Raw genomic sequence first — 56,021 nt, 5'->3', positions numbered from 1 at the left:
CAAAGGTGGATTATTTTCTAAGACTGTAAATACAGTAAAGGCAGTAGATGGTCTTAATTTTGCAGTTAATAAGGGAGAGACACTAGGTTTAGTAGGAGAAAGTGGTTGTGGAAAATCAACGACAGGTAGATTATTATTAAGATTATTAGAACCAACGGCAGGAGAAGTTAAGTTCAATAATCAGAATATATATGATTTAAATAAGAAAGATATGCGAAGCTTAAGAAGAGAGATGCAGATGATCTTTCAGGACCCATATGCATCTTTAAATCCACGAATGACAGTAGGAGATATTATTGGTGAAGCCATGGAGATTCATGATATAGCCAAAGGTAAAGAAAAAGAAAAGCAAGTAAGAGAACTATTAGAAAAAGTAGGGCTACCTAAGCAGCATATGCGTAGATATCCTCATGAGTTTAGTGGAGGACAGCGTCAAAGAATCGGAATTGCAAGAGCATTGGCAGTAGACCCTAAGATTATTATCTGTGATGAACCGGTATCAGCATTAGATGTATCAATTCAGGCTCAGGTAATTAACTTAATGGAAGACTTACAAAAAGAGTTGGATTTAACGTATATATTCATTGCCCATGATTTAAGTGTAGTAAAGCATATTAGTGATCGGGTAGCGGTAATGTATTTAGGAAAGATGGTAGAATTAGCAGATAAAGATGAATTATATAATAACTCTCAACACCCTTATACTAAGGCATTATTATCAGCAATTCCATTGACTGACCCGACAATTAAAAGAGAAAAGATAATTCTAAAAGGAGATGTACCGAGTCCAATTAATCCGCCAAGCGGTTGTAGTTTCCATACTAGATGTCCATTTGCTAAGGATATCTGTAGTAAGGAAGAACCAGAGCTTGTAGATAGAGGAGCTGGACATTATGCAGCTTGTCATCTCTCAGTAGAAGGAATAGAATAGAAAGTGCGTTACAAAGATGACTATCTTAATTGATAGTTATCTTTTTGTATATTGCAATAGTATATTTTTACTCCCATTTGGATAATTTAAGATAAAAGAGGAATTAAATTAAAGTAAAGTATTCTTTTCATGTATAAAAGTAACTTCATTAAGAAATAATATGTATAGAAGTTAGTGGAAATAAAATACATAAAACAATTCCAACATGGGAGTGAGAAATATGAGTTTAGAAGAATTAACTAAAAAAGAACAAATTATTAATTTTGCACGTAATGATCCATTTTTAAAAATTAGTGATATTGCTGAACATGTTCAAACTACGCCAAGATATGTAAGGACTATACTGTCTGAAGCTAACATTTCATTGATGAAACTAAGAGAAAAGTATGCACGTAATATGGAAGAGCGGTTGCAGGTGAAGGAGAGTAATTCACAAAAAGCAGAAATCAGGCTAATCAATCAAAAAGGAGAAGTAACTACTAGTAATATTAAACTTGATAAAATATCGGATAAAGAGTTTAGAGAGTTACGTAAGACTAATCCAGAGCAGGAGTTATATAAGATATCTCAAAAGAGAATGATTGATAAGGATATTTTTGGAAGACAGGAGATTATTACATATTTAGATTCAGGAATAAATAAGGAAAGAATACAGAATTTAGATTCATTATATGAGTTATTTGGTAGTAAGAATATTAATAAATTAAATTTCAAGAACAATATTATGGAAGTAGAAATAGCTAATAAATTTTTAGCTAAATTATTGGGAATTAATAAAAGTAAACCTATTATTAAAAGTCAAAGACTCATTTTAGTTAGTAAGATGCCAATAGCTATTGAGAATTGTTTCTTTGATGCTGAACAAATACAGTTAATTGTTCCAGGTGAATTTGTAATTTAATAATTAAGATTATTAAGTAGTCTAGATCTATAAATTAAACATCTAGACTACTTTTAATATTTTAACATTGACTTTTCTTCAAAATATGGTATAATATATTGTGAAAAGAGAATATTAGCCGGGGTGGCGGAATTGGCAGACGCGTAGCGTTGAGGGCGCTATGGACATCTTTGTCTGTGTGGGTTCAAATCCCACTCCCGGCACCAATCATTTCTAGCCATTTGTAACTAGTCTTACAATGTGCTAGATGTTCTTATTTTATAAGGGGTTAGAATGTTAAGTTATATTGTATAGTAGTGGATAGTTACATGAAATCAATTTTAATGATATAATATTATTTAGGAGGCTAAGTGAAATGACAGATAAGAAAAAAGTTAGTACTGAAATTGAGTTGACTATAGATATAATTGGAGGTAAATGGAAATGTTCTATTATTTGGCTTTTAGGAACAGAAGGAGTCAAACGGTTTGGAGAAATAAAAAGATTTTTACCAGAAGTAACCCATAAAGTATTGACCAACCAACTACAAGAACTTGAAGAAAATAATATAATTAACAGAAAAGCCTATCCAGTAGTTCCACCTAAGGTTGAATATTCTATTACTGATAAAGGAGAGACTTTATTACCTATACTAGAACTAATGTGTATTTGGGGTAAAGATTATTCTGAAATTGATTATGAATTAATTACTCAATTATGCAAGAATGATAAAAAGAAAAATCAATTTAAAGATAAATTGCCAGAAGTTTATCTTTAAAAACCATGAACAAATAAAAGGTTAGCAGGACCAATTAATTGGCTCTGCTAACCTTTAGAGTATTAATTTAATCTGTTCAACTATTGTTGACTATAAAATGCTGCTTGATAAATTTCTTTCATATCATCAACAGTTGGTTCATTAGGATTGGTTAAAGTACATGGATCTTTTTTAGCATTAGCTGCCATTCTATCTAGTGCTTCTTCAAAGTCAGCTTCAGTAAATTCAATCCAATCAACTTTAGCAAAAGATCTAGGGATCTCCAGTTCTTTATTTAATTCTCGTACGGCATCAGCCAAATTATCTACATTTAAAGCAGTTTCTATTTCTTTAATTTTTCCTTTAGCTGACTCATAATTAAATTCAATTACATGTGGCATTAAGATAGCATTAGCTAATCCGTGAGTAATATCTAATTCACCGCCGATTTTGTGAGCTAAACTGTGTACAATTCCTAAAGATGCATTAGAGAAAGCCATACCTGCAATGGCAGATGCATTATGTAACTTTGCTCTAGCTGTCATATCATCACCATTTTGATAAGCCTGAGGTAGATATTCAAAAACTATTTTAATAGCTTCTAAAGCTAAAGCATCAGTATAATCACTAGCGTTAGTAGAAACAAATGCTTCAATTGCATGAACCAAAACATCCATTCCAGTATTAGCAGTAACGCGAGGTGGCATTGTTGCCGGTAAATCAGGATCAATAATGGCAACATCTGGGATAAGTTCTGTTGATACAATTGGATATTTAATTTTCTTTTCAGTATCTGTAATTACTGAAAAAGCAGTAATTTCCGAACCAGTCCCACTAGTAGATGGAATAGCAATAAAGTTGGCCTTATTTCTTAATTGAGGCATAGAACCTACTTCAATAATGTCTGTAAATTCTAAATTAGGATGTTCATAAAAAGCCCACATTACCTTAGCTGCATCCATCGTTGAACCGCCACCTAAAGCTATTACTAAGTCGGGTTCAAAATTCAACATTACTTCTTTACCCTTAAGTACTGTTTTGACTGATGGGTTAGGTTCAACTCCATCAATAACTCTGACTTTAGCACCTGCTGTCTCTAACTTATTAATAGCAGTAGCTAGGAAACCAAGCTCTTCCATAACTCCCTCGTCTGTAACTATTACCACTTTTTGCTGATCAATATCTGTTAAGTAATCTAAAGCTCCCTCTTCAAAATGAATTTCTGGTGGAATTAAAAATGAATTCATAATTAACACTCCTCTTCTTTTTCGACTTCTTTCGACGTTTAAAATTATATACCAATACTTTTATTCTGTAAAGTATGCACTTTTTTGTGAGTTAGTAACCTAGAGGTTACTAAGGAGGGATATACAATAGATAATGAATATTTAATGTGGCCAAAAGTCTCATATTCCACTCCTGGCCCCATAAACTTCTAGCTTGTTGTAACTGATGTTACAATATAAGCATATTCATAGTAACGAAGTACTATAAATTTAGTATTGGTTGCCATTACCGAGGATATGACAACTTATGTAAGGACGTGCTTATATGATAAAAGGATTAATTTCTTTTGCAAAAGTTACTAAATATATTTATAAAATAGTGAATACTTTTCCTCATGAGCAAAATGCTTTCACTCAAGGTTTAGTTTATAAAGATGGATATTTATATGAAGGAACTGGTCTCAAAGGTTACTCTAGTTTGCGGCAGACAGAGCTAGAAACAGGAGAGATAGTAAAACAAAATAGATTACCTAGAAAGTATTTTGGTGAAGGAATAACCATTTTTAAAGGAAAAATATTTCAATTAACTTGGAAATCTGGAATATGTTTTGTCTATAATAAGGACTTTAAATTAATTAAAAAATTTAAATATCCTTATCAGGGCTGGGGAATAACTCAGAATAACAACTCCTTAATTATGAGTGATGGCACAGATAATATTTATTTTCTAAATCCTGATAATTTTGAAAGATACAAAAAAATAAAAATAACACTCAATAATAAATCGATTACTAATATTAATGAATTAGAGTATATAAAAGGAGAGATATACGCTAATATTTGGCGCACAAATTATATTGTTAAAATAAACCCTGACACAGGGAATGTTACTGCTATTATTGATTTAAACGGGATAATAAATCCTAATGATTATGATTATAATTTAAATGTACTTAATGGTATTGCTTATGATGGTGTGAATAATAGGTTATTCATTACTGGAAAGTTATGGCCTTTAATATTTGAGATAGAGATAATTTCTCTTAATAAGTAAATCTTATATTGTATTAAATTTATTATAATCCTTTTTAATTACTATTATTAACTAGATAATGTATATTGTTTTTTCTTATTTTGACAGGAAATCAGAATCTTTTATAGTAGTACTGTATAATAGTATAAATAAAATTACTAGTTTACAGGAAAGGAGTAAATGCTAAATTGATTTTAAGAATAGACTTATAGTCACTTAAAATAAAAAGGAGTGGTCGAATGAGTTTTTTTGATGATCTATTAGTTTTATTTACTGATAAAGATGGAGAAGATGAAGAAAAAATTATTAATATCAATGATGATGGAGGATCAGATAATTCCAGTAATTCTGGTAAAAAATCTGAAATAAATTTATTTAAGGTTTTAGATAAGTTACCTGTTGGCATTATATTATTAGTGCTATTGCTTATATATTCATCTACTGGAATATATAAAGTAGGTCCTAAAGAAGTGGGGGTTGTAACAAGGTTTGGAAAATATATACGTCAGGCTGAATCTGGATTACATTACCATTTACCATATCCCATAGAAAAAGTATATACTCCACAGGTAACACGAGTAAAAAGAATTGAATTAGGCTTTAGAACAATTGATCCGGGACCTCCTGCCCGATATTCTAAAAAGAAAAAGGAAGCATTAATGTTAACTGGAGATTTAGCTATTGTTTCTGCTAATGCTGTAATTAAATATAAGATCAAAGATCCTATTCAATATTTGTTCTGGATTAAAAATCCAGATGACACAGTTAGAGATGCCTCTGAAGCTGCATTACGTCAGGTAGTGGGACAAAATAACATCCAGGCTGTCTTAACTGGAAAGAAGACGCAGATTCAATTGGAAGCTAAGGAATTAATTCAAAAAACATTAGATGATTATCATGCTGGGATTTATATAAATAACTTTCTTTTTCAGGACGTGTCAGTGCCTGAACCAGTTGAGGATGCTTATCGCGATGTAGCCAGTGCTAAAGAGGATAAACATACAAAGGTGAATCAGGCTCAGGCTCATAGAAGTCAGATTATTCCTACGGCCAAAGGAGAAGCCTCTAAAATTGTAAAGGAAGCTGAAGGATATAAAGCAAAACGTATTGCTGAAGCTGAAGGTAATGTTGCTCGTTTTAATAAATTATTAGAGAAGTATAAAGCTGGTAAAGATGTAACTAGAACTCGGCTTTATTTAGAAACTATGGAAGATATTCTACCTGAATTAAATAAGATCATTGTAGGTAACAATTCGCAGGGAGTTCTTAAGATGCTTAATTTAGATAAAGTGCAAGAGGAGGGGGTTAGATAGTGAAGAAATTAAGTATAGCCATTATCATATTAATTGTAATTGGAATTGTTGCCAATACTGCTCTTTTCATTGTTGATGAAACTGATCAGGTAGTAGTTCTTCAGTTTGGAGATCCGGTAAGATCGATTACTACCCCAGGACTTAAATTTAAGATTCCAATATTACAGAGGGTTAGATATTTTGAAGATCAAATTCTGGAATATGATTCTAATCCAAAGGTTCTCTATACCGCTGATGAAAAGAATCTAGAGGTTGATAATTATGCACAATGGAAAATTGAAGATCCACTTCTTTTTTATCAAAGTGTAGGAACTATGAAGGCTGCTCAATCTCAATTAGATGATATTGTTTATTCAGAATTAAGAGCTGAACTAGGTAAGTATACTCTAGATGAGATAATATCTCCTATTAGAAAGCAAATAATGGAAAAGGTTACTGAAAAGAGTGATCAAGATAGTAAGAGCTTAGGAATCAAGGTGATTGATGTTCGAATTAAAAGGGCTGATTTACCGAAGGCTAATGCTCAGTCTGTTTATTCGCGGATGAATGCTCAACGTAAAGAAGAAGCTAATAAATACCGAGCCGAAGGAGAGCAGGAAGCTAAACAAATTCGAGCGGAAGCTGAGAAGGATAAAACAATTATTCTAGCGGAGGCTAAAAAGAAAGCTCGCCAAATTCGTGGTCAAGGGGATGCCCAGGCATTACAGATTTATGCTGAAACTTATAATAAAGATCCAGAATTCTATCAATTTATAAAAACATTAGAAACTTATAAGAAGACTTTAAATAATAAAACTACTCTTGTGTTAGATCCGGGAAGTGATTTTTTAAAGTATTTTAATAATATTAATTTAGATGAAAAAAGTCTAGATTAAAGATAAAAGTTGATTTTAATTAATATGTTAGCGGTGCATGCTTCACTTCCGGCACCAATCATTTCTAGCTTATTGTAAGAATTCTTACAATAAGCTAGATTTTTTTTATTTTATATAGTAAAAATTCAACCTTGACATTGAGAATGATTTTTATTACAATTACATTGAATATAATGTTGAAAATGATTATCAATATCCCTTAAAGAAAACTACATAAAATGTAAAATTTATATTTAAATTGTTGCTAGTTAACAAGTAGGAGGAGATCGTAATTTATATTTTAGTTTTAATGATTATTGCAATTGGTATTAGATTATTTTTTATGAGTCCTTATCCTCATGGATGGGATGCTATAGATTTCATTTTAGGAATCAAGTATTATGATTTATCATTAATGCAACCACATTTTCCTGGTTATCCTATTTATATTTGGTTAGGTAAGTTTATTAATCACTGGGTAGGAAATGAAGAGTTGTCATTAGCCTTATTAAGTGCTATTTGTGGTGGCTTATCAATAATTCCCTTTTACTTATTGGTTAAGAGGATATTTAATAAAAGGGTTGCTTTATTGGCAGGGATTTATTTGACTTTTAGTTCTTTACACTTAATTTTAAGTGCTAAAATTATGTCGGATATGATGGGCACTTTATTTATTTTATTCTTTTTATATCTAACTTACTTAAGTTGGCAAGAAACTAAGTATAAAAAATGGTATTTGTTAAGTAGTGCAGCTGTTTTAGGATTTGGTTTAGGAGTCAGGATTTCCTATTTTCCTTATTTTATATTATTACTGATTAGTTTAATTTTGTGGTATAGGGAAAAGAAAAAGTTAAAAGTTATATTTTTAACTTTATTAAGTTTTATAAGCTCGATTTCTATTTGGTTAAGTTGGCAAGTTATTAGAGCTGGAGGATTATTGAATTTTCTTAAAATCGCAATAGATTTTACTTTAGGTCACTTCAATGATTGGGGAGGAACATTAGTTACTGATAATTCTTTAGGTTTAAGGTTAATAAAGCTAATCTATAATAATATTTTAGTAGCTGGATTAGGTTTTTATCAGGCTGGAGATTCAATATCTAGATTAATATTATCTGGATTTATTTTGGTAGGAATAATAAGCTTTATTTTCAAAGTTGAATTGACTAATAAAGAGAAATTATTTTTATTTAGTTGGTTTGGACCTTATTTTCTTTGGGTAGTTTTTGGACAAAATGTAGCTAAGCCTAGGCATATAATTACTCTAGTACCCTTATTTTTGATTTTAGTAATAGTAGGCTTAGATAAAATTTTAGCTTATTTCAAGAATAGGATCTCTTATTTAAGCTACGGAGTCTTAATTTTAGTATTAATTATAACTTCTGTATCACTAGTAGGAACTTATAATGATACTTATCCTCCAGTAGTAAAATTAAGTCATTATTTAGGTAATAATTTTAATTCTACTAAAACTGTAATCTATACTTTTGAAGAGGAACGAGTAATTGATTATTACTATCCAGAGTTAATAATTAAGCGAGTCAGGAAGGTGTCAGACTTTTATACTAGTGTGCTATCATTACCTAATAAGCCAGATAATATTTTAATGACTAACGCAGTATATAATAGCTTAATTAAGCAAGAAAATGATTTAAATAAATATTTAAAACCTATCAAACAATGGGAAGGGAAAATGTTGTTATATCCAGTATATAATCAAATTATTCTTTATAAAGGTAATGCGAAAATCTATAATTATATTCAAAATTATTAAATTTAAGGCATAACATTTATTCTCTAAAATTAATAATTTAAAATTTCCTTGACATTGATAATTGTTTTCATTATAATTAATTATAGCTTATGATAATGATTATCATTTTAAATTGGTTATAAGCACTACATAATTATAGTTTTATATGCTATTGATTTTAAAATCAAAATTGAAAGGAGATTATTATTGAAATGAAAAGATCATTATTTATATTATCTTTAGCTTTGATTTTAAGTATCGCAACTGTATCTACAGCATCTGCTGGTTTTCTTGATGCTTTCTTTGGACCAGATAAAGGTGTGGTTAATATTTATACTAGTAGACATTATGAAGCTGATGAGGATTTATATCAACAATTCGAAGAAGAAACAGGAATTAAGGTAAATGTGCTAAAAGGCCGTGCTGATACATTGATTGAAAGAATAGAGAGAGAGGGCCAAGCTACATCAGCTGATTTATTAATTACTTCTGATGCTGGTAGATTATATCGGGCTAAAACAAAAGAATTATTACAACCTGTTAAGAGTGATGTTTTATTTAATAATATACCAGCTAATTTAAGAGATAAAGGTAATCAGTGGTTTGGACTAACTGTTCGTGCTAGAATTATAGTTTATGCTAAGGATAGGGTAGATCGAACGGTATTGTCTACATATACAGATTTAACAGATGATAGATGGAGAGGCAGAATATTAGCGAGAACTTCATTAAATATCTATAATCAATCTCTATTAGCCTCATTTATTGCTTTAGAAGGAGAAAAGTTTGCGAAAAAATGGGCAGCAGGAATTGTAAATAATATGGCAAGAAGACCTAAGGGGAATGATACAGCTCAGGCTACAGCAGTAGCTGCAGGTGTTGGTGACTTAACAATTATGAATACTTATTACCTTGGCAGAATGTTGAATTCAGCAAATCCTGAAGAAGTAAAGTTAGCCAAACAATTAGGAGTTTTCTTTCCAGAAAAAACACATATTAATGTAAGTGGAATTGGCTTGACTAAATATGCTAAGAATAGAAAGAATGCTATTAAGTTGATGGAATTCTTATCAAAAGAAAAAGCACAAAAAATCTTTGCTAGTGCTAATTATGAGTACCCTGTAAATCCAAATGTAGAGCTTTCTCCTTTACTAAAATCATGGGGGGGATTTGAAACTCAAGATATTAACCTAACTAAATTAGGAGAATATAATCAAAAAGCTGTTGAAATCTTTAATGAAGTAGGATGGCAATAATTAAGATCTAATTAAGTTTTATAAGAGATAAAAGCAGTCAAATATTTGACTGCTTTCTTATCAAAGGTAGGTGATTATAATTGTGGAAAATAAGAAATTTCAAGTCTTTATTTAATATATGGTCTATTTTAAGTTTTATCGCTATTCTTCTTGTCTTAGTTCCAAACATTAATATTTTATTGAATATATTCAATCCAGTAACAGATAATTGGGAACATATACAAAAATATCTTTTAAAGGATTATATAGTAAACTCAACTATTCTTATATTCTTTACAGGTATTTTTTCTATTTTAATAGGTTTAATCCCAGCTTGGTTTGTTACTCAGTTTGAGTTTCCTTTTCGTAATTTCTTTAAATGGGCATTAGTTTTACCTTTAGCTATACCTCCATATATTGGAGCCTATACATATAATGGGTTATTAAGTTATACAGGTGTTATTCAGACATCTTTAAGAAGATTTGGTATAGCTATAAATCTGGAGTACTTTGATATAATGTCAATGTCAGGTGCAATATTCATTTATACAATCTTCTTATTTCCTTATGTTTATATTATAACAAGATCATTTTTATCAAAACAGTCTGCTTCTTTGGTAGAAGCAGCAACGACTTTAGGGAGAAGCTCTTTTGAAACATTTTGGCATGTTATTTTACCAATCTCTAGAGGCGCTATTGTTGCTGGAAGTAGTTTAGTAATTTTAGAAACTTTAAATGATTATGGAGTTGTAAAATACTTTGGAATTCCAACTTTTAGTACAGCAATCTTTAAGACATGGTTTGCAATGGGAGATTCAAATTCTGCAATTAGGTTATCTGCTTTATTGATGGCCTTAGTTTTTGGTTTGTTGTTGTTAGAAAAGTTTTCTAGAGGTGGTAAACGGTTTAGCTATAGTACTACGAATATAAAACCTATTTCTAGAAAAAAGTTATCAGGAATAAAAGCTTATATGACTTCAGGTTTTTGTTTTTCAATTTTTAGTGTTGGGTTTTTAATTCCTACATTACAATTACTCCATTGGAGTTGGCTAAGTTATACCGATGTATTAGATATAGAATTCTTACTTTTCGCTATTAATTCTATATTTGTTGCCTTAATTGCTTCTACACTTATTATTGTTATAGCGATAATTATTGCTAATACTGTAAGAATTAGTGATAATATACTTTCTAAAATATATTCAAAGATTGCAATTCTTGGTTATTCAATTCCAGGAGCTGTTATAGCCATTGGAATCTTATTATTCTTTATAGCTTTAGATAATAGAATAGAAGCTATATATAAGTTGTTGAACTTTGGTCCAAATGAATTAGCCTTAAAATCAAGTATAATAATGCTTATTTTTGCTTATATAATAAGATTTCTAGGTATTGGTTATAATTCTGTAGAATCAGGTTTTGATAGAGTAGGTAATAATTTCTTCGAAGCATCACGTACTCTTGGTGTTGGAATAACAGAGACTTTCTTTAAGGTTGATTTACCTATGATTAAACCTGCAGTTATGAGTGGATTTCTACTTGTGCTTATTGAAGTATTAAAGGAATTACCTCTTACGTTAATTTTAAGACCATTTAACTTTGATACATTATCTAGTAAGGCTTTTGAATATGCAGGAAATGAAATGATACATGAAGCAGCTATATCATCTATAATTATAATTCTAGTTTGTGGTGTAGCTATATATCGTATCCATACAGTTGGAGACAAGGAGGGTAAAGATGTTCATTCAAATTAAAAATTTAGATTTTAAATATAAAAATTCTAAGGTATATGTTTTAAGGAACTTCAGCATGAGTGTAGAAAAAGGTGATATAGTCTGTATTTTAGGGGAAAGTGGAAGTGGAAAAAGTACAGTTTTAAGGTTAATTGCTGGACTTGAAGAACCACATAAAGGAATTATTAAGATTGGTCAAGATGTAATAGTTAATGATAATACCTTTATTTATCCTGAAAAAAGAGGTATAGGTGTTTTATTTCAGGATTATGCTTTATTCCCTCATATGACCGTAGAAGAGAATATATTATTCGGTGTAAAGAAGAAGAAACAGGGATATAAGGAACAAAAATTACAAGAGTTACTAAGATTAACTGGTTTAGAAGAATTAAGAGATAGATATCCTTATCAAATTAGTGGAGGGCAGCAGCAAAGAGTAGCTCTAGCTCGAGCTTTAGCTATAGATCCACCATTAATATTAATGGATGAACCTTTTAGTAACCTTGACGCAAACTTACAATCTAGGATTAGAAAAGAATTAAAAGAGATTATTAAGAAGACTGGAATAACTTCAATTTTTGTTTCTCATGATAAAGATGATGCCATAAATATAGCTGATAAAATAATAGTATTAAAAGATGGAAAGATTATTCAGCAAGGATCTACTGAAGATATAGTATCTAATCCAAATTCTGAATATGTAGCAAATCTTTTTGCATAAAATAAATAGCATATTTTTTTAATATACTTGATAATGAGAATTATTATTGGTGGAGCTAATTAGAGAGATTAATCTTAAAGAGTTTATAGAAATAGGTGAAGTAATTGGATTTAAAAGAGTTAATTAAAGCAGGTAGATTATTAATATTAAATCCTAAATTGTTATTAATTTTTGCTATAGGATATTCTTTGGCTTTTTGGTTAAGGTCAATAGCTTGGTTAGAACTGTTTAAGGAGAAAAGGGTAAATATAAAAGATTTATTCTCTTTGCAAATGGTTTCCTTATTAGTTAATCATGTATCTCCTACCAAAATGGGAGAGATGGGTAAAATATATCTTTTACATCAGAGGGGTTACACAATTGCAGAGGCTACTTCCACAGTAGTATATAGTAGAGTAATAGATTTAATTTCATTAATGATTAATGTAATTTTATTTAGCCTACTATCAATTAGTTATATCAGTTTTGATTGGAAATTACTGATTCTTCCTTTAGCTTTAATTACAAGTATTTTAATTGGATTACTTATATTTAGTCGTTGGAGTTTGATTTCTAAAATTCAGAATAAGTTATTTAATTATTTATTGAAATTACAGAAAGCATTCAAAGAAATAAGTTTTAAGCAGTTAGTTAAGGCAGTATTAATTACAATCCCTAGTTGGATTTTAGAGGTAAGTGCTATTATGATAGTAACTAATACTTTAGGTTTAGATTTAGGTTTAATTCCTTTAGTAGTTGTTAATAGTTTTACAATTATGACTCAAGTATTTCATATTACTCCTGGAGGAATTGGTACTTATGAAGCTAGCATGGCTTTTGTTTTAGGATTATATGGGGTGAATTGGGAATTAGCTTTATCTGTTGCAGTTTTAACGCATAGTTTAAAATTTCTTTATTCTTATATAGTTGGTGGGGCTTTTACCTTATATGAATCAGTGAAATTGGTAGACATAGTTAGATTTAAAGAAAAGGTTATGGGTTAGGAAGGAGATAAAATGAAAGAAGCATCAAAGTTTGAAGTTTGGGCGGCTAGATGTTGGAATTTACTTAATGAAGGTAAATCATTCTATCCTATCTTCTCAATTTCTATATTCTTAATATACCATTTCAATAGTTGGGGAAGTATAGGATTTTGGAAAGTTGCTTTACTTTCGATGATTTTGAATTTGCCATTATTAATTACTTATATTCGTTATGATTTTCCGCTTCATTTGCGTAGTTTTTTATGGTTTCCGATATTAATTTTTGTAACTACTTTAGATTATTGGAATTGGAATTTGGTTTTATTTGATTTAGGAGTCTATTTATTCTTTACAGTTATTTTTTGGGGCACAATTTATTATCACTTACGGATTGGTACATCTTTAACCAACTTTACCCGTTTTTGGAAATTGGTTTTAGAGCATAGTGACTCTACTAGTGGCAACTTTCAGGAACAAGTACCTAAGACTATAGTTACATTGTTAAGTTTAAATTATCTATATTTAAACTTAAGAGGATATTTGCAAAGATCAGAATTATTGAGTAATTATGGCATATTTTTTATTGGAACAATTTTATTAGCAATTATAATACATAAGAATTTATTTAATTGGAAGCCAGATCAGTATCAAGAACTGACTAATAATGTTCAAGTTAAAGATAAGCATACTAATCGAGTCATTATGATGATAATTGATGGTTGTCGTAAAGATAAATTAGCTGAAGCTGATACTCCTTTCATTGATCAATTATTAATAGAAGGTACAGAGTATACTCAGATGGAGACAATTTATCCCGCTAGAACAGTAACTTGTTTTTCATCTTTATTTACTGGCACCTATCCTTGGGAGCATGGAATCAAAAGTAATTTGGTTTTAGATTTAGGAGTTAAGACAGAGAGTATATTTGATAAGTTAAGAGATGAAGACAAGAAAGGTAAATTATTAGGAATTGCTCATTTAATTGATGCTTTTGGAGAAGAAGATGTAGAAGCAATAACAGCAGTAATGGACAATGACCAAGCAGATGCTAACATAATTAAGCGAGCTAAAAGAATTATGAAACAGGAAAACCCAGAATTATTAATTACGCAATTAATTAGTGTTGACCAGACAGGACATAGTCGTGGAACTCATTATTCTGAATATATAGAGAAGATTGAAGAAGCTGATAGACATATTGAAGATTTTGTAAAGTGGCTAAAAGCAAAAGGATATATGGAGGATACTACTTTGATTGTTGCTGCTGACCATGGACAGAGTCGAGGCATTGGGGCTCATGGTCATTTGGATGAAGGTGAAAGATATGTTCCTTTTATTATTCAGGGACCACAAATTAAGAGAGGTCATAAAGTTACCGAAAAGCATAGTATTGTGTCAACTGCTCCTACTCTTAGTTACTTATTAGGAGTAGAGTATCCAGATGCTTCTCGGGGACCAGTTTTAATTGAAGCATTTAAAGAATAATGAATAGTTGTTAATCATTAAATGATTTAGAGGAGGGTAAAAGTGAAAAAGGTTATAGTAATTATCCCAGCATTAAATGAAGAAGAGGCTATTGGAAAAGTAATAGAAAAAGTCCCGCGTAACCAGGTTGAAGGGGTTAAATTTGAAATTTTAGTCATTGATGATGGTTCAACTGATGGAACTGTAGCGGTAGCTAAAGAATATGGAGCTGATTATATTATTTCCCATACTGAGAATTGGGGTTTAGGAGCTACAATTCGTCACGGATTAGAGTGGGCTTATAAAGAAGAAGCAGATATAGGTGTAATGATTGATTCTGATAATGAGTATCCTGCTGATGAAATCGATAATTTAATTGAACCTATTTTAAATGATAAAGCTGATTATATTCTTGGCTCTAGATTTATGAAGAAGGTTAGAGGGATGACATTGATGAGAAGATTAGGCAATTATACGTTTACTTTATTACAATCTATTTTATTAGGAGAATGGGTTACTGATGGTCAGACTGGAATGAGGGCTTTTAGTCGAGAAGTAATGAGAGATTTTAGAATTATTCATGATTATAATTATGCTCAAGTAATTACACTCAATATTCTACGGCAAGGATATAGATTAGGGCAAGTTCCAATCAGTTATTCTGTAAGAGAAACAGGAGATTCTTTTATTAAATTTAGAGAATATATGACTCAAGTTATTCCGGCGATTTGGAAGGAGCTGACTAATGATCCTAAAGAGGATATTAAAATTATTCGAGAAGAGGAGGTGTTATTAACAAGCGTAAGAGTATCTTAGAATAGATTTTAAGTTATTTAAATATCAATGATTATAATAAAGGAGTTGATAAAATGTTAAAAGGCAAGAAAGTATTAAAGAATTTTGCTATAGTATTAGCTTTAGTAGTTGCATTCTCAGGTATAAGTTTCGCTTATTCATATGGATCTAGTGAAACAGAACCAATGGCTGAGGCTTATAAAGAGATAGTATTTAATTTGAATAAGTCTCCACAGAATTGGGCAGGAGCAACTGAAGAATTTGAAGAGGTAAAAGGTAAGTTAGAATCATTAACTGAAGAGTTAAATGAGATTGATAACCAAAGTCAGTTCCTAAATGATTATGCAGTTGAAATTAAAGAAGCTATTCAGGAAAAAGATAAAGATGCAGTTATTTATAATTTCCAATTAGCTTTAGCAGGTAATATTGAAAGGAGATTAGAATCTGCTGAAAAAGAGATTAACGAATATAAGACTGCTAAAGCTCTAATCAAGAAGGCCAAAGTTTTTTATGAGACATTAGAAATAGTTGTTAAAGCCGATTCTCAAGAGGCAAATGAAAGAGTAGAAAAAGCATTAACAGGAACATTAAATTCTTTAGGGAATCCAGGGATGCTTGGTTTTGGAGCCCAACCACCTAAAGTAGAAGAATATCAAGAACATAAAGAGACAATTCTTAATACATTAGAGGATGTTATTATTAAATAGGAGGAATAGAAAATGAATAAAAAATCAACTAGATTAATAACAGTTTTAGTATTATTGTCAGTGATGATTTTAGGGACCAGTAGTGCCTTTGCTGCTTATTTACCACTTAAGACTGATGTGTCAAAACAGCAAGCAAGAATAGATGCTTATAAAGAGATTAATCAATTAAGACATGAAGAAGATATAGATTTTAACAAGATTGAAAAGATTTATAATGATGTATTACAAAATACTGTCCAGGCAAGAGATAAAGAGTTTTCCGAAACTATGGATCAATATATTCAGGCAGCTTTTTATGGAGTAAGAAATGGTCAAGATCCAGCTTTAGCAGCTCAAATTGTTGATAAGACGCTTAAGAAAGCATTTTATTTAACAGTTAAGCATGAGCTAGATGAAGCTGTTGAAGAATTTTCTAATAAAGAAGAAGCTCATCATAAAATAGACGAAGCTATTGTATATTATGAAGCAATTGCGGGAACAGCTAAAAAGCGTTCTGAAGACTTACATGAAGGTATTCTATCTGGTTTAAAGAGTGCACGAAGAGCAATTGAGAATGATAGTTTAATTGATTTAAAAGTAGCAGACCAGATTATAGGTAAGACTATCATTAAAGTATTCCATGCTTCTGTTTTACATGAGGCAGAAGAGGTTGAAGAATATTTAGCTGAAAATCCTGATAAAGCTAAAATTAAGCAAATGGAAGGCTTAGTTTATTATCAAACTATTAAAGGTATAGTTAAATCAAATAATAAGATAGGTAATATTATGGTCGAGGATATGTTAAGTGGAGATATTAATGAGGTTGATTATGATGTTATCTTAGAAGAATTAAATCGAGGATTTGTTGGTAAGCCATTACATTATCTAGAGGAAGTTAAAGAAAATTGGGGTACTGACAAAGCACTAGTTGAAGCATGGGAAGCACTAGTATACTATAATGTTATTGTAGATGATGTAGAGACAAGATTAGGTACTAAAACTGGAGAAGAGTTATTAACTAATCTACGCACATATGTAGATGCTGTGCAACAAGGTAACCGAGCTAAAGTAGATATTTTAGAAGAAAAAATCAAAATAACATTTAGAGAATATATTAGTAAAATATAATTAATTATAATAGGAGGTTGTCTGAAGACATTTTCAGGCAACCTTTTTACTTTTTAAATACTGAATTAATTAAATATGTTCTTTCTATTTGCTATTTTTAAAATATTCTTAATTTATGATAAGATTTTTTAAGTTAAATACTATACAAATTGGTTGTTTTATGGTAAAATACTTATAGTTCATTTTGTGAAGAATTCTTCAATGATATGTTGTCATGAGAATTTAACATGGATGAGCTATTTTTATAAGTGTATGTTTATTTATAACTTAAACAAGGATTCTTCTTTTATTAAAATTGCAATTATAAAATAAGTTTGTTACAAGGTTAGACATAATTAAGTCTAATATAAAATATTAATAGATTAGCAAGAATGAATATGATTATAATTTTATGAAAATAAGCAGGAGTTTTATTTTTTATGTATAATAATTAACATAGTAAAGAAATAATGTAAAAAGTTTCTGATTTGAATTAAGGGGAAAATTTTTTTAGTTATTTCTAACTAAGGGGGTGATGGTAAAAAGGGGGGGGCTTACTGGTAATTGATGTAAGAATAAGGTTTAGTTGGGTAAGTTAGTCAATGGCTTGTTAATTTAAGTGTTAGTGTAAAGGAGTAGACTAAATAATTATAAAGGATAAGGTGAAATAGGCATGAAAGCGAAAAATAAATCATTTTCTGGAGGCTATACGTTTAATCTTGAAGGTAAATCTCAAAGTAAGGTTGTTGAGCTAGAAGTTCCTTCGAAAGTTATTATCCCATTAAAACAGGGATTTAGTAGGGAAGTAAAACCAAAAGTTAAACGAGGCCAGGAAGTAAAAGCTGGTCAGATTATTGGTAGAGATGATAACTCTATATCTACTCCGGTTCATGCAAGTGTTAATGGAACTGTAAAAGAAGTTGTAGAGTTGTCTTCAAAAGGAAAAGCGGTTATTATTGAATCAGATGGAACAACTGATTGGGAACCGATAGAAGGAAATAACTCAGGTTGGACTAGTCTTTCAGCCGCAGAAATTGAGGAGTTACTTTATACTTCTGGAGTTACTTCTTTAGGTAATCAGGGAATACCTACTAGATATAAAAGTTCACCAATTTCTACTGATGATGTCAAGCACGTAATTATTAAAGGTGCGGAATCTGAACCTTATAACTTATTACTATCAGCTCTTTTAAATGATGGTAAGGTTTCTAAGTTTGTTGAAGGATTAGAAGTATTACAAAAAGTTTTACCACAAGCTAAGTTTCATGTGGTGATTAATAAGAATCGTCAAGGGATAATTAAAGAATTAAGTAGTGTTGCTGGAAGTTATAATTGGCTTCAATTATATGCTGTAGCACCTAAATATCCGCAAAATAATGATAAGGTAATAGCTCAAACTGTTTTAGGTAAATCTGATACAGTTAAAGGTTCATTAACAAAACATGGAGTAATTACATTGGATATGCAGGCAGCTTTACATGTATATAATGCTGTAATAGAAGGCAAACAATTAATAGAACAGATAGTAGCATTATCTGGATTAGGTTGGAAAGAAAATATTAGTCTTAAAGTGCGAAATGGTACTTCTGTTTCATTTATTATGAGAAATTATTTGGATGCAGCAGAGGACCAGAGAGTTATTCCTAATAATTTATTAACTGAAGAAGCTATCACAGATTATGAAACTCCGGTTGATCGTACATTCGTGAATTTAAACGCGATTCCGGAAGGTGACGAACGTGAGCTATTTGCATTCTTACGTCCAGGAAGAAAAAGATATTCTTATTCAAATGTTTTCTTATCTGCTTTACTTCCTAAATTAAATAAACTCTGTGATACTAATGTTCATGGTGAAGGAAGACCATGCATTTCTTGTGGATATTGTGAAGAGACTTGTCCAGTGGACATAGTTCCACATATTGTTGATCACTATACAGCAAAGAATAATGTGGATGATGAACTTATTAGATATGGTATTTTTGATTGTATAGAATGTAATTTATGTACTTTTGTTTGTCCAGCCAAAAGACCTTTAGGACAGCATATCAAACAAGGAAAACAATTCCTAATGAATAAAGGATATGCTGTAAAGTAAATCTGTGGTGTTGGTTTTTTGGATCTGGAAGGATTAGGAGGGTGAATAAAAAAATGAACGCACTTCGTGGTCTTTTTGATAATTTAAAGAGAAGCGAATCATTAAAATCTGTAAGGCCCCTTATTGATGCAGTAGATAATATCTTTTTTGGGCCAGAAGAGGTTACGACGTCTGCACCACATATTGTAGACAATAATGATCTTAAAAGACACATGACTATGGTAATTTTAGCTTTATTACCTAGTACTCTTGCATCAATCTATTTTTATGGTTGGCGCGCTTTGGCTATTATTTTGGTTTCCTATGCAGCTGGTGGGATAACCGAAGTATTATTTGCTATTATTAGAAAACATGATATTCATGAAGGTTTTCTAGTTACGGGACTTATTTTTCCGCTAGTATTACCACCGACGATCCCTCTCTGGATGGTAGCAGTAGGGTCGTTTTTTGGTGTTTTCTTTGGTAAAGAAGTTTTTGGAGGAACAGGACGTAATGTATTTAACCCAGCTATTGCGGGTCGAGTCTTTCTTTCAATTGCCTTTCCGGTTGCGATGAGTGCTAGTTGGTTTAAGCCATTAATCGGAGGATTAGGAGGGCTTTTAAAGTATGCACCTGACGCAGTTGCTTCAGCAACACCGTTAGCTGTAATAAAAGCTGGAGGACAATTGGATGTTTCTGTATTACAACTTTTATTAGGTGGAACTGGTGGTTCCATGGGAGAGACATTCCGCCTTGGGATAATTCTTGGTGGTATATTCTTAATAATGACTAAGATAATAGACTGGAGAATTCCAGTGGCTTATTTAGGTTCTGTGTTAGTCTTCTCTGTTATTGGAAGTCAGTTTTTGCCGGCACAGGTTGCACCTCCGGTAATTCAACTTCTTACAGGAGGACTTTTATTTGGAGCCTTTTTCATGGCAACTGATCCGGTAACATCTCCGTTTACAAAGAGTGGGATGTGGATCTTTGGTATATCTGCAGGAATATTAACCCTACTCTTTAGAGTATTTGGTGGTTATGTTGAGGGTGTAATGTTTAGTATATTATTAATGAATGGTTTCACACCTTTAATTGATAGCGTTATATTAGACGCCAAATTCAAACCGAAGGATAATGGGGTAGTTTATAATGAAAACTAATACTAATGTAGAAACGGAAATTCAGACTAAGGATATTTTGTTGGATAAGGCGAAAATGGTAATTTTTATGTTAATTATAGGTTTAGTTATTGCAGGAATATTAGTAGGATTCAATTCTTACACTAAACCTCTAGTTGAAAAGAATGCAAAAATTAGAAATATGGAGAAGGTACTTGATGCTTTTAATATCAAATATAAAAAAGATAATATAGCAGAAGTCTATGAGAATAAGATCACAGTTGTAGAAAAAGGTGATCAAAGGTTCTATAAGACTAATAATGGAGATATTGCTTTTAAGTATACAGGAAAAGGATTATGGGGTGATATTATTGGCTTTATGGCTTTTAAAGCTGATATGAAAACCATAAAAGGACTCTCTATTATGACACAAAGTGAAACACCTGGATTAGGTGGTCGAATTGGAGAAGAATGGTTCTTAAAGCAGTTTGAAGGTTTAAATTATAAGCCGAAAATTAAAATTCTTAAATCGAGTAAAACAGCTGATGAGCCTAATGAAATCGATGGTATTGCAGGAGCTACCTTAACAGGTGATGCTTTACAAAAAATCTTGAATAATAATATTCAAGAAACCCTGCCAAATTTGGAGGTGAACTAAGGTGTTAAAGAAACTCTATTATAAATTAAAGTATACCAAACCATTTGCTCTTTTATATGATGGGATTTGGTCTGAAAACCCGGTGCTTTTATCCGCACTAGGTATCTGTTCTGCTTTAGCTGTAACTAACCGAGTTGAAAATGGAATTGCTATGGGGCTTGCTGTTACCTTTGTTGCAATGGCCGCATCACTACTTACCTCATTAATTAGAAAGTTCATTCCAAATCGGGTAAGAATAGTGACCTATGTAATTATGATTTCAGCTTTTGTAGTTATAGTCGATCAGTTCTTTAAAGCCTTTTTCCCAGATATTAGTCGTGCATTAGGTGCATATGTTGCATTGATTATAACCAACTGTTTGATCATGGGTAGAGCGGAAGCTTTCGCTTCTAAAAACCCAGCTACATTCTCTGTAATGGACGGTTTTGCACATGGTATTGGTTATACTATTGTCTTAGTTTTAATATCTGTAGTAAGAGAGATACTTGCTTTTGGAACTTTATTAGGTACAAATGTTGTTTGGGAAGGATTTACTCAATGGGTAGTCATGGCTATGGCACCTGGGGGCTTCTTCTTATTAGCAGTATTAACTTGGGCTGTTCGTACACGTCAACTTGGTTTAGAAGAAGAGGAATCAAAGAACAGTCGAGCTCCTATTGAAGAGTCTGACCAAATGCTTGTAGCATAAAAAAACTTTTAGAAAATCATTAAAGGTAAATTAATAAAATATATGGAGGAGAAGTAATATGCCTGAGTCTCTGAGTGTTTTTATAGCAGCGATGACATCCCATAATATCGCTTTGACTTATATTCTTGGGATGTGCCCGATGATAGGTGTATCAAAGAATCTAAAGACAGCGGTTGGTATGGGTGTATCAGTAATGTTTGTTGTAATGCTGACTTCTATTATTAACTGGCCGATATACAATTATATTTTAGTCCCTACAAATAGTACGATTTTGACATATGTTATTTTCATTGTAACTATAGGGGCAAGCGTACAACTTTTAGAGATGTTTTTGGAGAAGTTCCTTCCTGCCTTATATAGGGCGTTTGGAATCTTCTTACCACTTATTACGGTAAACTGTGTTGTACTTTCTATTTCACTTTTCATGGTTATTCGTAATTATACGTTTGGAACAACACTTATCTTTGCACTTGGTTCATCACTTGGTTGGATAGTAGCAATTGCTATTGTAGCCGCCATAAGAGAGAAGATTGATTTGATTGGGGATGTACCAAAAGGAATGCAAGGACCTGGTATTGTTATGGTGATTTTAGGTATTTTAGCCCTTGCTTTTATGGGCTTTGGAGGGATGGTGAATGTCTAAATGAATATACAACCAATTTATGTATTAACGTCAATTTTCGTTGGAGTTGCGGCTGTATTGGCTATTGCTGATTTAGCTCTTACAGATCAAGAACAGAAGACTATCAATGTTAATGATGATATGTATATTCCAGTGTCTAGCTCTGGTATGCTTTTGAGTATCTTATCGGCTAATGATATTCATATTCCTGCAGCCTGTGGTGGAAAAGCAGCTTGTGGTCATTGTAAGGTTGAAGTGAAGAGTGGTGGCGGTGATATGCTTCCTACTGAAGAAGCTTTCATCAGTCCAAAAGAAGAAGAAAGAGGAGTTAGACTTGCTTGTCAGGTTAAGGTAAATGAAGATATGAAAATTCATGTTAAGCCTGAACTACTTGAAGTAGAGGAATATACTGCTGAAGTAGAGGAAATAAGAGATGTAACTCCTACAGTTAAACATGTTAGATTAAAAATGATAAAACCGACAGAGATTGAGTTTGAAGCTGGACAGTATGCACAGCTGCTGGTGCCTGGCTTTGATGTATTCCGGGCTTACTCTATAGCTTCACCGCCGAGTATGGCTAGAGATGAAGATGCTTTACAATTTACGATCAAATTAGTACCTGGCGGACTCTGTACTAGCTGGATTCACTTTGCTCTAGAGGAAGGGGATACTGTTAAGTTCACTGGGCCATACGGTCACTTCTATCTCGATGAAGAATCGGATAGAGATATCATCCTGATCGGAGGAGGAGCCGGAATGGCACCTATGAGAGGAATTCTTGAGCGTCTAGATGAATTGGGAATGCCTCGACCGACAAGATATTACTTTGGTGCCAGAAACTCAGATGAGCTTTACTATGAAGATAGATTCGCAGAACTTGAAGAGCAGTATGATAACTTTGAGTATATACCTGCACTTTCTGACCCTACTCCTGAAGATCAAAAGAACTGGGATGGACCTTTCGGATTTGTTACTGATGTAATTGATGAAAGGGAAGGATCACTGGAGAATACAGAATCATATCTCTGTGGACCACCGGTCATGCTTGATGCAGCAGAACGCATCTTAGTTGATCACGGAATGCCGAAAGAAAAGGTAATGTTTGATAAATTTTAAATATACGGTAAAAACCACTAAAGGTGTAATTTTACACTTTTGGTGGTTTTTTTATTATAATTTTGTTTTATGTTGATTTTAGTCGCTATATAGTTGTGATATTAATTGAAAATGAATGAAATAAGTTCTTAGACACTTTACTATATATAATATAAATACAGAACATAAGAAAAATAAGACTAAATAAAGGTATAAATCCATTTTGTGTATAATTATGTAATTAATGATAATTATATTTAAGCTAATCATAAAATTAGAAGGTGAGTAAAATGGAAATATTGAGTAAAGTGGCGGATGTAACACCGGGAGTTGTTTTAAGTAAACCAATATATGACTCTGCAGGTAGAGTATTACTAAAAAAAGGGTCAAAATTGAATAAAAGGTATATTAACAAATTAAAAAAATTAGGTATCAAGCATATTTATATTAAGAATATAACGGATACTAAGACAATAAATCAAAAATTTGAAGAGAAAGAACGAAGAGAACTCATCCCAGAGGAAGTGAAGAAAGAAGCAGTAGTAATAGCTAGAAATTGTGTAAAAAAGACCAATATAGCGGAAAGTACAATATTAGGAAAAAAACAGGTAATTAAATTAATTGAAAATATAGTTAAGCAAATTAGCAATAAAGATGAAATATTTCAAAGTTTAAAAGATATGAGGTTATTAGAAGATGAAATATTTTTTCATTTAGTGAATGTTACTACTCTTTCTTTGGTTATAGGAAATAAATTAGGGTATGATCAAGAGCGGCTAAATAATTTAGGAATAGGAGCTTTTTTACATGATATTGGGAAGTTAGGAGTTTATGCTAATATCTTAAATAAATCTGGGAATTTGACTGATGATGAATTTGAAGAAGTAAAAAGACATACTAATTATGGTTATAAGATTTTAGATAAACAGGATGATATTCCTCAAATTTCAGCCCAAATAGCTTATCAACATCATGAGCGATGTGATGGGTCAGGTTATCCTAAAGGGTTGACAAAAAGATTCATTTATGAGGAGGCAAGAATAGTTGCTATTGTAGATGTTTTTGATGCAATGATCAATGATAGAGTGTATCGAAATGGAATTAAAGTTAAAGAAGTAATAGAATACTTATATACGAGAATTACTTTAAATAAATTAGATAAAGAGTTAGTTACACTTTTCTTGGATATAATTACTCCTTATCCATTAGGAACTAAAGTTAAATTAAATATAGGATGTGAAGCAGTTGTTGTTAAAGTTAACAAAAATGCTAAATTATGTCCCAAAGTAAAAGTTCTAAATCTTAACGGGATTGATAGGGAATTTGAAATTGATTTAAGTAAGAAAACTAATATTAATATTATTGATATTATACAATAAAAATTATTATAGTGAAGCATTTGGAATTTATTTTGCCTAGTGATTATTAACTATCTTGGTGTTAATTACAATAATAATATTTATCTTTTTAAGATATATTATTATTAGAGGTGGTTACCCAATGGCAAAAATCATGTCTGAAGAAACCAAGTATGAGTTTGCTAAAGAATTAGGATTTGCTCATAAGGTTAAGGATGGTGATTGGGGGAATATAACCACTAAAGAAGCTGGGTCATTAGTTAAAAAAGCAATAGAAAAAGCACAAAACTCTATGGTCCAGGAGGAAAGACAGTAGGATTAATCCTACTGTCTTTTTTTAATTGTAATAAATTTCTTGTAATTTATTATAATCTATTCTATAATATAATTAAGATAATAATTATTATCACACTCCAAAGTTTAGTGGATAGTTGTATTATTAATTGATTTTGTAGGAGTGGTTCAATGGAAAAAGAAGTTTTAATAGTAGATGATGCTTCATTTATGCGGCTGATGATTAGTGATATATTAAATAATGCAGGCTTTAAAGTAGTAGGTGAGGCAAGAAGTGGTGCAGAAGCTATAAAATTATATGAAATGCTTAAACCTGATTTAGTAACTATGGATATTTCCATGCCAGATAAGGATGGAGTTGTTGCTGTAAAAGAAATTTTAAAAATAGATTCTAAAGCTAATATTTTAATATGTAGTGCCATAGAAGAATCAATAGTTATTAAAGCCATTAAAGTAGGGGCTAAAGATTTTATCGTTAAACCATTTCATGCTAATAGGCTATTAGAAGCTATAGATAAAATATTTAATTAATAAAAATAATTTATTTTAAGAGTTTAATGCCAAAATATTTTGGTATTAAACTTTTTTTATATGATAATACAGTTGTACTACAGGAGAGAAAGTTATAGATAAAGACAGAAGTGCTTTAGATACATAGAAATTAGGTTTTCATTATTTGCCTAAACTCTTCCAATTCTCTTGTGCTTCATTTATTTCAATTAAAGCACTAACTTTATCTTTTGCTATAATTGCTCCTCTTAAACGAACAAAATTAGTACTTAAATCAATAATATCGTTTTTAGCAACATCAAATTGAATACTAGGTACAACTTTTTGTTTCCAAGTATTTTCTACACTTTTAATGCTTTTTAGAGCTCGTTGCCAATTGCCCGTTTTTATATCATTTTCAACAACCTTTAAGTCTTGAGATATATTAGATAATGAATCTTTTAGATACATTGCGGAGTTAAGGGTAACAATAAATATTATTACTAAAATAATAGGAAATAAGTAGGCGATGATTTTCTTCATTATTAATGATCCTCCTTAATTTGGGCCTAAATAATCACTTGTATCAATAGGAATTTCTATATTATCATTAGATGTATCGACATATAGTTTGCCTTGTGTATCTAGACTTGCTAAGATTACACTAGAAATATCATTAATACCTAATTGATTAAGTTGGGAAGTTAACCAAGTTTTATCTAAGTTAACCTGTTCTAAATTCTGTTCAAGTATTATGCCATCATAAATTAATTCTATACTTAACCCTTTATAATTAGTAGATATATTCATATCTTTAGGTGTTACAGATTGATATTGTGATTTCTTTAAGACAGATAGTTTGCCATTTGTTTCTAATATTGCAAATTCTACTTGTGAAAGGTTAAAAACACCTTTATTACGTAATTGTTCTAAGAGGTCAGTGATTCTATACCGCATTTTACGCATTGTATCTTCCATTATTTTGCCATTCATAATTACTATTGTAGGTTCACCATCAACATATTTAGATGCTTTTCTTGATTTTAAGGTGATTACTTGCAAAGTCATAACAGCTAGCACCCAAACTACTAATCCAACCCAATGGGGCCAAGCTCGAATAGTTGTATCAGTGGTGAGAGTAGATGCAGTCGAACCAATAGTAATACCTAAAATATAATCAAAATAAGTAAGTTGACTAATTTGCTGTTTACCAAGGATGCGTGTAAATATAAGCAAAGTCAAAAGAGCGATTAATCCTCTAACTATTACTACAAGTGTTTCATTCAAATTTAATCACCTCAAAATATATTATATCCTATTAATCGTCTTAAATTCTGGAATAAGATAGAAAAATATATTTTACTAATTGAATAGTTATTTATAAAGCGGATTACAATTTATAGATTCAATTACATGTTATACCAAGAGGATAGTAGGTTAAAATCTAGAATTTATTAAAGAGAGAAGAGATTTTATAAAATACATATAGAAAAGGTGCTAGTTAATTGAATATTAGATATAGGTTAATTATAATATTAGTTATAGTAGTTATAATTTTTTCTTTTTCAGCTGAAGCTAAGGCAGTTAATTTAGTAATTGATGGGCAAAAAGTTGATAGTAATTTGATGGTATTAATTGATGGTAGTTCTTTAGTTTCTACTCAAATTATTTCTAAATATTTAGGAGAAGAATTTATTTGGAATCAAGATGAAAAAGAAATAAATTTTAATGATGGTAATCTTAAAATAAGGCTGCCAATAAATAAGAAGAAAGCAATTATTAATTCTAGAACTATTCCTTTAAGCATAGGTGCAAAATTAATTAACGGACAAGTAATGATTCCTTTGAGGTTTTTACCCAAGATTTATGGTGGACAACTTATTTGGAGTGCGAGTGATAAAACAGTATATTATCGTTCTAATCAAGTGACTGATATAAGTGTGGAGGAGACTCGATTAGGGACAAAAGTATTTATTGAACCTAAATATTTGCCACAATATGAAGTGAAGCATTATCACAATCCAGAAAGATTAGTAATTGATCTTAAAGGTATGCATTTAGGAGAAATCAATGATTTGATCTTAAATAATGATGTAATTAAGCAGATTAGGATTAGTCAATTTCAAGTTGATCCAGCTATTGTTAGAATAGTAGTAGATCTTAAACAAATGAAGAGCTATCAGGTTAAAGATGATGGGAATAAATTAATATTAGATATTAAGAAAAAGATGCGCATAGTAACTTCTTCAACTAGTGAAAGTGGGGAAGATAGTGATAATTCAAAGAAGGATCAAGGAACAAATTATAAGAAAATAGAAAAGAGAAATAAGAGAATAATCATTGATCCTGGGCATGGAGGAAGTGATCCAGGAGCAGTTGGAGTAACAGGCCTTAAGGAAAAGAAAGTTAATTATCAAATTGCTAGTCGTGTAGTTAAATTACTAAAAGAAGAAGGTTTTAATGTAATGTCAACCCGGAGGCAAAAGCAGTTTATTTCTTTATCTCGTCGAGCACAATTAGCTAATAGTTGGTCTGCAGATTTATTTATTAGTATTCATGCTAACTATAATAATAAGTCATGGATTAATGGGACAGCTACTTATGCTTATTGGAATGCTTCTAAGGATAATTGGGCTTTAGCGTGGTATGTTCAAGATGAAATGGTCAAGAGAACAGGACTAGAAAGTAATGGTTTAAAAGCAGCTAATTTTGCGGTATTAAGAGAAACATATATGCCGGCTATTTTGATAGAAACAGCTTTTCTTTCTAATCAAAGAGAAGAGTATTTATTGAATAATGTTAGATTTCAAAATAAAGTAGCAGAAGGAATTGTAGCAGGAATAAAAAGATATTATGTCCGTAAATAAAATGATAAAGTAATAAAGGTCACTATACATCCAAAATGTATAGTGACCTTTATATATATTATTTTCTTCTAAAAGTAAATAGTTTATAGAGGAGAAAGCCTATAATGAATAAGAAGATAATCCAAGGGGTTACTTCTCCAATGAAGATAATAACTGCGTTAATACTTCCAATAAATTTACTAAGAGCTCGTTTAAAGCTTTGAAGAATACCCCAGTTATTATTAATAATAGGCTGTGGTTGAGTAATATATAAATCGATAGTTGCTAAGTCTATTTTATTATTATAGTAATTAAGCTTTCCTTGTAATTGTTCAATATTAGTTCTAACTCTATTTAGCTCTTTTTCGACTTTAATAACAGCTTCGACTTTTTCAGCTTTATTTAATAATTTTAAGTATTTTTTTTCTTGGGCTTTCAAGTTTTTTAATCTAGCCTTAAGGTCAATATATTCTAAAGTAATATCTTCACTTCTAATCTGTTCATTTTTAAGTCTTCCAAATGTTTTAATTTCGGAAAGAACTGCTTGGAAATTTTGTTGAGAAATTCGAATCTTATAGTGATAGGATTTACGTTGATTACTATCTTGCCATTGTCTAGAACTAGCTAAGTATCCATTATATTTTTTGATTAGTTCAGTGATTTTTCTTGAGATTTTATTTACATTTTCTGTTTCTAATCGAATATTAGCTGTCTTAATAATTTTTCTATCTATTATTTCAGTTGAACGAGTACTTTTAGTTTTTTGGGGGCTTAATTTTTCATTGTAAATATTATCTTTTACTAAAGGTTCTTTTGGTATTGTGTTAGTCTGTGGTTGACAAGCTGATGTAATTAATACTAATGATAAAAGTAAAAATAAAAATATTAATTTTAATCTTTTTGACATGAGATCACTTCCTTTTTAGGACTTATAATATTATTATATCAAATAATATCTTAATAAGAAATAATATTATTAAAAACCATACAGCAATTTAGCTGTATGGTTTGATATTTAACTAAGCCAAGAATTTTTAGGTTCTCCATTTTCATATTCTACCCATTCAGTCTTACTATTTTCATCTAAAGGCACGATAATAGTAGTTCCTGCTTTTAATTTAGTATTACCGTCTTTTAGATAATTAGCCTTAAGAATAGATCTAATAGTTACACTCTTATTAAAAGCAATATCGAAGATATATTCTCCACCTGACTTTACTGTATAAATTTGATGTTTACTAAATAGTGCTGGACTAACAGGCATCAATAACTTTTGTCCTTCTTTGACTTCTTCTACGTTATCTAAATCATTAATTCTTCTTAATGCTTCCTCAGAACTATCAAAAAACGCTTCAACATCAGGTAATAATTCATTAGACATAATACGATAATGATTATTTAATTTATTGCTTACTCTTTTAATATAAGAAAATTTATTAGATTTATCTAAAGGTATAACTAAGGTTTCACCAGCTTTAATTTGTTCTGTATTTGAAATATTATTTAGATCTAATAAAGTAGAAATTTTGATTCCAAATCGTTTAGTTATAGTTTCAACCTTATCGTTCTTTTGTACTTGATAGAAGTAATAAATAGGGTCTGAATTTTCAATAGGTTGATTTGGTTCATTATGCTGGTCATCTATTGTAGGAAGAAGCAGATTACGACCAGCATATAAATCATAAGAGCTTTTAATATCATTTAATTCAATTAAATTTTTCACTGTAGTATTATATTCTTGAGCAATATTCCATAAAATATCACCTGGTTGAACAGTATAATATTCATATTTTTTATTATGATGGTCTTGAGTTTCTTTTGCTGGGATGACAAGTTGACGTCCTACATACATATCATGTGAATTTTTAATATTATTTAATTTTACTAATCTTTTTACAGAAGTACCGTATTTTTGAGCGATATTCCAAAGTATATCACCTGATTTTACAGTATAATAGAAGTAATCTTTAGGAGTTTCATAATTGACATCAATATTAATTACTAATTTTTGTCCTACATAAAGATTAGAAGGATTATTGATATTATTATGATTAATTATTACTTTTATAGGTACTCCTAATTCTTGAGAAATGTTAGTCAGAGTATCACCACTTTGAACCTTATAAATGTTGTTGTTAGCATGTGCTGGGATTACTGATAAACTAATAATTGTTACAAATAGAAATATAATTATTGAAGCTTTCTTCATAATGATTTACCCCTTTCTGGAATATTATTTTAGTTATCATTACAGTATACAAGTCTAACATATGTTGTAGTTTTAAACAATATCAAAAATATTGATTTAAAAGGAAATATATCCAAATAGCTAAATCAGTTGTTCCTTAATCATATAATAATTTTAACTAATAAACTCTAAGGTATTGACAACTTAAAAATAGGTTGATAAAATAAGCTCAGATAATGTATCATATATAAGTATTTAACAATAAATATTATAGTGGATTAATATAATATTTTTTTATTTTCAGTATAAAAATAAATTATTATATATATAAAATATAATTATCACAACAGGAGGAAATAAAATTATGAAAAAAACAAAGGAGACATTAATTAATGAGGCACGACAGGAAGCAGAAGATTATTACAGAAGAGGAGATTATTATTGTTCGGAAGCGGTTTTAACTACAATTAATGAAATGTTAGGGGAAGAAGTTCCATCTGAAATGGTTAAGTTGGCTTCTGGATTCCCTGTAGGAATCGGCAAATCAAAATGTTTATGTGGGGCTATTAGTGGGGGAGTCATGGCTCTAGGATTGAAATACGGTAGAACAGAACCAGGGGCACCAATGCCGAAATCATTTCCAATGAATGCTGCTTTGCATAATTACATTAAGGATAAGTATGGTTCTACTTGTTGTCGTGTGCTTATCAAGGAATTTGATGAATTTAATAGTAATGAAAGAGCAGAGCATTGTATACAAATAACTGGTGAAGTAGCAGCTTGGGTTATGGAACAATTCATTGAAGATGGAGTGGTAGAGTAGATGTATGCAGTGCATTTATCTTCATTAGAGACCTTGGCTGTTGCAACAGCTTTATTACTTCTAGGTTATTACTTAACGAAAAAAGTTAGAGTTTTTAAAATAAATTATATTCCAGCTCCTGTAATAGGTGGGCTATTATGTGCTCTAACTGTATTTGGACTTAAAAGTTTAGAAATAATTAATATAAATTTTGATATATCATTAAAGCCATTATTTTTTGCTGGTTTTTTCGCATCTATTGGGTTTAGAACAACTTCTAATATGTTAAGAAATAATAAAACTAGATTATTATTATTTCTTATTTTTACTGTTATAGTTGCTTTTGCACAAAAGATAATGGCGATATATTTAGCACCTATATTAGAATTAGATTTAATAGAGAGTTTAGCAGAAAGTTTAGCTCATATGGATGGGGGAATGACTAAAAAATTATTCGTACCGGCATTAGCTAAACATGGTATACCGGCTGTTAAAGCTATATTTAAAGGCGTAGTAATCTTATCTCTTACCATTAGTTCTTTAATAGGAGGGCCATTATTTAGATATCTTAAAAGAAAATATAATTTAGGCCAAGGGAAAAAAACTCAAGCACACTCTTTAACACCTCCATTACTTTTAAAGCATATAACAATATATATTATCACTCTAATTTTGGCTACTGGATTATCTAAAATTTTAGGAGGTAAGCTATTTCCTTGGCATGGTTCTGCTTTAATAATAGCATCTGTATGGAGAAACTTAGATGAAAAATTTGAAATTAGTAAATTAAATATGTATTATCTAAATGTGTTGGGAAATATATCTCTTTCACTTTGTTTGATTTTAGTCTTTATGAATATTAACTTTAGTCTTATGCAAGCATTACATTTTAAAATATTAATTTTAACTTTATTTCAGATTTTATTGGTAATAGGCATAGCAGTTATAATTTTTAAAGTTTTAGGAAATAATTTAGTAGCTGCTTTAATTGCTGTAGGTTTGCCAGGTTTTGCATTAGGTTTACCTCCAGCTACTATGTCCACGTTACAATCTATTCAAGAAGATAATGGGCTTGTACCAGAAGCAACTTTTGTTGTACCGGTTGTCGGTGCTTGGTGGATACTATTTATTAATCCATGGGTGTATCAGGTAGTTAGTAAGTTAATATAATCAAAAAATAATAAATAATTATAGTCAAATTTTATCAATGATTCTTGATAATAAGCAGGAATTATCATATTTTAATTTAACTATATGAAATAGAACGTTAGTAACTAAAAAAATTGAAGTATTAGATACTTATCATAAGAAATTTGACAAAATTAAGTAAATAGGCTATAATAGTAATAGTTACTAATACTGATAACTACATAAAAGGTTTTAGATAAAATAAAATCTTTTATTCTAAAAGACTTTATTTTTAGGAAGGGGAGTTATAGTTGATGAAAATCAGAGATATTTACAAGTGTAATATTTGTGGCAATGTTGTAGAGTTAGTACAGGAAGGTGCTCCAGCCTTGGTTTGTTGTGGAGAAGATATGGAAAAGTTAGAAGTTCAAACTGCTGAGGCAGCTACTGAAAAGCATGTGCCGGTTATTAAAGAGATTGATAGTGGTATTGAAGTAATAATAGGAAGCAGTTTGCATCCTATGGAAGAAGACCATCTTATTAGGTTTATTGAAGTGTTGACGGAAGATAGAGTATTACGTGCTGAGTTAGAAACAGGTCAAGAACCTGTTGTTCAATTTGATGTAGATAAAGAAGATATAATTACAGTTAGAGAATTTTGTAATTTACATGGTTTATGGAAGGCGTAAATGTGTAATAGTTTAATTATTAAATGTAATTTAGATTAACTTTAAAAACTATTATAAGTAACTTAAATAATTTAAAATAAGGGGATGATGTTTATGTCAAATTTAAAAGGTACTAAAACAGAAAAGAATTTACTTAAAGCTTTTGCTGGTGAGTCACAAGCACGAAATAGGTATGATTATTTTGCTTCAAAAGCTAAAAAGGAAGGTTATAACCAGGTATCGAATATCTTCAAAGAAACTGCTCGTAATGAAAAAGAGCATGCAAAGAGATTCTTTAAATTTTTAGAAGGTGGAGAGGTTGAAATAACTGCTGCTTATCCTGCTGGAGTAATTGGAACTACAGAAGAAAATTTAAAGGCATCTGCTAATGGAGAAAATGAAGAATATACTGAGCTTTATCCAGAATTTGCTGAGATAGCTGAAGAAGAAGGATTTTCAAAGATTGCAGCAGCTTTCAGAATGATAGCTAAAGCAGAAAAGGCACATGAAGATAGATTTTTAGCATTATTAGAAAATATACAAGAAGGAAAAGCATTTGAAAAAGATGAGAAGATAGCTTGGAAGTGTGGTAATTGTGGTTATGTACATGAAAGTAAATCAGCACCTAAGAAGTGTCCTGCATGTATTCACCCTCAATCTTATTTTGAAGTAAAGGCTAATAATTATTAATTTAGCATTTTACCCCTATGTTACTTTTAAGTAATATAGGGGTTATTTTATTATTAAGGAAATTATGTTTAAATTTAAATTGTGGATAAAGTTATTTTAGTCAACATATTTCTGGAGCGACTCTTAAAAACAGTTTGGAACCATGGAGGGTGGAAAACTGTTTTTTGACAATGAACGGAGCAGGACGCGAAGTGAATGACAAGCGGAAGATATTTGTTGACTTTATTCTTATAACTAAAGATATTTTTGATTTTATAATGGAGGATATTAACTATTACATATAGTAGTAATACAATACAGAAGTTAACTAAGTTTGTTTCACATAATATATTAAAGGATGAGAATATATGGACTTGCCTAAGATTGTTAAGATTAAATTACGAGAATACTTTGGCTATAGCAACTTTCGCAATGGTCAAAAAGAAATCTTAAAACATGTATTTGCAAATGAGAATATATTAGGTATTTTACCGACAGGAAGTGGGAAGTCATTATGTTATCAAATACCTGCTGTCTGTGATGATTTTGGATTGGTTATTGTAATTTCGCCTTTAATATCGTTGATGAAAGATCAAATTGATAGTTTGAGGTCAAAAGGGATTAAAGCAGCTTATATTAATAGTACTTTAAATAGATTTCAGCGGCAACAGATTTTAAATGAAATTTCTTATGGAGAATATGATATTATTTATGTAGCTCCGGAACGTTTTAGGTCAAAGAGGTTTATAAAGGCAGTTAATAAGTTAAAAGTAGGGTTATTAGCAATTGATGAAGCTCATTGTATTTCTAAATGGGGACATAATTTTAGACCAGATTATTCTAAATTAGCCCAAGCTAAAGAAGTGTTAGGTAACCCTCAGGTTTTAGCTGTAACTGCTACTGCTACTTCTGATGTAAGAAGAGATATCATAAACAAATTAGAAATAGAAGATTGTAAAGTTATTATTAAAGGATTTACAAGGAATAATTTGAACTTTGAGGTTAGAGAAGTTAGAGATAAGCAGGAGAAGGCAAAAGAATTATTAACAATATTAAGAAAGGAAGAACTACCAGCTATTATTTATACCGGTACTAGGAATAATGTAGGAGAGTTAATGGAATTATTAAACAATAAATTTTCGGTAATAGGCTATCATGGTGGTATGTCACTTAATTATCGTAAAAAAGCACAAGATTTATTCATGAATGGTGAGCGGGATATAGTAGTTGCTACTAATGCATTTGGAATGGGAGTAGACAAAGAAGATGTTAGACTAGTAGTTCATTATAATTTTCCTGCAAATATAGAAGCTTATTATCAGGAAGCTGGACGGGCTGGGAGAGATAGATTTTCTAGTAAATGTATTTTGTTATATTGTCATCGAGATACTCGTTTAATAAAATTCTTTATTGAAGCTGATTTTCCGGAAAAAAATTTAATTAAAAGAGTATATAAATGGTTAATAGAGTTAGAAAATAATGAGATTAGAGGGGATATATATGATCTAGCTGCTAGAATACCATTTTCTATTAGTAACAGTAGTTTAGAATCAATTCTTAGTCTTTTAATTAAGAATAATTATTTAAAGAAAGTTAGATCATCTGAAAAAAGTGATGTCTATAAATTAATAAATCCGGTTTTACCAGAAGAATTGCAGTTTGATTTTAAAAGGTTAAAAAAATTAAAGAAGAATAAATATAATAAATTAAAAAAGATTCAAGAGTATGCGACTACTGATAAGTGTCATCATCAATTTATTTTAAATTACTTTGGTAATACTGAGGAATTAGAAGAATGTCCAGGTTGTGATAACTGTTTTAATATAGATTTAGACCAGGTTACTATTAGAGAAGAAAAGATTATTTATGGGATTCTTAAGATGATTAATAAATTAGATGGAAAATTTGGCGTTACAACAGTAGCGAAAATTTTAGCTAAATCAAAAGCTAAGAAAATATTAAAAAGAGGATTACATCGGTTAGAAAATTATGGTATGTTAAAGAATTATACTCAAAAGAAAGTAATTGAAGTTATTAATAAATTAATTAAAAAAGATATTTTACAAAAAACAGACCAATTATACCCTACAATTGAACTTGCTCACTCAGGATATAATCTTTTACAAAATCCTTACTCTCTTAATTGGTCATTAAATTTGCCTCAGAAGAAATTTAATGATGTAGAGAAAAAGTTAGATAAGAAAACCTTCAAAGCAAATAATGCTAGAAATGAATTATCAGCTAATAAAGCAGAATATTTAGATAGGTTAAATATAAAGCAGTTAAGACAATTAGCTTTAGATATAGGTAACAAAGGAATAAAGAAAGATTTATTACCTCAATTATATAATCATACAGATTATGAAGTTAGGAGAAGAGCATGTTCAGCGGCTAAAAAATTAGCAGATAAAGAATTAGTAAAGTATATTGCTCCTTGTCTGCAGGCAAAAGAAGCACAAGTTAGACAATATGCTTTAAAAGCAGTTTTAGCTAGTGGATGTAAAGAAATGCTTGAAGTGGTCTATGATGTTTTAGATAAGGAGAGTAAAGATTACAATATAAGGTTATGTAAAGAGATAATAGATGAGTTTAAATGTAAAGATAATTAGTAATTATAAAAATGATATCTATAAAAAGCCTCCTAGAATAGGAGGCTTTTTGCATGCATAATATACATATACAAGTATATTTAGGTAAGAATAATATATGAAAGAGATAGTTGGAAGGAGGTTAGAAATGGACCGAACATTCAAATGGGTTATGATATTAGCATTCTTAGCAATAGGTGGTTTAATTTATGTAAATAACTTTAGAGAAACTCCATCACAACCTAAAGAACCGCCACAACAAACACAGCAAGAAGTCACCAATGGATGTATTTCCTGTCATAGTGACCAAACTGCTATGCGAAAGTCAGGTTATCCAGAATTTTATTTCACTAATGCTATAGTAAGAGAACAGAGTAAAATGCCAGGAGTTAAATGTGAGGATTGTCATTTAGGTGATTCGACGACTACTGATAAGGAGAAAGCACATGATGGTGTTTTGCGTAATATGGTGATTGGAGTTACTGATGAGTTAAAGATGCAGCCTGTAGATGAAGTAGTAGCTTTAAAACCTCGTAAAGATAAGAGAGTCAATAAATTATTACCTCATATAGAAGGTGTAAATGTATTAGGTTTAGAGTATGGTCTTAAAGAAGAGGAACTTTTAACATATGATCCAGATTTAGCTAAAAAGACTTGTGGAAAATGTCATACTAAAGAGTTTGAGGAGTATAATGCTACTCCAATGGCTGCTGCTCGTTTCCAGAGTCTATATACTGATTGGACAGCTGTTGGACCTCATAATTGTCGACCCTGGCTTGTATATAGTGAGCCGCAGAGAGGTTTATTAAAACAACAGCTAGATAAAGGTTTTTCTGAAGTCTATCAATCAGAGAATAATCAAGAACGCCTTAATGACCAGCTAGCATCTAATTTAGATTTAAAAGGATTATCAGCTACTCAACGTGCTTGTAATCGTTGTCATGCTGACTGTAACGGATGCCATTATATGCCGCAAGAAGAGAAAGGTGTACATGTTTTTAGTAAAACCCCTACAGCTATTAGCTGTTATGGTGGAGGCAGAGGGACTATCTGTCATGCAGGGCCAGAAGATAGAAGACGAGGTGCTGGTTATATTAGAGGAGATTATGCTTTTCCAGCTGGTTTACCTACCGATGTGCATAATAGTCTAGGTTTAAATTGTATAGATTGTCATCAAGGTAGTGAGAATAATAAACATAATCCTATTAGAAGAGTAGAACGAGAAGAGACTTGTGCTAATTGTCATCAAGATAAGTTTAAAAAATTACAGAATTCTACACATAAGAATTTAGTCTGTGAATCATGTCATATTCAAAAATTAGGTGGATATCAAGCTACAGTAATAGCAGCCGGCAAGACAGCGGGATTATCCTTTCCATTGACTAAACATAAACAATATTATGGTACAACTGAACGACCAATTTTAATCAAAGACCAAGAGGGGCAATGGATTCCGGTTAAACCAACACCTCATGTAGTTAATAATGTTTCTAAAGAATTTAAGTCTTCAAATAAGGTTTCATTTAGAAATATTAAGAATTATAGACCAAACTCTCATGATGCTTATTATACTATTGGCACTGTTACTGCTCCGAATGGCAGTAAATCATTATTATGGTTTCAGATGGACAAGATGTCACATGCTATTGGACCAGGTCGTTCTTGTCAAGATTGTCATGCTACAGCTCAGCAAAAATATAAGTCTCAATGGACCTATACTGGACAAGTACCAACAGAAAAAGTTAGTGGTAGTCATTGGGTAGTAGCAGATAAACAGGGTTTAAGGATAGAAGATATCCAAGTGGAAGAAGATTTTACATTAGGTAAAGGATATGAATTAGAAGATTTTGCTTACTGGGTTTATGAAGATGATTTTAAAGCTAATGGAGATTTTGCATTACCTAAGCTTAATACAACTTCTTTTGAAGGAAATCCTCATCAAGTAAAGTAGCCAATTATTAAAAAATATAATTAAAGTAATACAGATTAAGATCTCCTATTATCACTTAGGAGGTCTTAATTAAAATTAAAATAATGCTATTAAGTTTAAAAAGGATAGTAAATTAAAAGTTGAAGTTGCTTTCTTATATGATGAAGTTTTTTACCGATTTTAAGGTTAATTTTTGCCATGGAATACCTCCTGTTTGAATTCTTGTGCACTATAACATATTTTGATATAATATAAAGCATGGATTATATTGCACATGTATACATCATATTGTAACAGTAAGAAGGGAGTAAGGTCAATGGCAGCTAAGAATCTATCATTTAAAGCAGGAGTTAAAGCAGGAGTACCTATTGCTTTAGGATATATACCTATAGCAATTACTTTCGGTTTAGTGGCAAAATCAACTGGGGTACCAGATTATATTAGCATTATGATGTCACTATTAGTATTTGCTGGAGCAAGTCAATTTGTAGCAGTTAATTTACTAGCATTAAGTACAGGACACTGGCAAATCATAGTTACTACTTTGATTGTTAATTTAAGACACTTTCTAATGTCAGCATCAATGGCGCAAAGAATTAAAAAGAATACTCCTAAAGGATTAAGAGCATTATTAGCATTTGGAATTACTGATGAAACATTTTCCATAGCATCGTTACGACCTGAAAATGAATTGAGTTTTCATTTTGTATTAGGATTAAACTTAGTTAGTTATAGTAGTTGGGTTTTAGGAACTGCCGGAGGAGTCTTCTTAGGTATGGGATTACCACAAACACTTCAAACTAGCATGGGAATTGCTCTTTATGCTATGTTCATTGGGATATTAGTTCCTAATTTAAAGAAATCTTATGCAATCTTAATTGTATCTTTGATTACAGTAGTAATTAATACTTTTTTAAGTTGGACTTCATTTTTTAGCAGTATTTCAACAGGATGGAGAGTAGTAATCACAACTATATTAGCATCGGCACTTGGAAGCTATTTCTTTCCTAAGGAGGCGGTTTAGTAATGGAAAATTTAATAGTTTTAATAATTGGTATGGCTGTGGTTACTTATGTCCCTCGGATGTTACCTATTGTTTTATTACAAGATATGGAGTTACCTAATTCTTTGCGGAGATTTTTAGAGTTTATTCCGTTTGCAGCCATAGGTGCATTGATTTTTCCGGGAATTTTATCATCTACTGGAAGTAAAGAATCAGCAATTATTGGTGGAATAGTTGCAATCAGTTTAGCTATTTTTGAAATCAATTTATTATTAATAGTAGTTAGTAGTATTTTTGGAGTCTTTTTCTGGGAAATAACATTTTGATTATTCAATTATTTAGATAAAAATGCAGGAATTTACTGTTAGAGTATATAAATAAAGTAATATGGAAAATATTACTAAAATATAATATTGTTTTTAAAAGATTATATTAATCCTCGAAAATGGCACATCTATTGAAAGATAGGGTCGCAAAGAGTTAAATCTAAGGCAAGATCTTTGATTTTGTTATGATTGTTAACTTGTCGAAGGGAATAGGTTCTAAAGATGTTAAGATTATTTTAGAAGTATTAAGCCTTATTTCTCTTAGATATGCTAAAAGAGGAATAAGGTTTATTCTATTTATAAAAAAAGGAGGTGAATTTATGAAAGGTGTTTTCAATAAAATACAAGCTAGTATTAAGAATAAATTAATAATATTATTTTTAATACTATTATCAATAGCTATAATTACTATAAGTTATTTAGAATTAAAAACAACAAAAGAAATAATAAAACATAATTTTATTAAAAAGACTATTCATGAAATTGAACAAGCTGATAATATGATTAACCTATATCTTCAAACTTTAAAAGAAGACTGTAAGATGTTAGCAACAAATCCTATTATTCAGAATCTTAACCAGCAAACTTCTACTTCTTATGTGAATAAATCAACAAATCAGGCATTACAAAGGATTAGTCCCAATCCAAAGCTTCATAGACTATTTAAAAATTTCATTGAATCACATTCTAAGTTATCATATGTATATATTACAACTAAAAATGGAAGTTATATACAGTGGCCTAAAAAAGTAAATGTAAATAATTATAATCCCAAAACAAAGCCTTTTTATAAAAAAGCTATAAAGAATAAAGAAGATGTAATCATAACAGATCCTTACTATCAGTCTTTCAACAAATCATTTAATATTAGTTTAGCTACAACAATTGATAATGATCATGGAAAAACTATAGGAGTTCAAGGGATGGATATTAAACTAGATAGTTTAGTAAGGATAGTAGAGGATATTAAAATTAAGGACACAGGATATATAATTCTAGCTACTGATGAAGGAATTATTTTAGCAAATCCTAAAAGACCAGAATTAAACTTTCAGGATATCAGCAGCCTTGAAATTGAAGAATTAAATAATATAAAGGAAATGCAAAAAGCCAATTTTGAAACAGTTATGAATAATAAGGGGTATTTTATCAGTCTATATACTTCTCCTCAGACTAATTTAAAATTTATATCAATAATTGAAAAGGCTGAGTTGATGAAAATTTCAAATCAAATATCCAAAGTAATATTTTGGATAATACTTATAGTTGTAATTGCTATTATAATACTTAATATAATTTTAACTAATAAATGCTTACAACCTTTAACTATAGTTACTAATTTTGCTCAGAATATTTCTAATAATTTTAGTGATGATAAGTTGAGTATTTCATCATTAGAAGTAAATTCTAATGATGAAATAGGAGAATTAGCAATAGCTCTTAATAAGATGCAAGATAGATTATATAATAGGGTAACCAGATTGAATGAAACAAATGAAAAGTTATATAAAAAAAAGAAAGAGTTACAAAAATATTTTGATATTTCAGAGGTCATATTTTTAGTTTTAAATCAAGATAAAGAAGTAACTTTAATTAATAAAAAAGGATGTGAAATCCTAGGATATTCTCAAGAAGAAATTATAGGTAAAGATTGGTTTAATAATTTTGTTAAAAAAGGAGATTTAAAATTAAGATCACTATTTACTGAAATGATAAATGAAAATCCAGAGGCCATTAAATGTTGTGAAAGTGAAATCATAACTAACGAAGGTGAATTCCGAAAAATAAGTTGGCATAATACGATTTTAAGAGATAAGAATGGTGGTTTTCAAGAAATGGTTAGTTCAGGTATAGATATTACTGAAAAAGAATTATTAAAGGCGGAACTTAAAAGTAAAGAATTGAAGACTGAATTTTTTGCTAGTTTATCACATGAATTAAAAACACCGTTAAACATTATATTTTCTGCCTTAAAGATGTTGGACTTATATTTGAATAAAAAGGCAGATTTAGAAGAAAGTAAACAGATTAATAGATATTTAAATATGATTAATCAAAATGGTTATAGAGTTTTAAGATTAGTAAATAATTTAATAGATATTAATAAAATAAATAATAATTCATTTGAATTAGATTTGCAGGATTATGATATAGTAGAGGTTATTAAAGAGATAGTCGATTCAGTTAAAGATTATATAGAGAATAAAGATAGGGTATTACATTTTAATATAGATGTTAATAAAAGAGTAATAGCTTGTGACCCATTTAATATTGAAAGAATCATGTTAAACCTCTTATCTAATGCTGTTAAATTTACAGATGAAGATGATATAATATCAGTTAATATCAAAGAGCAAGAAGAAAATATTATGATTTCAGTTAAAGATACAGGGGTAGGCATTCCAGAAGCAAAGCAAGACGTAATATTTAAAAGATATGGACAAGCAGATAAATCGCTTATAAGGAATAGTGAAGGAAGTGGAATTGGATTATCTATTGTTAAATTACTTGTAGAAATGCATGATGGTGGGATTAGAGTAGAGAGTGAATATGGAAAAGGAAGTGAATTCATTGTAAAACTACCAGTTAAAAGAATATCAGAAGAGAAATTAAAAGAGGATTATAGGTATGCGAGTCAAAGTCTTGATAGTAGAATAGGTATAGAATTCTGTGATGTAAGTAGATAAAGAATTATAAAAAGCTACCATTTTGGTGTTTTTTTACTTAATTTGCAGGTAAATGTTAAAAGATGAAGAATAGAATAATTAAAAGGGATGCTAATAGCAAGGAGGAATGAATATATCATATGGATGCTAAAAATCAACAAGAGGTTATAAAGAGGGCGATAAAAGAGAGAAGTGTTAGAGGAAGTCTAGAATGTGAAGTAGCTCAAGAGATTGCTTCAGAATTAGAAGTAGAACCAATGAAAGTTGGAGAAGTAGCTAAAGGCTTAAATCTTACATTAAAGAACTGCAAAGGTAAGTGTTAATTTTAGTTATTAATGGAATTTATATAACATAATTTATTTATATTTTTCTGGACATAAGAGCTATTCTATGTTACAATATTTTATGGAATGGTCAATAGTTTTCTAGAAATATTGGCGAAAAATATGATCTTTAAATTTTATGGAGGGATTTTTAGTGACATTAACTGGAACAGTAAAGTGGTTTGATGCTAAGAAAGGATATGGATTTATTGAGAGCGAAGAAGGAGACGATATTTTTGTACACTTCTCTGCAATCGAAGAAGAAGGATTCAAAGCTTTAGAAGATGGACAAGAAGTAGAATTTGGAATCGTTGAGGGAGAAAAAGGTCCTCAAGCTGAAAACGTAACTAAATTATAATCTATAAATTGGTTAGTGAACTTCTTGAAAGAATAAATTGAATCCAAAGCCTAGGCAGATATCTGCCTAGGCTTTTTTTATTCTTAATAAAAATAGAGATTTAAGAATAAAAAAAATTAAATCGCAAAAAGTATATACAGTAGGAATTAAAATTAAAAAAAGTGGAGGTGGTGAAATGAAAAAAAAGAAGGTTATAGTAATTTTGATTTTTTTCTTAGTCATAGGTGGATGGTTACTAACTACTCAATTACGAAATCAAATAAAACCTACTCAGAATAGACAAGCACCAGACTTTTGGAGTTTAGCTCCTGATACTAGATTAATGGCAAGAACTATTTCTGCTGAAGCTAGAGGAGAACTGTATCAAGGTCAAGTGGCAGTAGGAGCTGTAATCATGAATCGCGTTCAAGATTCCAGGTTTCCAAATACAGTAGCAGGGGTGATATATCAACCATGGGCTTTTACAGCTGTTGCTTACGGTCAAATTTGGAATCATACTCCTAATAGTACAACAGTTAGAGCTACTATGGATGCAATGTCTGGATGGGATCCTAGTTATGGAGCGGTATATTATTATAACCCAGTAAAAGTAACATCTAATTGGATTTTCTCTAGAGACACAATTAGAACTCTTGGTAAGCACGTTTTTGCTCGTTAAGGAAGGAGGGATATTTTTGAAACGTAACTTTCTCATTTTATTTCTAGTTATAACTTTATCAGTAGTAGGGTATTGGGGATTCAAAACTAACCGAATCTTAGCCCAATGGGAATTGCAAGCTGAGAATCAATATAGAAATGCTTTTCAAGAATTAAATACTCATCTTAATTCTTTAGAAGGCGAATTAGCTACTGCTTTAGTAACTAAATCTAATGAACGTAGATTGGTTAAGTTAAATAATATCTGGCGAGATGCTTTTGCTGCTCAAGAAGATTTAGGAGAGTTACCGATTGCAGGTGCATCTTTAGTTGAACTTAAGAATCTATTAGCTAAGTTAGAGACTTATACATATAGGTTATCTCAAGAAAATATAAATCAGAACTTATCTAGCAAGGATTGGGATACTCTTAATCAATTACATAAGCAGGTTAAAGTAACAGCTACTGATTTAGAAAATGTTCACAACAAAATTGAAAAAGAAAAATTTAGATGGTCAAAGCAAAGACATATAATCTTAGAAGAAAAAGATTTAGATAGTAACTCAATCTTAAGTAGTCTACAAATTTTAGATAAGAAGTTAAATCTAACTCAAGGTGACTTAAAACTAACACAAAAGTCAGTTGATGACTTTTTATTGCAGTTAGGAAAAGTAAAAGAAGAAAAAATTGAGGATAATGAAGCCATAGATATAGCTCAAAACTTTTTGGGGGCTAGAAGTAGAAATTTTAACTTTAAATTAGCTGAAAATCAAGTTGAAAGCAAGAATATAATTACTGTAGCTGCTGATTCAGGAGATCTAAATAAACATCAAATTATTTTTGATATTAGTAGAATTCAAGGCGAAGTAATTTGGTTTTTAGAAAATAGAGATTATGATGATCCAGAGATAGATTCTAATCAAGTTAAAAAGTTTGCCCAAGACTTTGTTAACCAAAATAATTATGATGATTTAGTAATTACAGGAGTTGATATGACGAGAGATATTGGTACAGTGAATTTAGTTCCAAAGATGAAAAATGTATTAATCTATCCACAAGAAGTTAGAGTAAAGGTCGCTTTAGATAATGGCGATATTATAGGGTTTAATGGACGTCAGCTTTTATCTAATAGAAATATAGCTATTAATTTAAAACCTGAATTAAGTTTAGAAGAAGCTAAAAAGAGGGTTAATCAACGCCTAGACTTAAAGAAAAATAATTTAGTAGTAATTAGAAATGACAGAGGAAAAAATGTATTAAGCTATGAATTTATTGGTCAACTTAAGAAGGATCAATATAAAATATATATCAATGCTGAGACCGGTAGAGAAGAAAAAGTAATCAAATTTTCTTAAAACTTGACAAAAATCGTCAAAAGTTTTATAATAAAGATAACAAAATAATAATTTACTCTTCATCTAGTGTGTTACTGATGAGCAGGCATTAACTAGGAAGGGGTACTATATATCTTTGAAGTGGTCTAACTTTGGAGATAGCCAGTACCCTTTCCTAGTTTTTTTATTTGCACCTACTTTTTCCATGTTAAATTTAAATGTTAATTAGTTTATTTTATCTAATTCGGGAAACATAGAATTATAGAGAATAATATAGGAGGCAGAATAGATGTTAAGCTCTGATCAGAGTTCAAATCCTAATTACCGAATTGAGAAAATTCTAAATAATAATGTAATACTAGCTAGTATTAATAGTGAAGAAGAGATAATAGTAATTGGAAAGGGATTAGGCTTTAATAGTTCAATAGGTGATGTAATATCAGCAGATGATTCTAGGATTAATAAGACTTTTATAGCCATAGATGAAGAGAATAAGAATAAATATCAAAAACTAGTGGAAACTGTTGATGAAGAGGTAATAGGTGTAACTGAAGATATTATAGTCATGGCTAGTGAAAAATTAGATAATGAATTAGATGAACATATTCATATCGCTTTAGCAGATCATATTCAATTTGCTCTTAAACGTTTAAATGAGGGTTTGAAGATTTCAAATCCTTTTCAGACTGAAATTCAAACATTATATACCAAAGAGTATAGTGTAGCCAAAGAGGCAGCTGCCTTAATTGAAAAAAGATTAGAAATTAAATTACCTATAGAAGAAGTGAGTTTTATAACTTTACATTTACATGCAGCTAGAAATAATCTTGGTGTTTCTAAAACTGTTAAGCATACTTCTTTAATTAAAGAAATGGTAGATATAATTGAACAGGAATTGGCTATTAATTTGACTAAGGAGAGTTTAAATTATGCTCGATTAATTACTCATTTAAGGTTTGGTTTAAGAAGGATTGAAGAAGGAGAACCAAATCATAATCCTATTTTAGATAAAATTAAAAAGGACTTTATTTCATCATATAGATTGGCAGAGCAGTTAGCTTTAATGATTAAAGAAAGATTAAATCTAGATGTATCAGATGATGAAATAGGTTACATTGCTTTACATTTACAAAGATTAAAGAAGAATGTTGAATATAATTAAAACTAAAGGAGGAAATTAATGATGAAGAGTTTATTTAGGTATTTACAAAAGGTTGGAAAATCATTAATGTTACCTGTTTCTGTTCTACCAGCAGCTGGAATTTTAGTAGCCATTGGGCGGGTAATTTCTGAAAATCCAGGTCTATTAGGTGGAGTTGGACAAGTAATGTTTTCTGGTGGAATATCTATCTTTGAGAATTTACCGCTTATATTTGCTATAGGAGTTGCTATTGGATTTGCTGGTGAGGCTGTAGCTGGACTAGCTGCTGGAGTAGGATATTCAGTTTTAGCTAAAGTAATTGGAGTTATGGGAACTGATATTATAGATATTGCTTCTAAGACTGGTGGAAATATTGAAGAGATAAATACAGGTGTATTTGGGGGAATTATTATTGGATTTGTAGCAGCTGAATTGTATAAACGTTATCATCAGACTAAGCTACCTCCATATTTAGGTTTCTTTGCTGGTAAACGGTTGGTACCAATCTTAACTTCATTTGCCGCTTTTATAGTTGGTATATTATTAGCATTTATTTGGCCGCCGATTCAAATCCAGATTAACAATTTTGCTCGCTGGGCAATTCAATCTCCATTAGGACCGGCTTTATATGCAGCAGGTAAAAGAGCTTTAATTCCTGTTGGCTTGCATCATGTATATTATCCACCATTTTTATATGAATTTGGTCGTTTTGTAACAGAATCTGGTGAAGTATTAAGAGGAGAAGCTGCTAGATATTTTGCTGGTGATCCAACTGCTGGAAAGTTTATGGCTGCTGAATATCCAATAATGTTATTTGGTCTACCAGCTGCATGTTTAGCTATGTTTTTACGAGCTAAACCAGACAAAAGAAAAGCAGTGGCAGGAATCATGTCTACAGCTGCTATAACTTCATTCTTAACAGGTATTACAGAACCGATTGAATTTTCATTTATCTTTGTAGCACCGGCTCTTTATGTATTTCATGTAATAGGTGCATTTCTTGCTGGGTTATTGACTAACTTTTTTGGAATTCGTTTAGGATATACATTTTCTGCTAGTTTTATTGATTATATTTTAGGGATCAGTAATGCAGGTAACCCGTGGAAGTTTTGGCTAATAGTTGGTCCTATTATTGGAGTACTATATTTTGTAGTATTTTACTTTGGTATTAAGTGGTTTAATTTTGAAACTCCAGGTCGGGGAAGTTCAGGACAAGCTGATGATGCTCTAGAAGGGGTTATGTCTAACCCTGGAGAAGAAAAGGAAGATAGTAAGGCGGCATCTGTATTAGAAGCATTAGGTGGCGCAGAGAATATTGAAGATATAGATGCATGTATTACTAGATTAAGGACTAATTTAGTAGATGGTGACAAAGTTGATCAAGATAGGTTAAAACAATTAGGTGCCTCTGGAGTAATGGATGCCGGTGGTGGTAATGTGCAAGTTGTATTTGGTCCAGAGTCAGATGCGCTAAAAGACGAAATTAAGAAATTATTAGATTAGTAATCAGTGTCAGTGTGAGTTGTCAGTATTTATATTAAATTAAACTGACAACCGACACTGACTACTGACAACTACACAAGGAGGAGCTTGTATGTTTAATATCTTTAAGAAGGAAAAGAAGTCAATGCCTATAATCAAATCACCGTTGACAGGAAGAATAATAGATTTAGAAGAAGTACCTGATCAAGTCTTTGCTAATCGGGTAGTTGGTGATGGAATAGCAATAGAACCGACTGATAATATATTATATTCTCCGGTTGAAGGAGAAATCAAACAGCTTTTTCCAACCATGCATGCTGTTGGAATTGAAACAAAAGAAGGATTAGAAGTATTACTCCATATCGGTATTAATACAGTTGAGTTAGATGGAGAAGGATTTAGCAAATTTGTTTCTCAAGGTGATCAAATAAAAGAAGGGACTAAATTGATTGAGTTTGATTTAGATTATATAGAGAAAAATGCAACATCTACAGTAACACCAATTTTAATTACTAATTTAGAAGATAGTCAAGAAATTGAGCTAATTGCAGATTCAGAGGTTGAAGTAAGTACAGAATTATTCAAAGTAATTGAGACTTAAAATGACCGATTTTAAAGGAGGTTTCATAAATGTTAGAAAAACAAATTACTGTAAAGAATGAAACAGGTATTCATGCTAGACCAGCATCATTATTAGTACAGACTGCTAATGAATTTAATGCAGATATTAAATTAGTAAAGGACGGCCAAGAGGTTAATGCTAAAAGCATTATGGGGGTTATGAGTTTAGGAGTTAATAGTAATACTCAAATAACTATTAAAGCAGATGGCGATGATTCTAAAGAGGCTGTAGATGCAATAATAGATCTAATTGAAAATAACTTTAATGAAGAATAAAAAGGAGGAATACTATGTTTGCTGGAATTGCAGCTTCCCCAGGAATTGCAATCGGTAAAGTGTTAAAACTTCAAGAGGTTGATTTAACATATGATAAAATAGAAATTAATAAAGAAGAAGTAGAGAATGAAAAAGATAGATTTCATCAAACTATAAAAGAGACTAAAGAGCAATTGCAAGCTATTAAAGATAGGGCAGAGCGGGAATTAGGTGCAGATAAAGCAGAAATATTTCAAGCTCATCTTCTAGTTTTAGAGGATCCTGAGTTGATTAATAGAGTTGAAAATAAGATTGAAGAAGAATTACAGAGTGCGGAAGCTAGTTTAGAAGCAGTTGTTCAAATGTTTGTTACTACTTTTTCTAATTTAGAAGATGAATATATGCAGGAAAGAGCAGCAGATATTCAAGATGTAGGAACCAGAATTTTAAAAAACTTATTAGGAATAGAGATTAAATCATTGGCTGAAATAGATGAACCTGTTATTTTAATGGCTAGAGATTTAACGCCTTCCGATACGGCACAAATAGATAAAGGAAAAGTTTTAGGTTTTGCAACTGAAGCAGGCGGAAGGACTTCTCATACTGCCATTATGGCCAGATCTTTAGAAATACCATCTGTAGTAGGTTTAGGTGATATTTTAGCAAAGACTAAAAAAGGTGATAAAGTCATTGTTGATGCGTTAAATGGAAAGTTAATTATTAATCCTACTTCAAAAGAATTGGCTAAATATGAGGCGAAGAAAGAAGAATATGCAAAAAGAAAAGAAGAATTAGCTGAGCTAAAAAATCTACCTGCTGAAACTAAAGACGGTCATCGAGTAGAAGTGGCAGCCAATATTGGAACTCCTAAAGATGTTCCTGGTGTATTAAGGAATGGTGGTGAAGGTATTGGTTTATATCGAACAGAGTTCTTATATATGGATAGAAAGTCCTTGCCAACTGAAGAAGAGCAATTTAATGCCTATAAAGAAATATCTAAAAAATTAGAAAATAGACCGGTAATTATTCGGACTTTGGATATTGGTGGGGATAAAGAATTATCATATTTAGACTTACCAGAGGAAATGAATCCATTTTTAGGATATAGAGCTATTAGAATCTGTTTAGATAGACCTGATATCTTTAAAACTCAATTAAGAGCTATTTTAAGAGCGTCAGCATATGGTAATATTAAAATTATGTACCCAATGATCTCTTCAATAGAGGAACTAAGAGCTGCTAATGCAGTTCTAGAAGAAGTGAAAACTGATTTAAAAGAAGAGGAAGTAGAATTTGATGAAGAACTTGAAGTGGGTATGATGATGGAAGTACCAGCAGCAGCTATGACTGCTGATATTTTAGCTAAAGAGGCTGATTTCTTTAGTATAGGGACTAATGATTTAATTCAATATACTACAGCGGTTGATAGAATGAATGAAAATATTTCTAAGTTATATAAACCATTCCACCCGGCAATTCTACGCTTAATAAAACGGATTATAGATGCAGCACATAAAGAGAATAAGTGGGTAGGAATGTGTGGAGAGATGGCTGGTGATGCAAGATTAGCACCTGTTTTATTAGGTTTTGGACTAGATGAATTCAGTATGAGTGCTATATCTATTCCAGAAGTAAAAGAGATTATTAGATCATTGACTTTGACTCAAACTGAAGAAATAGCAGATGATGTTTTGCAGTTAGAAACAGCTGCAGAAATTATAGAATATTTAGATGATAAATTAGAATAATTAAAAAACATATATGAGAGAAAAAAAGAAATAAGGTTAGGATTAAAGAGTAAGATTCAGCTAATCAACTTTAATCAGCTTGCTGTGCTTTTGACTATTTGCTACTTATTATATATACTTATTTGTGTCGAGAGAGAAAAAGAATTAAATCATTAAAGCACAGCAAGCATGGTGGCATAGCCAAGTTGGTAAGGCAGAGGACTGCAAATCCTTTATCCCCGGTTCGAGTCCGGGTGCCACCTCCAAAAAATATCTTTAAAAATATTTTCAAATATCTTGCCGGGGTGGCGGAATTGGCAGACGCATCGGACTTAAAATCCGATGGGCCTTTAGTGCCCGTGTGGGTTCGAGTCCCACCCCCGGCACCATTTTGTATATAAGTACTTTTTTATATGCGGACATAGCTCAGGGGGAGAGCGCTACGTTGACATCGTAGAGGCCGATGGTTCGATCCCATCTGTCCGCACCATTTAAAAATTATATCATCTAAAATGCTAGAGCCTTTGAAGGCTCTTTTTTTATTTATATAACTAATAATTTTCAAATGAAATTAGAAAATACAGTAAAGTAGAATGATAATAAATTCAGAAAAGTGTGATTAGTTACACAGATTACCAATTAAATATCTGTTAAGATTTAATTAAGTTACATATGAAAAAGGGGGAAACAATACCATTTAATAATAAAAACCCCTGAAACGTCCCCTTTTTATCACCTCTTGTATTGTTTCCTCCATAATTATATATATTTATAATTTAGCCTTTTGAGGAAGATTAGAGCATACTTATGTTTTGGTCTTCCTCAAAAAAATTCAAATCAAAAAAAATATTTTTTTGATTTGAATTTTTTTAATCTAATATTATATCGATAAATTTAAGTATATCATTTTTCAAAAGTGATATAATACAAAAAAGGAAATGTAAGAATTATTGAGGTGATAAAATAGATGTTAAAATTTAATTGGAAGTTATTAGTTATATTAATGCTAGCCTTTAGTCTAGTATTTGCTTTAATAGGTTGTAGTCAACAAAAATCTAAAAATCAATCTCAATCTAATAAAAATCAAGAGAAGTCCGTACCGAACAGTTTAATTGCAGTTGATGATAAATTAAAAGAATTAATTGATCAATTAAGAGTAATTAGACAGATGAAAGAAAAGAAAAAAGAATTAAAAACAGATTCGAAAGAAGGTTCAAAAAAAGAAGAAGCTAATTCAGAAGATCAAAAGTTAGGTGAAAAATTTAAATCTATTACTAATAAAGACTTTAAGAAAGAATGGTCTAAAGCTGAGGAACTTGTACGACAAGTAAATAAACAATGGAATAATTATGAAGTTACTGCTCAAAAAGATAATGCAGATCAATTAGTAATTAGGCAATTTAAAGATAATCTTAATAAATCTATTGAGGCAGTTAAAGACAATAATACACAAAAATCACTAGTAAATTCTAATAAATTAAATTTAGACTTAGTACCATTCTTTAAATTATATAAAACTAAAAAACCTGTTGAATTACGAGAACTACAGTTTTATGGTCAAGAGATATTATTTTTGAAAGATAAATGGAATAAGAAAAAAGAGGATATAAATAAAAGTAAAGAAGTACTTCCTCGTTTAAAGAGTAAAATTAAAAAAAAGAAAATATCTCAAGATAAATTTAGTAAATTAAAAAATTCTATTTTAGATTTAGAGGAAGTAATACAACAAAAAAAAGATAAATTAGTCGATGTTAAAGCTAGGGTTATGTTAGACAATATTAAAGGTTTTAAGCAATAATTTTAAATGGCAGATATATTTTCATCGCTTTCATTTTAATCACTGTATACTACTTTAGCTCGAGACATATAATAGTGATACATGAGAAAGGGGTGAAAGTTAGATGCGCAATATTTCTATTGTGACTGCATTTTGTGCTGACCAAATTAGAGATAGATTGAGCTTTGAAAAAAGATTCTTAGTTGAAGAGGGTATTAATGTTAATATTGATGAAAGAGAACAGGGGGATTTAACCTTCTTTAAGTGTAATATAAATAATATAGATGAGTTCATGTCAAATGAAGATATTTCTCGGCTAAATTTTGAAGAATTATTTAAAGATTATATTATAAGTGCGCTTGCTGATATAATTGTTAATGATTTAGAAGTAATATTGATTGACCAAATTATTAATAATCAGTGTCAAGATTATGCTCAAGATGAACAAAAGTTCATCTATAAATTGGCTTTAGATAAATTGAATCTATTGAAAGAGAAAGAAGATGAAACATTTCTTTCTCAAATGAATAAGAAGAATAGAATTAAGTTAGAATTAAGTCATTATTTAGATATAAATGATAAAATTATTCTAGAAGGTTTTATTAGGTTTAGATTAAAAGACTACTTTAAAGAGTTAGTAGTTGCTGTAGAGTGTGCTAAAGATGACTTTATGATGGAAAAAGAATATGAAGAATTTATAAACTTATTACGATATTTTGTAGACATTCAAGAACCACAGGTAAAACTAGTCCATGTAGTTAAAGATTCAAAGTCAGGTTATAAGCTATTAGATGATTCTCATGAGATAATTCAAAATGAATATTTACAAGGCTTTGTGTTAGAAATGGTAGATGATGAACTTCATTATGAAGATTTATTGATTAGTGCTTTAATTACAGTAGCTCCAAAGAAGATTAAGTTACATTTAAAAGAAGATAGTGATGTAGTAGAAACAGTAAAAAATGTGTTTAATGATAAAGTAGTGACATGTCAAGGCTGTGAGTATTGTAATAAGGCTTCTGTTAATAAAGTTTTAGAGAGTGAAAGGTAAAATTAAGTAAATAAAACTTGACAGATATTGAATTAAAAGTTATAATGATTTTAAATGAAATATTATTAAAGACTATGAAGAGGACGAGTAGGTTAAGAATTATTTTTATAGAGAATGAAAGCCATCGGTTGGAAGCTTTCTAAAATAATTTAACTGAAAACCACCTCTGAGTTGGTTCCAGAAAGTTATGCGAGTATGGTAACCCGGAAAATATAATTTCGTTATTTAAAAGGAGATTATCTAATTAGTAAAATTTTTAAGCAATTTATTAATAAATTAGATAAACTAGAGTGGAATCGCGAATAATACCTTTCGTCTCTAAATTAGAGATGAAAGGTTTTTTTATTTTATAAAATAAATTTCTAAAGGAGAGATGATGAAATGAGTGAAGTAAATGTAACTTTACCTGATGGTTCAGTTTTGAATTTCCCAGCAGGAACTACTGTTAAAGAAGTTGCGTTTGATATTGGTCCTAGACTAGGCAAAGCTTCAGTTGCAGGAGTAATTAATGGAGATAAGGTTGATTTAGACTATCCAATTAAAGATGATGTAGACTTAGAGATAATTACGATTGATTCTGAGGAAGGGCTAGAAATTTATCGACATAGTATTGCTCATATTATGGCACAAGCTGTAAAGCGTGTGTTTGGTAAAGATGATGTAGAATTGGCTATAGGGCCGGCTATTGATGATGGTTTTTATTATGATTTTGATTTAGATGAAAATCTTTCTGACAATGACATAGAGAAGATAGAAGAAGAGATGAATAAGATTATCAAAGATGATTTAGAATTTAAAAGAATTGAATTAAGTAAAGAAGAAGCGATTGAAAAGATGAAAGAGATGGAAGAAGATTATAAAGTAGAAATGTTAGAAGAATTTAAAGATGATAAGATGACATTTTATCGGCAAGGTGATTTTGTAGATCTTTGTCGCGGACCGCACTTGCCTTCTACTGGTAAAGTTAAAGCATTTAAATTATTAAATGTAGCCGGTGCTTATTGGCGTGGAGATGAGAATAATAAGATGTTACAAAGAATATATGGTACTGCTTTTCCTAAGAAGTCAGAATTAGAAGAGCACTTGCATAGGTTAGAAGAGGCTAAAAAGCGTGACCATCGTAAACTAGGAAAAGAACTAGATTTATTTAGTTTACAAGAAGAAGGTCCAGGGTTTCCATTCTTCCATCCAAAAGGAATGGTTATTTGGAATCAATTAGAAAATTTCTGGAAAGAAGAACATAGCAAAAGAGGCTACCAACAGATTAAGACTCCTATTATCTTAAACCAACAGTTATGGAAACAGTCAGGACATTGGGATCATTATCAAGAGAATATGTACTTTACTGAAATAGATGAAGATGATTATGCAGTAAAGCCAATGAATTGCCCAGGGTCTGTATTAGTATATAAGAATCAGATGCATAGTTATCGTGACTTTCCAATTAGAATGGGTGAATTAGGATTAGTACATCGTCATGAAAGATCTGGTACTTTACATGGATTAATGAGAGTAAGGTCTTTTACTCAAGACGATGCCCATATATTTATGTTACCATCGCAAATTAAAGATGAATTAACAGAAGTTATTGATTTAATCGATTACTTCTATAATGTCTTTGGGTTTAAGTATCATGTAGAGTTAAGTACTAAACCAGAAAAGGCTATGGGTTCTGATGAATTATGGGAAGAGGCAACTGATGCTTTAAAAGATGCTATTGTAGCTAATGATTTAGATTATACAATTAATGAAGGAGACGGTGCATTTTATGGACCGAAGATAGATTTTCATCTTGAAGATTGTTTAGGTCGTACTTGGCAGTGTGGAACTATTCAGTTAGATTTCCAAATGCCAGAACGTTTTGATTTAACATATGTTGGTGAAGATGGAGAGGAACATAGACCTGTTATGATTCATCGAGTAGTATTTGGAAGCTTAGAAAGATTCATTGGAATTCTAATTGAACATTTTGGAGGTGCATTCCCTAATTGGTTAGCTCCAATCCAAACTGAAATTATTCCAATTACAGATGACCATTTAGATTATGCTTATGAAGTAAAAGAAGAGCTAGCTGAAGCAGGAATCAGAGTAGAGGTGGATGCGAGACAAGAAAAAGTAGGATATAAGATTAGACAAGCACAAGTTCAACAGATTCCGTATATGTTAATAGTAGGGGATAATGAAGTGGAAGCAAAGACAGTTTCAGTTCGTGAACGGCGTGAAGGTGATTTAGGAGAAGATAAAGTTAATGACTTTAAAGAGAAGATCTTAAAAGAAATAGAAAATAAATCTTAGCTAGTAAAAAAATGGTGCATTGTATAATTAAATGCACGGGCTAATAAAAAAATGACACATACTTGTTCCTCTGATAAAATGTTAAGTAACCACACTTAAACATTAAGGAGGCACAAATATGCGTCAAAGTAATTATATCATAGAAAGAGAAAAAGGGAAACATTTAAAACTAGGAGCTCGTAAGATTATTGCTCATTTATATAATAAGCAAAATAAAAATTATAGTGAAATAGCCCGAGAAATGAACTGTCATAGGACAACAATAAGCCGAGAAATAAAAAAGGGTTTAACTACTTTTAAAAACGCAGATTGGTCTGATAGAGAAGTTTATGTGCCAGAAATAGCCCAAGGGGTATAT

The 56,021-nt window shown here is 30.6% G+C and carries 52 protein-coding genes, 4 tRNA genes, 1 riboswitch and 1 other annotated feature; of the genes, 51 read left to right on the top strand and 5 right to left on the bottom strand.

Going from position 1 to position 56,021, the window contains the following annotated elements:
• From B5D41_RS11350 to B5D41_RS11335, 4 genes are all read left to right on the top strand, one after another.
• Positions 1-931, top strand: a 931-nt coding sequence (locus B5D41_RS11350) for an ABC transporter ATP-binding protein (protein ID WP_078810768.1), incomplete at its 5' end; no start/stop codon positions are given.
• 220 nt (positions 932-1,151) lie between these two features.
• A complete protein-coding gene (locus B5D41_RS11345) occupies positions 1,152-1,832 on the top strand; it encodes a GntR family transcriptional regulator (protein ID WP_078810767.1) in 681 nt (226 codons plus the stop codon).
• A gap of 117 nt (positions 1,833-1,949) precedes the next feature.
• Positions 1,950-2,038 (top strand) — tRNA-Leu (locus B5D41_RS11340).
• A 149-nt stretch (positions 2,039-2,187) separates the two neighbouring features.
• Positions 2,188-2,589: a winged helix-turn-helix transcriptional regulator gene (locus B5D41_RS11335; RefSeq protein ID WP_078810766.1), complete on the top strand. Its 402-nt coding sequence runs from the start codon at positions 2,188-2,190 to the stop codon at positions 2,587-2,589.
• An 80-nt stretch (positions 2,590-2,669) separates the two neighbouring features.
• Here B5D41_RS11335 and B5D41_RS11330 read toward each other — a convergent pair whose 3' ends face one another.
• Positions 2,670-3,815, bottom strand: coding sequence for an iron-containing alcohol dehydrogenase (locus B5D41_RS11330; protein ID WP_078810765.1), 1,146 nt, complete (start codon positions 3,813-3,815; stop codon positions 2,670-2,672).
• A gap of 304 nt (positions 3,816-4,119) precedes the next feature.
• Here B5D41_RS11330 and B5D41_RS11325 point away from each other — a divergent pair, with 304 nt between their 5' ends.
• The 21 genes from B5D41_RS11325 (at position 4,120) to B5D41_RS11225 (ending at position 25,891) form a co-directional block, all read left to right on the top strand.
• Positions 4,120-4,848 (top strand): glutaminyl-peptide cyclotransferase, encoded by a 729-nt coding sequence (locus tag B5D41_RS11325; protein ID WP_078810764.1) that lies wholly within the window; start codon positions 4,120-4,122, stop codon positions 4,846-4,848.
• Between the two features lie 218 nt (positions 4,849-5,066).
• Entirely contained in the window at positions 5,067-6,140 is a 1,074-nt protein-coding gene (hflK, locus tag B5D41_RS11320) for an FtsH protease activity modulator HflK (protein ID WP_078810763.1), read from the top strand.
• Positions 6,140-7,015, top strand: coding sequence for a protease modulator HflC (hflC, locus tag B5D41_RS11315; RefSeq protein WP_078810762.1), 876 nt, complete (start codon positions 6,140-6,142; stop codon positions 7,013-7,015). The genes hflK and hflC overlap by 1 nt, the downstream gene beginning before the upstream one ends.
• A gap of 322 nt (positions 7,016-7,337) precedes the next feature.
• Positions 7,338-8,768, top strand: a complete 1,431-nt coding sequence (locus tag B5D41_RS11310) for an ArnT family glycosyltransferase (protein ID WP_159442948.1) — start codon at positions 7,338-7,340, stop codon at positions 8,766-8,768.
• Between the two features lie 191 nt (positions 8,769-8,959).
• Positions 8,960-10,003, top strand: a complete 1,044-nt coding sequence (locus tag B5D41_RS11305) for a Fe(3+) ABC transporter substrate-binding protein (RefSeq protein ID WP_078810760.1) — start codon at positions 8,960-8,962, stop codon at positions 10,001-10,003.
• An 80-nt stretch (positions 10,004-10,083) separates the two neighbouring features.
• Complete coding sequence (locus B5D41_RS11300; RefSeq protein ID WP_078810759.1) at positions 10,084-11,739, top strand: ABC transporter permease; 1,656 nt, start codon at positions 10,084-10,086, stop codon at positions 11,737-11,739.
• Positions 11,723-12,439, top strand: a complete 717-nt coding sequence (locus B5D41_RS11295) for an ABC transporter ATP-binding protein (RefSeq protein WP_078810758.1) — start codon at positions 11,723-11,725, stop codon at positions 12,437-12,439. The genes B5D41_RS11300 and B5D41_RS11295 overlap by 17 nt, the downstream gene beginning before the upstream one ends.
• 104 nt (positions 12,440-12,543) lie before the next feature.
• Positions 12,544-13,422: a lysylphosphatidylglycerol synthase transmembrane domain-containing protein gene (locus tag B5D41_RS11290; protein WP_078810757.1), complete on the top strand. Its 879-nt coding sequence runs from the start codon at positions 12,544-12,546 to the stop codon at positions 13,420-13,422.
• Positions 13,423-13,434: 12 nt separating this feature from the next.
• Positions 13,435-14,886 (top strand): alkaline phosphatase family protein, encoded by a 1,452-nt coding sequence (locus B5D41_RS11285; protein ID WP_078810756.1) that lies wholly within the window; start codon positions 13,435-13,437, stop codon positions 14,884-14,886.
• Between the two features lie 42 nt (positions 14,887-14,928).
• Positions 14,929-15,681 (top strand): glycosyltransferase family 2 protein, encoded by a 753-nt coding sequence (locus B5D41_RS11280; protein ID WP_078810755.1) that lies wholly within the window; start codon positions 14,929-14,931, stop codon positions 15,679-15,681.
• Between the two features lie 53 nt (positions 15,682-15,734).
• Positions 15,735-16,367: a hypothetical protein gene (locus B5D41_RS11275; protein ID WP_078810754.1), complete on the top strand. Its 633-nt coding sequence runs from the start codon at positions 15,735-15,737 to the stop codon at positions 16,365-16,367.
• A gap of 12 nt (positions 16,368-16,379) precedes the next feature.
• Entirely contained in the window at positions 16,380-17,474 is a 1,095-nt protein-coding gene (locus tag B5D41_RS11270) for a hypothetical protein (RefSeq protein ID WP_078810753.1), read from the top strand.
• A gap of 652 nt (positions 17,475-18,126) precedes the next feature.
• Entirely contained in the window at positions 18,127-19,548 is a 1,422-nt protein-coding gene (locus B5D41_RS11265) for a 4Fe-4S dicluster domain-containing protein (RefSeq protein ID WP_078810752.1), read from the top strand.
• Positions 19,549-19,601: 53 nt separating this feature from the next.
• Positions 19,602-20,687, top strand: a complete 1,086-nt coding sequence (locus tag B5D41_RS11260; protein WP_078810751.1) for an RnfABCDGE type electron transport complex subunit D — start codon at positions 19,602-19,604, stop codon at positions 20,685-20,687.
• Positions 20,677-21,303, top strand: coding sequence for an FMN-binding protein (locus B5D41_RS11255; protein WP_078810750.1), 627 nt, complete (start codon positions 20,677-20,679; stop codon positions 21,301-21,303). Before B5D41_RS11260 ends, B5D41_RS11255 begins: the two co-directional genes overlap by 11 nt.
• Position 21,304: 1 nt before the next feature.
• Entirely contained in the window at positions 21,305-21,991 is a 687-nt protein-coding gene (gene rsxE / locus B5D41_RS11250) for an electron transport complex subunit RsxE (protein WP_078810749.1), read from the top strand.
• 58 nt (positions 21,992-22,049) lie between these two features.
• Entirely contained in the window at positions 22,050-22,634 is a 585-nt protein-coding gene (locus B5D41_RS11245; RefSeq protein ID WP_078810748.1) for an electron transport complex protein RnfA, read from the top strand.
• The gene (locus B5D41_RS11240) at positions 22,635-23,729 is read left to right on the top strand and encodes an NADH:ubiquinone reductase (Na(+)-transporting) subunit F (RefSeq protein WP_078810747.1); all 1,095 of its coding nucleotides are present in this window, start codon (positions 22,635-22,637) and stop codon (positions 23,727-23,729) included.
• Positions 23,730-23,998: 269 nt separating this feature from the next.
• Positions 23,999-25,087 carry an HD-GYP domain-containing protein gene (locus B5D41_RS11235; protein WP_078810746.1) on the top strand — a complete coding sequence of 363 codons (1,089 nt, stop codon included), beginning with the start codon at positions 23,999-24,001 and terminating at the stop codon, positions 25,085-25,087.
• A gap of 121 nt (positions 25,088-25,208) precedes the next feature.
• The gene (locus B5D41_RS11230; RefSeq protein WP_078810745.1) at positions 25,209-25,382 is read left to right on the top strand and encodes a small, acid-soluble spore protein, alpha/beta type; all 174 of its coding nucleotides are present in this window, start codon (positions 25,209-25,211) and stop codon (positions 25,380-25,382) included.
• Between the two features lie 149 nt (positions 25,383-25,531).
• Positions 25,532-25,891 carry a response regulator gene (locus B5D41_RS11225; RefSeq protein WP_078810744.1) on the top strand — a complete coding sequence of 120 codons (360 nt, stop codon included), beginning with the start codon at positions 25,532-25,534 and terminating at the stop codon, positions 25,889-25,891.
• A gap of 141 nt (positions 25,892-26,032) precedes the next feature.
• Here B5D41_RS11225 and B5D41_RS11220 read toward each other — a convergent pair whose 3' ends face one another.
• Positions 26,033-26,392, bottom strand: a complete 360-nt coding sequence (locus B5D41_RS11220; RefSeq protein ID WP_078810743.1) for a DUF4363 family protein — start codon at positions 26,390-26,392, stop codon at positions 26,033-26,035.
• 15 nt (positions 26,393-26,407) lie between these two features.
• Positions 26,408-27,136 (bottom strand): YetF domain-containing protein, encoded by a 729-nt coding sequence (locus tag B5D41_RS11215; RefSeq protein WP_078810742.1) that lies wholly within the window; start codon positions 27,134-27,136, stop codon positions 26,408-26,410.
• Positions 27,137-27,354: 218 nt separating this feature from the next.
• On the opposite strand from B5D41_RS11215, the gene B5D41_RS11210 reads away from it, so the two are divergent.
• The gene (locus tag B5D41_RS11210; RefSeq protein ID WP_078810741.1) at positions 27,355-28,716 is read left to right on the top strand and encodes an N-acetylmuramoyl-L-alanine amidase family protein; all 1,362 of its coding nucleotides are present in this window, start codon (positions 27,355-27,357) and stop codon (positions 28,714-28,716) included.
• Between the two features lie 58 nt (positions 28,717-28,774).
• Here B5D41_RS11210 and B5D41_RS11205 read toward each other — a convergent pair whose 3' ends face one another.
• The gene (locus B5D41_RS11205; protein ID WP_078810740.1) at positions 28,775-29,602 is read right to left on the bottom strand and encodes a DUF4349 domain-containing protein; all 828 of its coding nucleotides are present in this window, start codon (positions 29,600-29,602) and stop codon (positions 28,775-28,777) included.
• Positions 29,603-29,710: 108 nt separating this feature from the next.
• Complete coding sequence (locus B5D41_RS11200; RefSeq protein WP_078810739.1) at positions 29,711-30,904, bottom strand: muramidase family protein; 1,194 nt, start codon at positions 30,902-30,904, stop codon at positions 29,711-29,713.
• A 343-nt stretch (positions 30,905-31,247) separates the two neighbouring features.
• On the opposite strand from B5D41_RS11200, the gene B5D41_RS11195 reads away from it, so the two are divergent.
• The 25 genes from B5D41_RS11195 to B5D41_RS11070 all read left to right on the top strand — a co-directional run.
• On the top strand, positions 31,248-31,706 hold the full coding sequence (locus B5D41_RS11195; protein ID WP_078810738.1) for a C-GCAxxG-C-C family protein: 459 nt from the start codon (positions 31,248-31,250) through the stop codon (positions 31,704-31,706).
• A complete protein-coding gene (locus tag B5D41_RS11190) occupies positions 31,707-32,855 on the top strand; it encodes a sodium/glutamate symporter (protein WP_078810737.1) in 1,149 nt (382 codons plus the stop codon). It begins immediately after the preceding gene.
• 272 nt (positions 32,856-33,127) lie between these two features.
• Positions 33,128-33,502: a desulfoferrodoxin gene (locus tag B5D41_RS11185; protein ID WP_078810736.1), complete on the top strand. Its 375-nt coding sequence runs from the start codon at positions 33,128-33,130 to the stop codon at positions 33,500-33,502.
• Positions 33,503-33,595: 93 nt separating this feature from the next.
• Positions 33,596-34,171 carry a rubrerythrin gene (gene rbr, locus B5D41_RS11180; RefSeq protein ID WP_078810735.1) on the top strand — a complete coding sequence of 192 codons (576 nt, stop codon included), beginning with the start codon at positions 33,596-33,598 and terminating at the stop codon, positions 34,169-34,171.
• Between the two features lie 347 nt (positions 34,172-34,518).
• Positions 34,519-36,759, top strand: coding sequence for a RecQ family ATP-dependent DNA helicase (locus tag B5D41_RS11175; RefSeq protein WP_078810734.1), 2,241 nt, complete (start codon positions 34,519-34,521; stop codon positions 36,757-36,759).
• Between the two features lie 127 nt (positions 36,760-36,886).
• A complete protein-coding gene (locus B5D41_RS11170) occupies positions 36,887-38,689 on the top strand; it encodes a cytochrome c3 family protein (RefSeq protein ID WP_078810733.1) in 1,803 nt (600 codons plus the stop codon).
• 295 nt (positions 38,690-38,984) lie between these two features.
• The gene (locus tag B5D41_RS11165) at positions 38,985-39,692 is read left to right on the top strand and encodes an AzlC family ABC transporter permease (RefSeq protein WP_078810732.1); all 708 of its coding nucleotides are present in this window, start codon (positions 38,985-38,987) and stop codon (positions 39,690-39,692) included.
• Between the two features lie 2 nt (positions 39,693-39,694).
• Positions 39,695-39,997, top strand: coding sequence for an AzlD domain-containing protein (locus B5D41_RS11160; RefSeq protein WP_078810731.1), 303 nt, complete (start codon positions 39,695-39,697; stop codon positions 39,995-39,997).
• Between the two features lie 111 nt (positions 39,998-40,108).
• Positions 40,109-40,202, top strand: a riboswitch (cyclic di-GMP riboswitch).
• 115 nt (positions 40,203-40,317) lie between these two features.
• Positions 40,318-42,684 carry an ATP-binding protein gene (locus B5D41_RS14005; protein WP_143555708.1) on the top strand — a complete coding sequence of 789 codons (2,367 nt, stop codon included), beginning with the start codon at positions 40,318-40,320 and terminating at the stop codon, positions 42,682-42,684.
• A gap of 119 nt (positions 42,685-42,803) precedes the next feature.
• The gene (locus B5D41_RS11140; protein WP_078810730.1) at positions 42,804-42,986 is read left to right on the top strand and encodes a hypothetical protein; all 183 of its coding nucleotides are present in this window, start codon (positions 42,804-42,806) and stop codon (positions 42,984-42,986) included.
• Positions 42,987-43,140: 154 nt separating this feature from the next.
• Complete coding sequence (locus B5D41_RS11135) at positions 43,141-43,344, top strand: cold-shock protein (protein WP_234983944.1); 204 nt, start codon at positions 43,141-43,143, stop codon at positions 43,342-43,344.
• A gap of 175 nt (positions 43,345-43,519) precedes the next feature.
• Positions 43,520-44,002 carry a cell wall hydrolase gene (locus tag B5D41_RS11130; RefSeq protein ID WP_078810728.1) on the top strand — a complete coding sequence of 161 codons (483 nt, stop codon included), beginning with the start codon at positions 43,520-43,522 and terminating at the stop codon, positions 44,000-44,002.
• A gap of 16 nt (positions 44,003-44,018) precedes the next feature.
• Positions 44,019-45,335, top strand: coding sequence for a PepSY1/2 domain-containing protein (locus B5D41_RS11125; RefSeq protein ID WP_159442947.1), 1,317 nt, complete (start codon positions 44,019-44,021; stop codon positions 45,333-45,335).
• A gap of 268 nt (positions 45,336-45,603) precedes the next feature.
• The gene (gene glcT, locus B5D41_RS11120; RefSeq protein ID WP_078810726.1) at positions 45,604-46,476 is read left to right on the top strand and encodes a glucose PTS transporter transcription antiterminator GlcT; all 873 of its coding nucleotides are present in this window, start codon (positions 45,604-45,606) and stop codon (positions 46,474-46,476) included.
• An 18-nt stretch (positions 46,477-46,494) separates the two neighbouring features.
• Positions 46,495-47,958, top strand: a complete 1,464-nt coding sequence (locus B5D41_RS11115) for a PTS transporter subunit EIIC (RefSeq protein ID WP_234983943.1) — start codon at positions 46,495-46,497, stop codon at positions 47,956-47,958.
• Positions 47,959-48,049: 91 nt separating this feature from the next.
• Positions 48,050-48,538 carry a PTS sugar transporter subunit IIA gene (locus B5D41_RS14000; protein ID WP_143555707.1) on the top strand — a complete coding sequence of 163 codons (489 nt, stop codon included), beginning with the start codon at positions 48,050-48,052 and terminating at the stop codon, positions 48,536-48,538.
• A gap of 29 nt (positions 48,539-48,567) precedes the next feature.
• Positions 48,568-48,834 carry a phosphocarrier protein HPr gene (locus tag B5D41_RS11110; RefSeq protein WP_078810725.1) on the top strand — a complete coding sequence of 89 codons (267 nt, stop codon included), beginning with the start codon at positions 48,568-48,570 and terminating at the stop codon, positions 48,832-48,834.
• A gap of 14 nt (positions 48,835-48,848) precedes the next feature.
• Positions 48,849-50,561, top strand: a complete 1,713-nt coding sequence (ptsP, locus tag B5D41_RS11105) for a phosphoenolpyruvate--protein phosphotransferase (RefSeq protein WP_078810724.1) — start codon at positions 48,849-48,851, stop codon at positions 50,559-50,561.
• Between the two features lie 170 nt (positions 50,562-50,731).
• A tRNA-Cys gene (locus tag B5D41_RS11100) sits at positions 50,732-50,806 on the top strand.
• Between the two features lie 33 nt (positions 50,807-50,839).
• Positions 50,840-50,929, top strand: a tRNA-Leu gene (locus tag B5D41_RS11095).
• A gap of 26 nt (positions 50,930-50,955) precedes the next feature.
• Positions 50,956-51,030: transfer RNA gene (locus B5D41_RS11090), tRNA-Val, on the top strand.
• Positions 51,031-51,507: 477 nt separating this feature from the next.
• Complete coding sequence (locus B5D41_RS11085) at positions 51,508-52,338, top strand: hypothetical protein (protein ID WP_078810723.1); 831 nt, start codon at positions 51,508-51,510, stop codon at positions 52,336-52,338.
• Positions 52,339-52,441: 103 nt separating this feature from the next.
• Positions 52,442-53,368, top strand: coding sequence for a putative sporulation protein YtxC (gene ytxC, locus B5D41_RS11080; RefSeq protein WP_078810722.1), 927 nt, complete (start codon positions 52,442-52,444; stop codon positions 53,366-53,368).
• A 65-nt stretch (positions 53,369-53,433) separates the two neighbouring features.
• Positions 53,434-53,691, top strand: a binding site (T-box leader).
• 58 nt (positions 53,692-53,749) lie between these two features.
• The gene (thrS, locus tag B5D41_RS11075) at positions 53,750-55,663 is read left to right on the top strand and encodes a threonine--tRNA ligase (RefSeq protein ID WP_078810721.1); all 1,914 of its coding nucleotides are present in this window, start codon (positions 53,750-53,752) and stop codon (positions 55,661-55,663) included.
• Positions 55,664-55,781: 118 nt separating this feature from the next.
• The coding region (locus B5D41_RS11070) for a helix-turn-helix domain-containing protein (protein ID WP_143555676.1) at positions 55,782-56,021 on the top strand (240 nt) is incomplete at its 3' end.

Origin of the sequence: Selenihalanaerobacter shriftii (assembly GCF_900167185.1) — a bacterium.
GTDB lineage: Bacteria > Bacillota > Halanaerobiia > Halobacteroidales > Acetohalobiaceae > Selenihalanaerobacter > Selenihalanaerobacter shriftii.
This window is presented reverse-complemented; position numbering and strand designations above follow the sequence as displayed.

Coding starts and splice junctions, on each gene's coding strand:
- B5D41_RS11310 (WP_159442948.1), top strand. CDS start 7,338: ATGAGTCCTTATCCTCATGGATGGGATGCTATAGATTTCATTTTAGGA.
- rbr (WP_078810735.1), top strand. CDS start 33,596: ATGTCAAATTTAAAAGGTACTAAAACAGAAAAGAATTTACTTAAAGCT.
- B5D41_RS11275 (WP_078810754.1), top strand. CDS start 15,735: ATGTTAAAAGGCAAGAAAGTATTAAAGAATTTTGCTATAGTATTAGCT.
- B5D41_RS11175 (WP_078810734.1), top strand. CDS start 34,519: ATGGACTTGCCTAAGATTGTTAAGATTAAATTACGAGAATACTTTGGC.
- B5D41_RS11255 (WP_078810750.1), top strand. CDS start 20,677: ATGAAAACTAATACTAATGTAGAAACGGAAATTCAGACTAAGGATATT.
- ptsP (WP_078810724.1), top strand. CDS start 48,849: ATGTTTGCTGGAATTGCAGCTTCCCCAGGAATTGCAATCGGTAAAGTG.
- B5D41_RS11245 (WP_078810748.1), top strand. CDS start 22,050: ATGCCTGAGTCTCTGAGTGTTTTTATAGCAGCGATGACATCCCATAAT.
- B5D41_RS11260 (WP_078810751.1), top strand. CDS start 19,602: ATGAACGCACTTCGTGGTCTTTTTGATAATTTAAAGAGAAGCGAATCA.
- thrS (WP_078810721.1), top strand. CDS start 53,750: ATGAGTGAAGTAAATGTAACTTTACCTGATGGTTCAGTTTTGAATTTC.
- B5D41_RS11130 (WP_078810728.1), top strand. CDS start 43,520: ATGAAAAAAAAGAAGGTTATAGTAATTTTGATTTTTTTCTTAGTCATA.
- B5D41_RS11265 (WP_078810752.1), top strand. CDS start 18,127: ATGAAAGCGAAAAATAAATCATTTTCTGGAGGCTATACGTTTAATCTT.
- B5D41_RS11190 (WP_078810737.1), top strand. CDS start 31,707: ATGTATGCAGTGCATTTATCTTCATTAGAGACCTTGGCTGTTGCAACA.
- B5D41_RS11330 (WP_078810765.1), bottom strand. CDS start 3,815: ATGAATTCATTTTTAATTCCACCAGAAATTCATTTTGAAGAGGGAGCT.
- B5D41_RS11285 (WP_078810756.1), top strand. CDS start 13,435: ATGAAAGAAGCATCAAAGTTTGAAGTTTGGGCGGCTAGATGTTGGAAT.
- B5D41_RS11270 (WP_078810753.1), top strand. CDS start 16,380: ATGAATAAAAAATCAACTAGATTAATAACAGTTTTAGTATTATTGTCA.
- B5D41_RS11170 (WP_078810733.1), top strand. CDS start 36,887: ATGGACCGAACATTCAAATGGGTTATGATATTAGCATTCTTAGCAATA.
- glcT (WP_078810726.1), top strand. CDS start 45,604: ATGTTAAGCTCTGATCAGAGTTCAAATCCTAATTACCGAATTGAGAAA.
- B5D41_RS11235 (WP_078810746.1), top strand. CDS start 23,999: ATGGAAATATTGAGTAAAGTGGCGGATGTAACACCGGGAGTTGTTTTA.
- ytxC (WP_078810722.1), top strand. CDS start 52,442: ATGCGCAATATTTCTATTGTGACTGCATTTTGTGCTGACCAAATTAGA.
- B5D41_RS11305 (WP_078810760.1), top strand. CDS start 8,960: ATGAAAAGATCATTATTTATATTATCTTTAGCTTTGATTTTAAGTATC.
- B5D41_RS11225 (WP_078810744.1), top strand. CDS start 25,532: ATGGAAAAAGAAGTTTTAATAGTAGATGATGCTTCATTTATGCGGCTG.
- B5D41_RS11165 (WP_078810732.1), top strand. CDS start 38,985: ATGGCAGCTAAGAATCTATCATTTAAAGCAGGAGTTAAAGCAGGAGTA.
- B5D41_RS11085 (WP_078810723.1), top strand. CDS start 51,508: ATGTTAAAATTTAATTGGAAGTTATTAGTTATATTAATGCTAGCCTTT.
- B5D41_RS11230 (WP_078810745.1), top strand. CDS start 25,209: ATGGCAAAAATCATGTCTGAAGAAACCAAGTATGAGTTTGCTAAAGAA.
- B5D41_RS11335 (WP_078810766.1), top strand. CDS start 2,188: ATGACAGATAAGAAAAAAGTTAGTACTGAAATTGAGTTGACTATAGAT.
- B5D41_RS11240 (WP_078810747.1), top strand. CDS start 22,635: ATGAATATACAACCAATTTATGTATTAACGTCAATTTTCGTTGGAGTT.
- B5D41_RS11295 (WP_078810758.1), top strand. CDS start 11,723: ATGTTCATTCAAATTAAAAATTTAGATTTTAAATATAAAAATTCTAAG.
- B5D41_RS11140 (WP_078810730.1), top strand. CDS start 42,804: ATGGATGCTAAAAATCAACAAGAGGTTATAAAGAGGGCGATAAAAGAG.
- B5D41_RS11200 (WP_078810739.1), bottom strand. CDS start 30,904: ATGAAGAAAGCTTCAATAATTATATTTCTATTTGTAACAATTATTAGT.
- B5D41_RS11195 (WP_078810738.1), top strand. CDS start 31,248: ATGAAAAAAACAAAGGAGACATTAATTAATGAGGCACGACAGGAAGCA.
- B5D41_RS11115 (WP_234983943.1), top strand. CDS start 46,495: ATGATGAAGAGTTTATTTAGGTATTTACAAAAGGTTGGAAAATCATTA.
- B5D41_RS11345 (WP_078810767.1), top strand. CDS start 1,152: ATGAGTTTAGAAGAATTAACTAAAAAAGAACAAATTATTAATTTTGCA.
- B5D41_RS14005 (WP_143555708.1), top strand. CDS start 40,318: ATGAAAGGTGTTTTCAATAAAATACAAGCTAGTATTAAGAATAAATTA.
- B5D41_RS11220 (WP_078810743.1), bottom strand. CDS start 26,392: ATGAAGAAAATCATCGCCTACTTATTTCCTATTATTTTAGTAATAATA.
- B5D41_RS11325 (WP_078810764.1), top strand. CDS start 4,120: ATGATAAAAGGATTAATTTCTTTTGCAAAAGTTACTAAATATATTTAT.
- B5D41_RS14000 (WP_143555707.1), top strand. CDS start 48,050: ATGTTTAATATCTTTAAGAAGGAAAAGAAGTCAATGCCTATAATCAAA.
- B5D41_RS11110 (WP_078810725.1), top strand. CDS start 48,568: ATGTTAGAAAAACAAATTACTGTAAAGAATGAAACAGGTATTCATGCT.
- B5D41_RS11185 (WP_078810736.1), top strand. CDS start 33,128: ATGAAAATCAGAGATATTTACAAGTGTAATATTTGTGGCAATGTTGTA.
- B5D41_RS11205 (WP_078810740.1), bottom strand. CDS start 29,602: ATGTCAAAAAGATTAAAATTAATATTTTTATTTTTACTTTTATCATTA.
- B5D41_RS11160 (WP_078810731.1), top strand. CDS start 39,695: ATGGAAAATTTAATAGTTTTAATAATTGGTATGGCTGTGGTTACTTAT.
- hflK (WP_078810763.1), top strand. CDS start 5,067: ATGAGTTTTTTTGATGATCTATTAGTTTTATTTACTGATAAAGATGGA.